This is a genomic window from Staphylococcus gallinarum (assembly GCF_000875895.1).
GTDB classification, from domain to species: Bacteria; Bacillota; Bacilli; order Staphylococcales; family Staphylococcaceae; genus Staphylococcus; species Staphylococcus gallinarum.
The window spans coordinates 1-57,671 of the sequence record NZ_JXCF01000008.1; the positions used below are offsets into that span (position 1 = coordinate 1).

Below are 57,671 nucleotides of genomic sequence, written 5' to 3' on the forward strand. Positions count from 1 at the left end.
GTTTGATTAGCTCATAAAATACTAATTTGTGTTATCATTAACACGTTTTTTTGAACCAACGATTATCGTTGTGTTCGGAATTAACGTTGACATATTGCAATTCAGTTTTCAATGTTCATTTAAATAGTTGCTTTATTATTATATCATGTCTGTTAATATCTTGTCAATAAGAAATTAATATTTCGTAACAATCAATTAACATTACTTTAATAATATTAAACTATTATTTTGAAGTTAACAAGTATATTTTTTACACTTTTTTCAAAAAGATATTAAATAATGTTTTTGCCGTTTTTGACGACTTTTATATAATATCAAGTCTCACAATCAAAGTCAACAATTATTTTAGTGATTTATAAATTGTTTTTTTGTTGCGTCTGTAGCGCCTGTTGTCAGGTCACAAGATATAATTCTAACATCATTACAAATAAATGCAAGTAAAAAATGGAGAGAAATTAAAATAATTTCTCTCCATCCTTAAATCAGCTTTATTTAGCTGTTTTTTCAATGATTTGTTGCGCTATTGATTGATATATTTGCCCTAATTTATCATCCTCTTGATAAATTGAAGGTGCAAAATCTTTCGGATTCCATGATGGTTGTTCCAATGGTAATTGCCCTAGGAGATCTGTTTGTAGTTCTTCAGCAAGTTTTTCTCCTCCACCTGAACCAAATACATATTCTTTATTTCCAGTCTCTTTACTTTCAAAATAAGACATATTTTCAATAACGCCTAAGATTGAATGTTCAGTATGTTTCGCCATTGCTCCAGCTCTAGCAGCTACGAACGCTGCTGTTGGATGAGGTGTTGTTACAATAATTTCTTTACTAGAAGGCAACATAGAATGGACGTCTAACGCAACATCACCAGTTCCAGGTGGTAAATCTAATAATAGATAATCTAATTCACCCCAACGCACTTCCATAAAGAAATTCGTAAGCATTTTACCTAGCATTGGACCTCGCCATATAACTGGTGCATTTTCTTCCACAAAGAATGCCATTGATATAACTTTGACCCCATGTCGTTCTACAGGAATGATTTCTTTACCTTGTACACCCGGTTTTTCATCGATGCCCATCATATCTGGAACACTAAAACCATATATATCTGCATCTACTAATCCGACTTTCTTACCTTCTCTGGCAAGTGATACTGCTAAATTAACAGCGACTGTTGATTTACCGACGCCACCTTTACCTGATGCAATCGCAATAAATTCAACTGGATTATCTTTTGACAATAAACCTTCTATTGTTTGTGGCTGATCATCATTTACGCCTCTATATGATTCAACTTTATCTGAAGGTAGTTCTTCGAATCTTATTCCTACCGTGTTCGCTCCATTTTCTTTTAAAGCTTCAACAATTGCCATTTGCAATTCTAATTGAGGTTGTCCACCTAATTGAGCAATAGCAATTTTCACACTAACATGCTCAATCTCTTCCTTTATTGAGACATCTACAATACCTTCTGACTCTTTCAATGGTACACCAATGATAGGGTCTTTGATTTCACCTACTATTGATTTAACTTGCTCGATCGTTAACACAATGCGTCCCCCTTAAAGTTACATACTTAAAATCTTTACTATATGAATAAATTAATTCTAACAAACTATACCTACATTTGTTGTTAATCGTTGTCTCCAGTATAAATATATTTTAACTAATAAAAAAGGAGTTAGCTCAATTTATTTATAATTTATAAAAATAAATGACTAACTCCTCGGCAAGAAGTCTACACTTCTCTTGTATTCACTTTTGTTTCTGCTCTATTTTCTTTTATAAAGCAAGCAATAATCAGTCCGATAAACACCAATACACTCACAACAGCAAAAGAAAGATCAACACCTGCAGCTATTGCTTGTCTCTGTATCATTGCCTGTGATTCATTGGCACTTGGATCAGGCGCAAAGTTTTTTGATCCAATTGACATTATGGTTACCATTAATGCAGTACCTAACGACCCAGCTGTGACACGTCCAAAGTTACTAATTGCTGTTCCGTGAGAAATATTTTTATTACTTAGTGAATTAATTCCTGCTGTATTCAGTGGCATCATCAATAATGAAACTGAAAACATTCTTAACGCATACACAATAATGAGATACGTATATGATGTATCCGCCTTTAAGAAACACAACATAACTGTGAAAATAGTTAATAAAGTGAAACCTGTTAAGACAAGTGGTCTAGCACCATACTTATCATAGAATTTCCCGGTAAAGATAGACATCACACCATTGATAATTGCTCCTGGCATAATCACCAGTCCTGACAATAACGCTGACAACCCTAATGCATTTTGAACATATAATGGAATTAATAATGCTGGTCCAACCATTGATAACATTACTATCATCGATGAAATAGTTGTTAGACAGAATACTTTATTTTTAAATACAATAATATTTAATAGTGGATTACTAATGCGAATCTGTCTTCTAATAAATGCACCAATAATTACTAAACTAATTGCAAGTGATACTAACACTATTGGATTATGAAATCCTAAATTACCTGCACTACTAAATGCATAAAGCATCAAGCCGAAGCCTAAAGTAGAATATATAACTGAACGTTTATCTAATTTTGTATCTTTAGTCTCGTTATAACTTTTTAAGAAAATAGCTCCGAAAATAAATCCTAAAGACGCTACTATTACAACTACTACGAATGGCATACGCCAACTCATGGTATCAACAATCACCCCTGAAAGTGTAGGTCCAATAGCAGGAGCAAACTGTATAACTAAACCAGCTAATCCCATAGCAAATCCTCGCTCATCCTTTGGAAATAGCATAAATAATGTGAATTGCATTAATGGCATTATCACTCCTGCACCAATAGCTTGGATTACACGAGCTAACATTAATATAGGAAAAGTAGGTGCTAAAGCCGCTACAATAGAACCAATTAAAAAAATCCCCATCGCCATTAAGAATAATGGACGTGTTTTAATTTTATCCATTAAAAATGCAGTTAATGGAATCATAACACCATTGACTAGCATAAACCCTGTTACCAGCCATTGTGATGTGTTTTCAGTGATGTGAAGACCTTTCATAATATGAGGCAGAGCCGTATTTAATAAAGTCTGGTTCAATATTGCTACAAAAGCACTCACAATCATAACTGCAACAATCATATTTCTTTGTGACTTAGGTAGTGTTTGATTTTGCATATTGTCACTCCTTAATATTCAACAGAATGACGATAGCATTATCTTAACTTTGACATACTATCGTCATTTGCTTACTTTTTTTGATTTAAATTTTCACTATCGGGATAAAAGATTTCTTTGCATATAAATAATATTCCAATAATAACGACAATAACCCAAAAATCAATATTGATATAAGTATAGTGTATGTGAACAATGAAGTAGAATAACAAAGTGGTTACAGTAAATGTAATTAAGTGATAAGTTAATCCTTGAAAGTAAGGATTGTCTGGTAATTTCTTTCTAAAATAATCCATTAAATTTTCAATGATAAATAATGTGAAATAACCTAATACGATATAGCTACCATAATAAAATAAGTTATCGTAAAAGTTTTTATTATAACCGAAGTATGCTAAATGGAAATAAATCAAAATTCTACTGAGTCCATATAAACCGAAGCCTAAAAACGCTAAAAATATAGCACCTGAAATAATAAACACAGAAAGTACAATAAGCGTGGTTATCAAGTATCTTATATATTTCATTGCTTACTGTCCTCCCCTTCAAATAATAGTTCAGCTTCTTAGAACTTATTCCAAACAATAATATTAATATACTACCATTATAACAAGTAGTTACCAAATACAAAAAACAAGAGCTAAAATTCCAATATTTCAACTCTTGTTTCAACTCATCGTCTGTCATATTGCTAACTACCATTGTTATCTATGTGCGGTTTATACATGAAAGACCATAAAATAATTAAAATGAATAGAATAATACAAACTAACAATAATACATTATGAATTTGTAGGCCTATAAACAATATTGACATTGCATACACATAACCCATTATGGTTGAACCAATCGAATTCCCTAAACTCTTCGTCAATGTATAAAGTGACATCATCCGCTTCATATGTTCAGGAGATGTTTCTTCTTGAGTAATCACACTGTCTTTAGTATAAACTGTTCCAAAACTTACACCCGCAAACAACAAACTAAATGCTATAAATAGTGGGTGTTCTGTACCGACAAACACTAAAATTGAACATAGTAGCAATGATGTAAAAGCAGCCAAATATAGCATCTTTCGTGATAAGCGCATTTCAATTTTTGCTAAGGAAAAGTTTAACATTAACCAAGCAAATGATATTGGGAAAATGACAAACCCACTTTGTAACGGCGATAATTTCAATTCTTCTTGTAAATAAACTGGCATATAAAGGTTATACCCCATTAACATAATTGCATATAGAAAGTCAGTCGTAAAAACGAGTACTATCATTTTGTTAAATTCTTTAACAGGTACGAATGGCATACTGATCGATTTTTCATTTTTATATAAAATCATTGCAACGATACAGGCTACTACAAATGCAATTACATTCAAATAAATATGAGACGTATTCATAACTGCAAATAATAAAAAGAATATAAATATGTAGAAAAGTGTTAAACCTCTAATATCTAGCTTACTCTTGCGACCATTCTCAGTCGATGAAGTTTCGTTATCGAAATGGAAGGTCATCAATGCAAGTACCATTGCTAATATTGCAATTGGAATATTTACAAAAAACAACCAATGCCATGATGCAAATTCAAGTATTCCACCACCTAGTACCGGCCCAATAATACTTGAAATGCCCCAAACGCTACCAACTATCCCCATAATTTTATAGCGCAGTGGAATTTCAAATGCAAGTTTAGGAACAATTTGACATAAGGCCATCATTATTCCTGCACCCAATCCTTGTATAAATCTTGAAATAATTAATATAGTAAATGTTTCACTTAGTCCTGAAAATAAACTACCGATCGTGAAACATAACAAACCAAACATTGTTATGTAAATCATTCTAGTACGTTCAAGTAATTCCCCAACTATTGGATTCGCAATTACAATGGCAATAAAATAAACAGCAAAAATCAATGAGATAGATGAAGTGACATTTAAATCATCCTTTATTGTCGGTAACGCTAATGACACAATAGAAGTTTCAATTGCAGACATGAACATAATTAATAATAATGCTATAACAATACCTATAGATTTTATATTCATAACATACCTCCTAACCTGATTTTATTGAATCAAGTACTTTTAAAATAAACCATTAATTTGAAAGATGTGCAATAACTAAAGGTCAAATTACACCATTTGACCGATACAGAAATTATCGTATATTAACGGTAATACAAATAACATGCTGGCGTTTTTGCTAAATTAACATTAAAAATGGTTAACCTCGTAAAGAACGAGATTAACCTGAAATTTAATTAAATATTTAGTTACTTAACTTTGAACACTTTCAAATTTATAAGCATTCATATACAGTCATTTTCTAAGGATGAGCTTTCAAACTTGATATATTAATTACAAAACTTTTATTCTGAATTAAATCAAGAAAATGATAGCGATAAAATGACATGCTGACGCGATGATTATAAATAAATGCCATATCATATGGAAATAAGGTCTTTCCTTTTGAGCATAGAACCAAGCGCCTCCAGTATATGCCAGTCCACCTAGGACGATAAAAGTAATAAACAACGCTGACGTTTTTATTACAATTAAAGGGGAAAATAAAATACCCATCCATCCCATAACTAAATACATCGTTAAACTTAATTTATGATTTACATATTTAGCTAAGGATTTATAAAGAATACCCCAAATTGTTATTCCCCATAATATGGCCATTGCAAGCCAACCTAACCATCCACCTACTATGATAAGAAACACAGGCGTATAAGTACCAGCAATTGCTAAAAATATCATACTATGATCAATAATTCTCATTACATATTTATGTGGTGAATCATTTTGCATTGCATGATAAATTGTTGATGCTAAAAACATCATAAAAATACTTATTAAATAGACTGACACACTTAATGTGCCTAAGAATCCATTATCAATATAACTTTGAACTGCCGCATACGGAAGTGCCAACAATACCAACATTGCACCTACACCATGTGAAATCGAATTTCCCAATTCTTCTCCAAAGGTTAAAGGTATGATGTCATTAAAAGACTTTCTCATCTTTTTATTTACTTTTATTGTATCTGCCATTTGGCATACCACCTTCTATTAAATCAAGTTCATGCTTTTCAAATCAGCAGTTGCTGTTTCGACACTATCTTTACCTTCTTTATTCTTTAAAGGTGAAAATTCTTGATTTCTATCTACTTGTAATGTAATAAAACTATTTGCGTATTTGAATATATCAAAATAAAATAATTCAAATTTTAACGTCGGTTGTTCAATGACCCCAAAATCTTCATCTAATTGCTTTAAATTCTTTATTGCAAGATGATATGGTAAATCATAGTCTACAACATCATTGATGAATAATAGTTTAAATGCATGTATGCCAATATTTGCGTTATTAAATTGATTAGCAGCAGCTTCGTCTAGTTCGGAATATTCATAGACCGTATCCTTTTGATTTACATGTACTAATCTACCCACACTTTCATTAGGTTTAGGTTGGATAGATTTCGTTGTAATTTCCTTACTGTTCTTATAAGTATAGCCAACAAATACCGGATCCAATACTTTAACTAAAACATTATCAATATTATTTAAAAAGATGTACTCAACGCCATTTTCTAACATTTCAGCTAAATAGCCAGCTTTTTTAAGGGATTTGAACACACCACCATTACCATTTGGTGTCTCTAAAATATTCCCATCAGCATCCAAGACCAGTTTACCTTCTTCAGATAATGCAACAATGTTATCCTGTTCAAAGAAATGTATATGCTCAGCATCATAGCCAAAATAACCTTGATCTTCAAAATATAATTGAGTTTCTCTATTATTTACTTTGCTCGTCATTATATACCAATCGATATAGACACCCGTTTGTTCGTGTAACGCAATAAGTTGTTTCGCCTGTAACTCAAACAAACTTACACCCTCGATTTCAAATGAACCTTTAGGTCCCTTATACCCTAAACGCGTACCTTGACCACCGGCCATTAATAAAACTGCAAACTTGCCATTTTTAATTGCATCTATTCCAATACTTTCATATTCATTTAACAATGATTCTGATAATGTATTTTTGACTTCGTATTTGACTTCATCAACTTCAGTTACATCATCTATAACTTGCTTATTCACATATAAATCTTCGTACAAATCTCGAATGTTAGATAAGTTTAATGAGTCAACCTTATTAGCTAATTGTTCCTTTTCATTTGAACTCATCATTTTTTCAAATTCAATTAAATGTGCTTGATTATACTTTTCTAACTCTTTCTTGTCTAGCATATTTTCGCTCCTTATTGACTAAAGATTATATAAAAAATATATTTTATTTACACAGTGATTTTATAAATTCTGTATTCTCACTTTATATTATAATTACAGCATATACAACTGTAATCATAATAATTTCATGATTAAATCATCAACAAATGATTTGAAAAACAAATAAAATGCACCAATTGATAAAGCACTTGCAAGAGATAAATCTATCATACCGCCCGTCTTAAATACAATCGGGAACTTCACACTTATCGGTACCGGATAAAATAATTTAACTCCTCTAGGCGTTAACATATCTAGTATAACATGTGAACACAAGCCACATACAATTGCTATTAAATAATGACTAGGTGTTTGAATAAAATATAATATCCCCGTAATAATAGATATAAACAATATAGAATGGGTAAAGGTTCGATGACCGAACATAAGTCTAATAATTAAACTCAATAATTTAAATCTTCTACCAATCTTACTTTGTGTATGACAAATATCAGGTAATAAGCTTGAAATAATAGCAAGCGTTATAATAGTAATAGATGTAAACAAATCAGTATGGTAATATTCTGTAGTTAATGCGCCTACTAATAAACCGCATGAGGCATGGGTCTTACCTGTCACATTCATCACTCCTTAATATGCTATATTTTACCATAAAAGCGCACAAAATGCGAACATACTTTCGGTTCATGTAATTAGTATAACCTAATTTAAATAAGTATCACCTAATCTCTTGAAAACGATTTCATTATATTGTATGATATAGCTACAAATTATTTAAAGGATGTGTTCATTTATGGCAATGACAGTTAAAAAAGACAATAATGAGGTACGAATTCAGTGGAGAGTAGCAGATATTAAAATTCCAACAAGTGAAATTACAAATATTTCACAAGATCAAAATATTCATGCAGTGCCTAAATTAGACAGAGATAAAGTATCTCGTATTGGTTCAACTTTCGGTAAAACTAACCGAGTAATTATTGATACAAAAGACCATGAATACATTATTTATACGCAAAATGATCAAAAGATTTACAATGAAATAACTAAATAATCGTTTTAAACTGCCTTTAAAATAATAATTAAATTCAGCTGATGTTAATATCAGTCATTAATAAATAGACGAGATTTCGTTTTTCGGAATCTCGTCTTTTTTGAGTTCAATATATTTCAAATATAAATATAAAGAATGGAGCAGTAATTTTTATGACAAAAATTACTCCACCATTCTTCAATACATTTCAAAAACTGTTGCATAATATATATCATTAATCTCTTGTCAGTTAAATCTATATTGCTAAACTTGGTGGTAATTTTGAAAAACATTTAGTCAATACAAGTAAATAGATAAATCCTATACACGTCCATGCAGAACCGAGTATTAAGGCATGTATGTCTAAACTCACAAATAGACTGATATCTAGTATACAACCTATTGCTGGTATAAATAAGTAACTCAATTTTTTGAATCCTTCTCTTTGCTTTAATTTTATATAATAATAAGCAATTACAGAAATATTAACAAAAGCAAAAGAAATAAATGCACCAAAATTAATAAAAGAAGTAGACGTACTAATAGTCATAAACACACCTATAGTACCAATAATCCCAATAAATATAAGATTAAATATAGGGGTTTGATGTTTTTTATCCACAAAACCAAAAATTCGCTTATTTAGTACTCCATCTCTTCCCATCGCATATAATATACGAGCGCCACTCGTTTGCGCTGATAAACCTGAAGCAAATTGAGCTAAGATTAATCCACTTAAAAATAAAGCTGATAAGAAATTACCTCCAACAATTTTTGCAATTTCAAATGCTGCTGATTCTGTATTATGAATTACATTGAAATTAGGAACTGTAATCGATAATACATACGCGACCGCTACAAAAATAAAGCCACCTATAATGGTTATAAGCATTATAGCTCTTGGTATCGTCTTGCTTGGATTTTTAGTTTCTTCAGCAAGTGTAGTAACCGCATCAAATCCTAAGAAAGAGTAACACGCAATTGAGGCACCAGCCAGTACAGGCGACATATGGTGACCTGCTATAGCAAATATATGACGACTTAATAGACTACCTTCACCCATACCATGTACTACATTCCATATACATAAACCTAAAAAAATTATAATCACTAATATTTGAAATAACATGATTAATAAATTCATTGAAGTCGTAGTATTAATACCAATAATATTAATTGCAGTAGTGATGATTATAAAAATAATAATCCACGACCAATTTGGCATGAATGGAAAAGCTGTCGTTAAATATTCTGCGCCTATTAACCAGATAACTAATGGTAAGAATAGATAATCCAACATTATCGTCCAACCCACCATAAATCCCAATGATGGATGTAAACTTTTAGAAACAAAAGTATATGCTGACCCAGCTGAAGGAAACGCCTTTGCCATTTTCCCATAACTATAAGCAGTAAATAACATCGCGATTGTTGCAAATAAATAGGCATATGGCACATAACCACTTGTTGTTGCATACAAAGTTCCATAAGTTCCAAACACTATCATTGGAGCCATATACGCTAGACCAAACATAATAACTTGATAGAGTGATAAAGATTGCTTTAATTTACCTTGTTCCATTAAAATCACACTCCCCTTTAGCATGACTTAATTGTTGATAAATATTAGGATGCAATTGATTGATATAATCTAACTGTGGATCACGTTCCGTTGTTAATTGTAAATCCAAACGTTCGACTGTTGCTTTATCATCGACTTGTAATAAACAATTGGCATTATGATCATACACTGCACTATGACCAAAAAATACGAAAGAACCATTTACACCAAATTGATTAGCAATAGCGATAGGTACTTCATTTTCTAGCGCTCGACTAGCAAGATATATATCCTGATGTTTTTGATAAGGTGCCATATTCGCCGTAGATATAAGTATTAATTCTGCACCTTTCAATTTTAAAATTCGTGCAACTTCTGGAAATTCTAAGTCATAACAAATCATTAAGCCAAAGTTCCCGAATCTAGATGGAACAACGACAAACTCATCGCCTCGCTCAAATAACATTTGCTCGTTTGCAAATAAATGCGTCTTTCTATATTTTCCAATTATTTCCCCGTTGCAGTCTATATACACTGATGTAATATAGTAGCATTGTCTATCGACTTCAGGAAATGAAACTATCGTATCAACATGGTATTGAATACATGTTTCCATGATTTTTTGTAAAATACGTGAAGTATCTTCAATCGCTACTCGATCTAATAACTCAGTTTCTTCTATATAACCTGAAATTGATAATTCAGGAAATAGTACTAAATCTGACTGAAATTGACTTTCTTTTTTTAAAATATCGCATATGTCATTAATATTCTGCTTTAAGTCTCCTAAATTCGGCTCAAATTGAGCTAATGAAATTTTCATCAACAGATCCCCTTTGTATTAAATTAATGAACCTCATATAACTAGCAACTTCTATAAATTCCACCCTTCGTTTCGAAAAAAATAAATTATTAAATTTAATTATCTGAATTTTACTACAATTCTGGTTAGTTATAAAAGAACCAGATAGAACGTTTTTAAGGTACCAGTTTATAAAAATATTTTTCAGCGAAAAGTGTTATAATAAACAGTACAAAATTAGAAAGTAGGTGCATGATATGTATGTAGTTACAAATAGAATTGATTTAAAAAAAGGCTATGCCGAAAAAATGGCACCACATTTTACCAAAGGTGGTAAAATCGAGGATTTACAAGGCTTTATCAAAATAGAGGTTTGGCAAATAGAAAATGAAGCGGATTACGATCAAATGTATGTAAATACATGGTGGGAATCTGAAGATGATTTCAAAGGTTGGTTATCAAGTGATGCCTTTAAAGAAGCACACAGCGGCAAATCAAAAAATTCAGAGGAATCACCTGTACTAGGTAATGAGGTTGTTAAGGCAACCGTACTATCGAAATTAAATTAAAGTTATGATTTAGCTTTAATTAATATATTATATGAAACAAACTAAGTGTCCTTTGGCATTTAGTTTGTTTTTTTGTACGTATAGCTGTCGTGCATATCGTTTTTTAAGTAGCGTTTAAGTGTTGAGAAAATGTCTAATCTATATTTGTAATATCGGATACGAATTAGAATTCAATTTAATATTAATATAGAACATTTAATTAATCAGTGATGAGGGTGACAATGTCTTGATTATTTTAAATCAATTGATTGCTACATCAATCTATCTTATTTCATTATTATTTGAATTTAGCTTTAAGCGATAATACATTAAGTAGTCAGTTCCATAAGTATTATTACTTTTTTATTTGAAAATGGTGCCGACTCCTGTGGGATAAGCACATGCCGAAGACTACAGGCTGAGGCTGGGCCCACGGAAAGCGTGCACCATATTTTCAATTAACAATAAAATGATGACAATAGAACCTATCTTATCCACTATTATTTGAATTTAGCTTTAAGCGATAATACATTAAGTAGTCAGTTCCATAAGTATTATTACTTTTTTATTTGAAAATGGTGCCGACTCCTGTGGGATAAGCACATGCCGAAGACTACAGGCTGAGGCTGGACCCACGGAAAGCGTGTACCATATTTTCAATTAACAATAAAAAAACTGTCGATAAGATCAAATCTTAATCGACAGTCATACTAACTTATATCAAACTTAATTAAAATAAAGATGCGCCATTAAAGCAATAATCGGTAATGAAATAATTGTTCTTATTAAAAAGATAATAAACAATTTAAAGATACTTACTGGTATCTTCGAACCTAAAATAACACCACCAACTTCAGATAAATAAATTAATTGCGTTATACTTAAAGCACCTATTACAAATAATGTAATATTATTGCCAACCCCTTCTATCAATATAGAAGGCAAGAACATATCAGCAAAACCTATTAATACAGTTTCTGAAGCTTGAGCTGCTTCCGGAATTTGCAATAATTCCAAATACGGTACAAACGGTTTACCTATAATGGCAAACACAGAAGTATAATTCGCTATAATCGTAGCTATTGTCCCAATCGCCATAACTACTGGTAAGATAACAAACCACATATCAATTACAGTCTTAAAACCTGATTTAAAGAAAGCAATAAATCCTGGTGCCTTAATTCCTACTTCTGTAGCCATGTCAAAGCCATGTCCAAGCGCGGTTTTATTTTCAGGTAAACGCTCTGTTCTAGTCTCTTCTGATACTTCCTTTGCATATTCATCTTTAATTTTATTTAATGGCCAAATACGTGGCAAAATAAACGCACAGACTAGACAAGAAACTATAACAGTTAAATAAAAATAAAAGAAATGCTTTTCCATGTGTACCGTACTAGCAACAACAATAGCAAAAGTTAGTGACACCACACTAAATGTTGTTGAAATTACAGTTGCTTCACGTCTAGAATAGAAACCCTCTTCATACTGTCTACTCGTAATCAAGACGCCTACTGTACCATCCCCAATAAATGAAGCTAAATTATCAACTGTAGAGCGACCTGGTAATGTAAATAATGGACGCATAATCGGTCTAAATAAAGGTCCCAGTAATTCTAACAATCCATATTCCATCAGTAATGGTAAGAATAAAGCTGCAAATAGAAAGACAGTTACTAAGGTAGGCAATAAACTATCGAATACTAAGCCACCCGTATCACTTGAGTAAATAACTTTACTTCCCACTTTTAAATAAGTCATCCATACAAAAATAACTGCGATAACTCTCAGTACGAGCCAAACCCAACGCACATTAAACGCATTGTTCATTAAACTATCTGGTTTTAATTTATTTTTAAATACTGTAGAACATAACACTGTCAAAATTCCTGATAATGTAATGATTACTACAATTAGTGTTGGCATTGCTCCACCTATTAAGTCCTTTAACACGCCAGCTAAAAATGCTACTGGTAACGTTTTTTGCTTTTCACCGTCAACTGTTGCTGTCACGGGAACTAAAAAAAGAATAATACCAATTAAAGACATAATTATAAATTTAAGTCGACCACGGACAATTTGCGATTTATTATATTGATTCATCAAACGACCTCCTTTTCACGTCATTTAAGTTTCGTACAAAAAACAACAGCAATAATTATAACCTATAATGTATAATTATGTAAATGTAAATTCTATGACACTTCATTTATTATTCCTATCATAAAAAAAGTTGGCCTATAAATCTACTTTTTGAGTAAATTTATAACCAACTTTATATATATTTGCTTTAAAATTCCTATTACAGTTGAAAACTTATATTTTTCTCAATAAGAATAAAAAGTATGGTACACCCACTATTGCTACTACAACACCTACCGGAATATCGATTGGTGGATGAATGCCTCTTGCTAAACCATCACTAATTACTAATATTAGTGCGCCAATCAACCCCGACATAGTTGTAATATGAATATGTTTATGTCCTACCATTCGTCTAGCGATATGTGGCGCTATTAGACCTAGGAAGCTTAATCCACCAACGACTGAAATAGAAGCCCCTGCTAAAGTTACAGCTAGAAATAGTAAAATCATTTTAATCATTTTTACTTTCGTACCTAGTGCAATAGCTATATCATCACCAAGCGTTAAAATATCTAACTGATGACAGAAGTAAAATATAACAGGTAATGATAAGATAAACCACGGTAATAATACATATACATTAGACATATTATGTCCATACAAGCTACCTGTTAACCACACTAATGCTGTGTTTGCATCTTGCGGGTTGCGAATTAATAGAAATTGCACAATTGCCGTACAAATCGCTCCAATTGCTAATCCAATCAATGCTAGTTTAGAACCTTGTACATTAAACTTAGAAATTAACGTAGTCAAAATTAAACTAATTACTAATGCACCTGCAAATGAGCCGAAAGGTAAAACAAATAATGGTGCTGACGGAAATAGCATTATAATTGTTACTGCAGAGAGACTTGCTCCCTTAGTTATACCAATAACATCTGGTGAAGCAAGTGGATTTCTAACAACACCCTGTATTAACGACCCCGATATCGCCAAACTACATCCGACGATTAGCGCAAGTAACATTCTCGGCGTACGATATTCATTTAATATAAAATTATCGTGTAATAGTAAGCTTTTTATAACGTTAATCGGATTAATAAATACAGCTCCAACAGAAAGCGATACAATTGACGATACAAGCAACAATATGACAACGATTGTATATTTAAAAGATAAACGTTGAATCATATACGATCCACCCCTCTAACCGTTATTGCTAAGAAATAAAGTGCGCCAATAAATGACGTCACGATACCAACTGGTGATTCAAACGGGTATGTGATTAATCTAGAAAGCACATCAGATAGTAGCAATAAATCAGCACCTATTATCATTGTTAATGGCACCATAAGCTTGTAATCTGTACGAATATAATGCTTTACAATGTGAGGGACAATTAACCCAACAAAACCAATTGGACCTGCAATTGAAACGGATGTTCCTGCAAGAACAATAACCAGCAATCCTGTAACGATTCTAATTACTTTAACATTCTGACCTAGAGCAGTAGCTAAATCTTCACCAAGTTCCATAATCGTCAATTGCCTTGAAATAATTATCGTAGCTATAAATGCCATAACTAACCAAGGTATGATACCGATTATTTGTGCCCATTTTATACTTGATAAAGATCCGACTAACCAAAACATTACCGTTGTTGTAGAATCTTCGTTAAGTAGAATTATGCCTTGCGTTAAACTTGAGAAAAACAAATGAATTGCCATACCAGCTAATGCAAGTTTAACAGGTGTCATTCCTCTAGCTGAACCTGACAATAGATAAACTGTTAATCCACCGATAAATGCCCCAATAAATGCCAACAATGTTGAGTATGCAGTTAGCGCAGGAATAATCATAGTTATTGTAACAATAACAAACGATGCACCTGCGTTAACACCAAAAATTTGTGGTGAAGCAAGTGGGTTTCTCGTCATTGCTTGCATAAGTAAACCGGCTAGACCTAACGCTGCACCTATAAAAAGACCGGCAAGCATTCTAGGCATTCTTACATTATGTATTAAAAAAGTTTGCTTTGTATCTACATGATCCCAAAAATAGTTCTTAAAATCTCCCAAACCTATGTGAGACGAGCCAACACTAAGATTAAAATAAATAATGACAAAAAGCGCACATACACTCACTAAAAAAGTGAGTGTTGTGCGTTTTGACATGTTATGATCTTTTGTGTCGGTCTGACTAACATTTGTTAATTTAGTCATTTACCATTCACCTTACTTTTGTTGTTTATCTTCTTTTTGCTTTTTAGAAATTTCTACTAATTCTTTAGCGATTTGTTCAGAAGAAATTATACCACGCGCTCTCGCCCATGTATTACGATCTACAACTGATACTCTATTATTCTTAACAGCATCTAAGTCTTGCCAAACAGGATCTTTTTCTTGAGATTTCAAGTTAGGATCATTTTCACCTTTATCCGCCATAATAAACATGCGACCAGGGTTAATGTCTGAAAGGACTTCTGAATTTAGTTGTAGGTAAGGTCCTTTAAGATATTTTGAAAGGTGATCAGTTTTTGTTTTATTTAAAGCATTATTGAAACCTAATTCTTTTAATAACTGACCTACATACGTATTATCAGGATGTGCTAACAAACCAGATTTAGCTACTACTGCAGGAAGTACCGGCTGTGATTTGTCCATCGTGATATCTTTACTGTATTTATCCATTAATTCATTATGCTCTTTTAGTCTTTCTTTACCTTTATCTTCTTTACCTACTGCTTTAGCTATTGTTTTAAATGCTTCAAGATTATCTTTATAGTCACTATCAAAACTTGGAAGCATAATTGTCGGAGCTATTTTTTCAAGATCCTTTTTAATACCTTTATGTCGATTGCTATCAGCGATGATTAAATCAGGTTTTTGGTTACTAATTTCTTCTAAGTTTGGTTGCTTACGTGCACCTACTGAAGTATAATCACCAATTTTATTTCTGATAGGTTTTAAAATTCTATTTTTATCTCCATCATCAGCAACACCGACAGGTTTAATATCTAAAGCTGCTAGTGCATCAACAAATGAAAATTCTAATGCTACAACACGTTTTGGATTCTTACCGACTTTAGTTGTCCCACCATCATTTTTAATTGATACTGTTTCCTTGTCGGATTTGTTGCTTTTAGATTTGTCAGAACCGTTATCACTCACACTACCACACGCCGCTAATAAAGCCACAGTTAATGTTAATAACAAGATTCCCATAATCTTATAGCTATGTTTCATTGTCTTCACTCCTTAAATATGTATCATTACATATTTATTTTATTGATAATAATTATCACTGTCAATAAGAAATTGAATGAATATTTAGTTATTTAATATTCATTCGTTTTTAGCGTGTGAAGCTGATGATTCACGCTTTGGACAACTTCATCATATATACATGTTTTAGCTAAATTAGGCATATACATACTATGAGCCAGTGCTTTATAACCGAGACTAAATTGAATTTTATCTCCCACTTGATAATGATCGTGGTTCTCTAAATCTAACATCACATGATCACTTGTTGCACCTAACACCTTAATTTGATGGTGTAATGGTTTGATTTCAGCAACATACGTATCTAAACTTCCAATATCTACAATTGCTTGTAAATAATGTTTACCTGTTGATATATTCACACGTGGTTTAATTTCTACAATCTCTGTTTCTAATATGATTGCGTCTTGATAGAGTGAGGCAATAGGTTGATTCGTCGTTGTCTCGACGCCTCTAAATAATGTTTCTCCGACTCTTAGTTCATTTATTTTTCCTAAATCTGTATAGAGCATTTGAGGTATCAAGCTAGAATTTCCACCTGATACAATTCGAAAGCGCATTTGTGTTTCCATCTCTACTGAATCTACAAATTGATTAATCATCTCGATGTCAAGATCTGTTGGAACTATAGACTGAAAGCACATAAAGTTAAATGCAAGACCAGCAATTGAAACATGATGCATCTTCATAATTTCATTAATGTAATCGACGATGTCATATGTCAAAATACCTTCACGTGCATCTTTCCAATCAACCATCAATAAAATTTTATGCTTCACTTGTTGCTTTGCAGCGATATCGTTGATACGTCGAATTGTTTCAAGTTCAGTTTGAACACTAATTTCAGTGAAACGAACGATATCTTCTAATTCTTGCTGGTTACCTGTGCGAATCATTGTATAACTTATATCCTCATCGACAGTCTTCGTTATATTATCAATTCTCGCATCCGCAAAATGAGTGATGCCTACATCCTTTAATGTTTCAACTATTCGTCTATCGCCACCCACACATTTAATTACTGGTGTAAACTGAATGTTATGACTTGTGAATATTGACTGCAATACACTCGCATTATATTGAATTTTTGATAGATTGATTTTTACTTGTGCCATTTTTTACACCTCTTTATAGATCGGGTTCGTTAAGTCTATAGTGACATATTGTTTAACCTTGCTCTCCATTCTCATACGTAGTAATGATTTTACCGTTATTGTTTTTCCAAATAATACCTCTTTCAACACTTGAGCATGTGCTTTATTAGGATCAATTGCTGCATAAACGATATCACTGACGATACTGTATAAGTTCTCTTCTTCGACTTGCTCATAATTTGAAAAGTGATGTATAAATTCTGCGATTTGATTTTGAATTACAGCATGTTGGAATTTAGCAATTACCGCTTCAATGTTTTCAGCAATTAAACTGGTATTTGTAATATCAATACCCGGTTTAATACGCTGTAATGTAGCAAGGTCAATTCGTGAACCACCTAGGTCTCTAACTATAAATTTCATTTGATAATCAGGTCCAAGATTAACAATTGTATTTTGCATATGGGCTTCTAACGCAATACCATAATCTTGAATATAAGCGATAAGTGGTTCTATTAATGATTTAGCATAGTATTTCATGAATTTTTCAATTGAAGTTACTGTCAATCCTTCACCTAACCAATCCAAATAACTGTCGACTATTACACTATTATCGACCGGGTTCTTGTTCACTAAACTTGCTGTTACTAATGTTGTGCCATTATCCGCTAATACAGGTTGATAACGTACAATACACCCTAAATGTCTTGCGATATCAGGATCCGTCTTTGCATGAATACCATAAGGTTCCATTGAAACTTGGAGTTGTGGATATATATCTAACATATCTTGTAATTCATAACTTAACTTGGGACCATCTACTGTAGTCACAGGTGACACAGTTCTCACAGCGCTTGTAGCTTGGACATTGATTGGCAGTTTAATATGAAATGGTTTGTGAACAAGTTCCATTGTTCTAAATGATAACGTCGCTTTAGATTCAATTTCAAATGGTGTTGGTAATAATTGTCTAGCTTTTATCCATTCAGAAAATTGTTTGACGATAACATTTTCATATTGCCACGGATGAACAAGCAATACATTATAATCATTTAATTCTAATTGGTATGGCTCTAAAAATGCTTTCAATTTATAACGATATTCAGGAATAATAAAATCCAATATAAATTGTTCATCATTTTCCATTGATGTTGTAACACTATCATCTTTATGGATTAACATGACTTTCAATGGAATGATTTTCTCAAATTCTGGCGCATATCGTTTAACTTCATCCTCAGTTAAGGGTAACTTTGTCTTTGATAATGGATGTGTTGGATGACCTTCAACCACTAAACTTTCAGAATAACTTAAATCATTCATCTGACCTGAATCTGTCATATGTTGGATCCATGAGAAAAAATTAATCGTTTCTGGCATCCTTGAGAATTTTAACGTTGCATCAATCAATGATTGCCTATTACAAAAATGTTCATATGTCAGAACAAAGCCATCACGGCAAGATATTAATTCCTGAGTTAACCTTTCACTTATAGGAATATCGAACTTACTGTCTAAAATTTCGATTAATTGTTCTACCGAATCAACTTCATAAGCTTCTTCACCTTTTAAATAACTCAAAGGTCCTTTAAAATCATAGCGCGCCATCGCACTTTTACGAATTTTATTAACTTTTAATAATTGTCCTTTATATTGTAATTCAATTAAACCCTGATATTCATTGACTCGCATTCCATCAGGAAAAATTTGTTCTTTAAGAATCGCATTGATAATACGATATTGCACATTTTTATCTGCACATTTCCATGTTTGATGCTTCATACGACTTTGCCTCCGTCTTTCCTTTGTCTGTTAACAATACCGAATAATAATGAAATAACTAAAGTGCATATACCCATAGCAACAAATGTTTCAACAACCCCTATTAATTCAGCTGCAAAACTCATTAACATTGCTCCTAAAGGAATCATGCCTCTATCCATCATAATTACACTTAATATCTTACCTCTATGTTGCGCTTCCACCTTGTGTTGGAAATAGATTCTATTCGTAGTTCGTGCCCATTGACTAAACAAACCAATAAAGAATATTGCAGTAAATAGTAACAACGTATTACTTGTTATCGTACCTAAAAGCGATACGCCAAATAATGCCGAACTTAAATAATACATTTTTACCATAGAAATTTTCTCTAAAATATTCGGTAAAATCATAGTTGCTATAATGCCACCGATTGCACAACAAGTCATTGCACTACCAAATATTGCGACTTGATTTGGAAATGTTTTATCGGTTAACACTGGTAATAGTGTCGTATATGAAAAGCCTGTTGCCATAATTAATAGTGATGTAATAAAGATACGTGCTCCTACATTATTTTCTTTAAAATAATCAACTACATACTTGAAACTTACTTCTGTATCTACCTTATCAATCTTATGTGTATTAAACGATAATGGTAAACAGAGTAGTAATGAAATAAAGTAACATAGTGCCTGTAATGCAAAACTTATTTCTGAATTATATGTAGCAACAACAAATCCAGCAATTGCCGGACCAATTGATCGACAAATGTTTATTATAAATGAGTGATATGACACAGCTTGTGTCGTTGTTAACCTGTCTGTTAAATCAGGTAATACTGCTTGTCTAACTGGTGTTTCAATTGCACTCATAATGCCTCTTCCTAATGCATAAATTAAGAACACAATTATTGGTAACTTCTTACTTTGAAACGTTAAAATACAAAGTATAGTAGTTAATATAAAGGAAGCTGATATTGAAATTCGTAACAGGTTGCCCCTGTTACATCTATCAGCTAGTGCTCCAGCCCATACACTTATTAATAAGATAGGTACTAACCGGAAAAAATTAATTAAACCTAAGTAAATCGCATTGTGATAAATACTGAATACATACCAATTTAATGTAATTTGTCCAATCCAGTTTCCTAAAAATAATAAGAAAGAACTTGGAAAAAAATACTTCGCCATGAAATTTCACCCGTCTTTTTAATTGATAATAATTATCATTATCGTTATTATAGATTATACAAATATCTTATGCTTTTGTAAAATAATTTTTTAGAGGTGCTTTTATGTATTTAAAAAGAAACAAACACAACTTAATTGAAAATCTTACTATTGATGAACAAAATGCTTTTTATTATTTAAGCACAATAGAAGAAAATTGGGCCAATCAATTTAAGTCAGTGTTATTAGCTAGTAGAGACAAAATATCACAACGACTTATTAGTTCATTACATAGAGAAAATTTAGTAAATAGTCGAGACTATAGTCAAATTATTTCTACCAAATCATTAAACCTTGAAACGGATATACAAACTGATGAAGTATTGCGTATTGATTTTCCCAAGTCTAGTCGTACTTTAATAGCACCAATTACTGGTCAACACGCTTTCGATAGAATCGATGTATCAGGACCTTTCTACTTTGAACAAGACCAAGTAATGACACGTGTGCTACATCCTAAAGAGATATTAGATTGCATATTAATCGAAGCACCAGAATTAAATAATGATGCGAGCGCACAATTTTTAGAGGATATCAATAATAGTGTGGCCAATATGGCTATTGCTATAAGTTTTCAGCATCATACTTTATCTGAAACGACAGCACCTCTATGGGAACTTATAGATCAACATCCCGACAGTTATCTACGTTCTGAGCAATCTGTCGTTGAAGGCCATCCGCTCCATCCAGGTGCAAAGTTAAGAAAAGGTATGACGCCTGAAACTGCAATTAATTATTCATCTGAATTTGCTCAACCAATTCCTATGAAATTTATACTCATCAATAAGCAAATTACACGTACAAGTGCGCTAAATAATCACTTCAATGACGTTGTTTACCAATTATTTAATGGTTTATATGATTTCGCGGTTGAAACTGTAGGACAAGAAGCTATTGATAATTACAATGTCATGGTCGTTCATCCTTGGCAATTTAACGAAATTATTGTTAAAGATTATGCACAAGAACTCAAAACTCAAAGTATTATTCCTTTAAATTACCAGTTGAATTATTTTGCTGGTCTATCCTTCAGAACATTGATGCCTGAACTACCAGTAACTTCGCCACATATTAAATTATCAACCAATGTGCATATAACTGGTGAAATCAGAACATTATCTGAACAGACTACGACAAATGGTCCAAAGGTCACTCAAATACTAAATAACATTAAAGAAAACGACCCACTATTTCATAATATTAATGCAGAAACAATCGATGAATTAGCAGGTATACACTTTTATAATGAAGCGGATGCTACAGCAATTAAAACTTTAAGAAGTGAACAACTTGGTACATTATTCAGAAGAAATATTTACGAAATTATTGATGCGGATGTTACGCCGATCATACCATCAAGTTTAGTAGCAAATTATCCGAACAATTCTGAGGCACCTATTATCTCTTTAATAAAAAAATATACATTAGCACGTTCCTTTGATAATTTTGAAATCGCAAGTATAAATTGGTTTAAACGTTATGGCCAAGCTTTAATTGATATTGCAATTCCATTATTAGTAAAATATGGTATTGCTTTAGAAGCGCATTTACAAAATTCAATCGTGGCATTTAATAAAGATGGTTCACTTAACACCTTATATGTCAGAGATTTTGAAGGATTACGTATTGATGAACCTTTTTTAAATAGTGTTGGATATAGTACAAAGGATTTTCATGAAAAATCACTTATATTAACAGACAAAGCACAAACTGTATTTAATAAAGTTTTTTATTCAAGCATACAAAATCATCTTGGTGAATTAATCACAGCCGTAGCAAAATATAGTGACTCAAATGATTTAGAAGCCCAAATCTGGCATACAATAAGTGATTTAATTGAAGCTAAACTAGATCAAATTGAACAAACTCTAACAGATTCAGAACGTGTAGCAAACTTTAGAGATATCATATTTGCGGAGAAGATAGATTATAAATGTGTAACAACCATGCGTCTAGAAGATGAAGCTGATTATTACACTTATGTTCAAGTAGATAATCCACTTTACAAAAGTAAGTAATTATATAGAAGATAAAAATGAGGGTTATCATATTTTGAAATCACATCATTTACTGCCAATAAAGTATATTGCTTTATTGGCAGTTTTTTTCTATAAATTAAAATACAGGTTAGGATGTTTATTAGGTCCTAACCTGTATTTTTTCGAAATAATTATTTATTCCTATTTAATTAATGTGATAAATTTTTTTAGGTTTTGGTCTTAATCAGTAATAGACTTATTGTAAACCTTTTTGTTCTTTACTTGAGCTTTCATTTTTTTCATTTTTTTGAGCCCATTCTTTTTTAGTCATTACATCTTCAACTCTCATGTTAACTTCAACCACATCTAAACCAGTGATATATTTAACTTGTTCTTTGACTAAGTCTGTTACTTTGCGGAAAATTTTAGGTGCAGACTCACCATATTCTAATACAACTTTTAAGTCTACTGCTGCTTGTTTTTCGCCTACTTCTACACTCACACCTTGAGTAACATTATTGCTACTACCAAATGAATTAGAAATGTTGTCGACGAAACCGCCTTTCATTTCTAAGATACCGTGAACTTCACGTGCAGCAATACCTGCAATTTTTTCTACAACTTCATCTGAGAACGATAATTTATTTGAAAATTGAGGTTCTTGATTTTGTTGTTGTTGTTCTTTTTGTAATTCTTTTTCTTTTTCGTTCACACCAGTTTGGTTGTCATATGCTTGTTTCGCTTTATTGTTATCTACTGCCATAATAAATTCTCCTTTATTATTTAAGTTTTTTATTTTGATTCATTAATTACTTTAAATTTTTAACTCCACCGATTTAAGAAATTTAAAAAATCCTGCTTACGGTCTTTCGTATACCCTATACCTACTCCAATCAAACATAATATGATAATAAGTATTGTACTCCAGAAACCTAAAGTTAAAAATAAAATAGCAATGATTAAGAATGCTAAGAATCCTATAATTCTCCATTTAAAAGTTTTAAAGAAATCAATAACTTGTTGCGTTGAATCTTGACCATTTTGGTTATTATTTTGAGTCATAATTACCCTCCCTTACAACACGCGTTTGCCTGAGGTTTTTTGATCTCTAACATTAACCTCTAATTTTGATACTGGTAATTCAGTAAAATGCTCAACATTTTGTTTTACATCATTTCTTATTTGTTCTGTAAGTGTTTTAACTTGAACATCTCCAGGAACAAAGAAATCCGCTTTTAATGTAATATGTGACTTTTTCTTTTTGTTATATAGCTTAGCTATTACATTAGGTTGACGAATTTCATCATATTTAACAATTGTATCGTAGGCAGTTTTTTCAACTGCTTTACGTGATACGTAAATATGACCATCCTCATAATCTTTATAAAGTCCAGGCTTTCTATACGTAGGTTTAAACAAACTAAATACTAATATTAGACCTATTAATAATAAGAGTGCTGCTAAACCAATTAATGTTGGTACAAACCAATTAAATTGCATGAAATAATCTTGGTATTTAGTAATACGTGAATCTTTAATAAACATAAAGAGTAAAAATCCAACAATTACCACTATTAACAGACCTAAAATAAAATTCTTTATGCGTTTCACCTCGTATGACACCTCCTATGCTTGTATATTTATGTACTTGTCATACCAAAAACATACCCCTAAATTTTCCATCAAAAACATTTTATTGCGTTATATTTTAATTGGTTTCAATAAAACTTGCTTAAACTAATTAAAATTTTCAAATCATTGCTGGTTATTTTCATTTATCTTTTGTTGTGAACCTTTACTTTGTTTCAGCGTATTACTATGATTTGTTCTTGGTTTCTCTTCAGAAATTGCTTTAAATAAGGCGCATATCATAAAGATAATGACCACTGAAAACGGCAATGCAGCAATAATTAACAAGTTTTGTATCGACTGTGTACCTCCAGTATAGATCATGATTACTGCAAATAATGCTAAGATAACACCCCAGCTTATTTTGACAATACCTGAAGGATGAATACTACCTTTTGCACTTAACATACCTAACACATAAGTAGCAGAATCTGCCGAAGTCACAAAGAAAATCATAATAACAACTAATGTGACAATACTCAAAATAAATCCAAGTGGGTAATGCTCCAATGTACTAAATGTAGCTGTTTCTGTTGCTGCCTTAGCAATATTAGCAATATTGTGTTGTTGCAAATAAATAGCTGATGTACCGAATACTGCAAAGAATAAAAAACACACAAACTCCGGTACAAATAAAACACCTAATATAAATTCTTTGATCGTCCTACCACGCGATACTCTTGCAATAAATATACCAACAAATGGTGCCCAAGAAATCCACCATGCCCAATAGAATATTGTCCATTGTTGTAACCATTGATACTTTTCACCACCGCTCTGAGGAATGCGTAAACTCATTTTAAAGAAATTAGCAATATAATCACCTAAAGTATTGGTAAACATATTTAATATATTTAAAGTAGGTCCAACACAAAATAGGACTAATAATACAACAAATGCAAGCAACATATTAATATTACTTAAACTTTTAATACCTTTATCAATACCTGACCAAGCAGACCAAGTAAATAAAATTGTAGCTACAATAATGATAATGACTTGCGTCCCAAAGTTATAAGGAATATCAAATAAAAAGTTCAGTCCCTCATTAATTTGTAAAGCGCCAAAACCAAGTGTAGCTGCTACGCCTGTTACCGTTGCAATGATAGCCAACACATCAATCGCACCACCAATTGGTCCACGCATCGCCTTACTGCCTAATATTGGGGTCAAAGTCGCACTAACTAATCCTGGATATCCCTTATGAAAATTAAAATAAGCAAAGACAAGGCCAACTATGCCATACACTGCCCATGCATGTATGCCCCAATGGAAAAAAGAAAATTGCATGGCTTCGTTAATTGCAGTTTGTGTACCTGCTTTATGTAATGGTGTTAATGTATAGGCATGACTGATTGGTTCAGCTGTTGTCCAAAATACTAATCCAATCCCCATTCCTGCACTAAATAGCATGGCAAACCAAGATTTCAGTGAAAATTCTGGTTCTTCATTATCATCTCCTAAGGTAATTGACGCAAACCTTGAGAATAATAAATAAATGCAAACAATTAAAATAAATAACACTAATAATAAATAATACCAGCCAAAGTGCACAGCTATAAAATTAGTAATGCTCTGTGTCACTTGCTCTAACTGTTTTGGTAAAATTGCTCCATAAATAACGAATAACGTACATATAGATAACGCACACCAAAATACCATCGTGAGTTTCTTACCACTCATTCGTTAATTCCCCTCCCTTAAATCTATATTTGTATTACCCTATCTTATTTTCAATATGCGTATCTTCTATATTTGATAAATTGCAAAAAAATGCCATTCACTTAACTATGATCATAGTCAAATGAATGGCATTTTACATTTATTCTATTGGGTCTTATTCAGCAACTTGGATTACTAACTTGCCAACCATAGAATGGCTTTCTAGTTGTTTATGTGCTTCATATAAATTGTCAACAGTCAACCCTTGTAATACCTTATTAACTGTTGGTTTATATTTACCGGATTCAATTTTATCAGTAATGTCTGATAGTAGCTCATGATGTCGTTGCATATCTTCTGTCTCATGTAATGGTCGTGTGTACATATATTCATGTGTAAATGTGACACTTTTATTTTTAAGTAAATTCAGATCTTGCTTGTCCTTGAACGCTACTATTGTAGCAATCTTACCTCGTGGTTTCACTAATTCTATCATTTTCTCAAAATATCGGTCCGTATCGAAGGTACAGAATATATAATCTACCTCAGAAATTTCATATTTCTCAAATTCTGCACTTAAATCATTTTTATGATTTAGGACAATTTCTGCCCCCATTTCTTTCGACCACTGATGTGTTTCTTCACGAGATGCTGTTGTTATAACATGCAAACCGTGCTGTTTAGCAATTTGGGTAGCAATACTTCCAACACCACCTGCTCCATTAATAATTAAGATTGATTTACCTTTATTATCTTCTGGATTGTGTGAAATATTGAATACATCAAATAATGTTTCTGCAGCTGTTAAACCAGTGAGTGGGATACTGGCTGCTTCAATTGCCGATATATTTTGAGGCTTTCTTGCTACCAAGCGGCTATCTACAATTTGATGTGTTTGATTTGAACCTTGATAAGACGGTGAACCAGAATAATAGACCTCATCACCCACCTGAAAATGTTTGACATTATCGCCTATTGCCTCAACAACACCTACAGCATCAAAGCCTAAAACGCGTGGTGCATTATCAACAGGTGATTGCCTAATCTTAGTATCAACAGGATTAATGCTAATTGCATCTATCTTCACCAATAATTCATATTGCTTTGGTTCTAACGAATTTATTTCAAATTCATAAAATTGATTCCCTTCAGATAAATTAAAAGCGCTATCTGCACCAATTGCTTTCATCACATGCATCTCCTTCATTATTAATTCGTTAATCTGCGACTTTAACTACTTGTTTGCCGAAATTATCACCTGTAAATAAATTACGGAATGCTTGTGGTAAATTTTCAAAACCTTCTTCTACTGTCGTTTTTGTTTTGATTTTATCTTCAGTAACCCATTGTGCTAAATCTTGACTAGCTCGTTTAAAGTCATCTGCATAATTTCCAACAATAAAACCTTTCATTAATGCTTGAGATTTGATTAATGTTGGTTGTATACGAGGACCATATTCAATTTCTGTATCATTGTAACCAGAAATTGCACCACAGACTGGTATTCTGGCAAATTGATTTAAATGTTTAAACACTTCATCCGCAATATCACCGCCAACATTTTCAAAGTAGACATCAATGCCATTAGGGACTGCTTCGCTTAATGCAGTTGCAAAATCTTCGTCTTTATAATCCAATCCTACATCAAAACCTAACGTTTCTGTTAAATATGCCGTTTTTTCAGGTCCACCTGCGATACCAACAACATGTGCACCTTTCAATTTAGCAATTTGTCCAACAACAGAACCAACAGCACCTGAAGCTGCAGATACTACGACAGTTTCACCTTCTTGAGGCTCTCCTATTTTAAGTAAACCATGATAAGCAGTTTGTCCTGGCATGCCTAACACGCTAAGGTAAAGATAAAGAGGTACTTCTGTATTTGAAACTTTTATCACTTTATCTCCTGATATATTTACAACCTTTTGCCAAGGTAGTCCACCAGTGACAATATCACCGGTTTCAAATTGATCATGATTCGATTCTGTTACTCTACCTACCACATGACCATTAAGTGCTTCATCTAATTTGAATGGTTGAACATAAGATTCGCTATCACTCATTCTACCTCTCATATAAGGATCCACTGAAATGTATAGTGCTTCAATTTGAATCTCATTGTCACCTGGCTGCCCTATTTCAACAGTTTCATATCGAAAAATTTCATCTGTAGGTAAACCTACAGGTCTTTTAGCTAATACAATTCTTTCTGTTTTCATTTTTTAGCCTCCATTCACGTCTGTTATCTTTCATTTTATAGTGATTGACGATCTCAATCAATCAAATCGCTTATCTTCAATTTTAACTTCATGTTATGATTTATTAAATTAAACACTTGTTATACGAAGTTATTAAAGGAGGATAATCCGTGAAATTAAGCATCTTGGACTATGTCCCCATCTTTCAAGATTGCAATGCAACAGAAGCATTTAATCACGCCATAGAACTTGTACAGTTGGCTGAGCAATTAAACTATGAAAGATATTGGGTTGCAGAGCATCATCAAGTATATTCAGTTGCTTCTAGTGCACCTGAAATGGTTATGATGGCACTTTTAGAACAAACACAATCAATACAAATAGGTAGTGGTGGCGTCATGTTGGCACATTATAGCCCTTATAAAGTGGCAGAACAATTTAATATTATGGAAGCACGTCACCCTAAAAGAATCAATATTGGGACAGGTCATTCACCCAGCTTTAAAAATGTAAATAAAGCGTTGAACGAACATAAATCACAACCAGTCGATTATGAAACTCAAATTGAAGATTTAATTCAATATTTTAATGGTGACACACAACTTCACCGCTTTAAAAATATCGCTGTTACCCCTAAAGTTGATACTAAGCCTTTAATGTTTATTCTAGGTATGAGTAAAAATAGTGCATCTCTTGCAGCGAAAGAAGGATTACCATTCGTCATTGCTTTAATGGGACAACCAGCTTCTCAGGTTGCGAATGTAATCACACATTATCGACAACAATTCGCAGCATTGCACCCTCAACGTCAAAGTTACGTAATCATTTCTACATTTGTAGTAACTGCCGATAATCAAGAAACCATAAATGATTTAGAAACAGCGCTACACTATTGGTTATTACGTATAAATTACATCGACCAACCACAATTTTATGCTTCACCTCAATATGTAAAAAATAGACCACTTACAAGCAGAGAACAGGAAAAAATGCTACAAAATAAAAAGCGCGTTATTTCTGGTACTCCTAGTGCTGTTTATGCACAATTACAGAATATACAGGATCAATATGGTGCTGATGAAATTATGATTCAACCTCATGTCTATGGGGAAGAAAATCGAAAACAATTACTTCAACTTATTGCAAATGAAAATAAAAAATCAACGTAACTCACCAATAGTTACGTTGATTTTAATTTCTACACTATTTATTCCAAATAAATGCATTAATTTCATCTGCTACTACTTTATAATCATGTAATGCACTATGTTCACCATGTTCCCCTTCAACTTTAAAGGTACGGTAAGAATTCACATAACCATTAAGTAAAGATTTAAGTGATAATGAAGATTGATTTGTCACCTTTCCATCTGAATGTGATCCATCTTGAAGATCTCCATACACATTTAATACATCCACTGACTTTTTAGGATAATTATATTTCATTTGTTGTAAATCTTTATATTCCTTTTTCATTTGATCAGGCTTACCATTTTCATCCAATTTCACCTCATTCGGTTCGTCATTTCTGCCTAATATACCATTATATGGTGCACCCGTATTAACTTGTTTATTTAATTTAGGTAAAGATTCATCTCCAGCATAATTCAACATATAATAGCCTAATGTAAGGTTCCCCATCGAATGTGCTACCATGTTAAATTTACTATATTTAATATGCTGTTCTGTTTCAGTAATGACATTTTTAAACCATTCGGCATTTTTGTTGTAATCCCAATTTTTATTATCTTCAAGAATGATTTGAACAATAGGATGAGGATCATTTTTATCAAATTTACCGTCAAATGTGACTTCACCATCAGCTGATACATGTGCTTTGATTACTTGATTCGTGACACCTTTTTCAATTGCTGAATTTACTAAATAACGCTCTGATTTCTCCGAACCAGAATAACCATGTAAGTAAAATGTCGGCTCAGGTGTTTGTTTTGCTTCTTGGGTAGTTGCTTGTTGTGCCGCGTTAACTTGATTATGTACTGTCATTAAATATAACAGTGACATTATAGTAAATATGACTATAATACTACTGATAATCATTCTTCTAAAAACACTATTTTTTTGTAATATCAATCTCGAAACACCTCTTATAAAAATATTAGTATATAAATATGCTATACACTATATATTTCATACCCTAGAATATTGTGGTTATCCTTTTCCTATAAAAGATTTAAACGAACTACATATTAGGTTAAAAAAGTTTACAAAAAAAGCCCCCAACAAAGTTGGGAGCTTCTTGAAACATCGTAGTTCGTATGAACCAACAATTAACGTTTTGAGAATTGTGGTGAACGACGTGCTTTTTTAAGACCTGGTTTTTTACGTTCTTTCATACGTGGGTCACGAGTAAGTAATCCAGCGCGTTTTAAAGAACCTCTGTATTCAGGATCTGCTTCTAATAATGCACGAGCAATACCGTGGCGGATTGCTTGAGCTTGTCCAGTGAAACCACCGCCAGAAACGTTAACTAATACATCATAGTTACCTTTAGTTTCTGTTACATCAAATGGTTGGTTTATGTCTAAGATTAATGATTCGAATGGTAAGTAGCTACGTACGTCACGGTTATTAACTGTGATGTTACCTTCACCTGGTACTAAACGTACACGTGCTACTGAGTTTTTACGACGGCCTGTGCCTTTATATTCAACTTGTGCCAATGTAATTTCCTCCTTCTAATTAACCACGTAACTCGTAGTTTTCTGGTTGTTGTGCAGCGTGTGGATGTTCAGCGCCACCATATACAAATAATTTTTTACCTTGTTTTTCGCCTAAACGAGTGCTTGGTAACATACCTTTAATTGAGTTTTCAATTAAACGTTCTGGGTTAGTTGCTTTTAACTCACCAGCAGTGATTGATTTAATACCGCCTGGGTGGTTTGAGTGACGGTAATAAACTTTATCTTGTTCTTTATTACCTGTGAATTGAATTTTTGAAGCGTTGATGATGATTACATAGTCACCAGTATCAACGTGTGGTGTATAAGTTACTTTATTTTTACCGCGTAAAATAGATGCTACTTCTGATGATAAACGACCAAGTGTTTGACCTTCAGCATCAATCACATACCATTTGCGCTCAATGTTTGATTCATTTGCCATAAATGTTTGACGCATAATATTGTCCTCCTAGAGTAAATAAATAAGATTTCATATTTAATAGTAGTATACTTTTAAATCGTAAATTTCATTTATTTTATTAATTTTGTTCTACGTGCTTCTATATCTTGTAACACAATAAGATTCCGGGGCTTATCGTGGGTGATATAAAACAATACCGTTAGTAATCGTATAATTTTTATGTCATTTTGTCAATGTAATTTAGTGATTTTCTAAAGAAATTTTTTACTAAAATTTCATACTAAACTTCATATGTCGCAATGAGTTCATCCAATGTGAGGTATATGCGTTCCAAGTACAACCCTTCCGGGGGTGCAGTAAAAGGAATTTGCTTTCTATCTTTCGCTTCTAACAGCTTTGGAATTTCCTCAGGTTCTCTCTTTCCTTTACCGACCTCGATTAGAAATGCTACTAATACTCTCACCATATTATATAGAAATCCCGAACCAGTTACAACGTAATCGAAGCCGTCAGCAGTTTTTATTATTTTACTTCCATACAAAGTACGGACTCTACTTTCTGTTTCCGTTTTTTGCGAACAGAAACCTGTAAAGTCATGAGTACCTATAAAAAATTGAGCCGCTCTATTCATTTTTTCTAAATCTAGTTGTTCAGGTAAATGTGTTTTCAATCCACTTTGAAAAGGGTCCTTAGTTTCAGACTGATATACTTTATAGCGATAAGACTTCCCTACGCAATCATATCTGCAATGAAAGTGTTCATCTACTATGGTTACATCTTTAACATAAACATCACCTGGCAACGCTCTATTCATAGCGTATTTCCATTGTTGCGCCGGTATGTTGAGTTCTGTATCAAAGTGAAAATATTGTTCAAGTGCATGTACACCTCGATCTGTTCGACTTGTTGGGTGTATTCTCACATGACGTTTATGAATACGTTTAAGAATTTTTTCGAATAACTGTTGTACAGTTCTTCCATTTTGTTGTATTTGAAAACCTAAAAATTGGCTTCCTTGATATGATATATTTACCAAAACACGCATGCTTTACACTCCTATAACTTTCAATGCAATTAATATTAAAGCAATTGGTATTAGGATTACAAGTGTCAATGTGTCTTGCAATTGCCATTGCAACCTTCGATAACTTGTGCGTTGTTTATTCGTGTCATAACCCCTAACTTCCATCGCAATTGCTAAATCCTCTGCACGTTGAAAAGCTGAAACAAACAAAGGAATTAATAATGGTACAAAGGCTTTAATACGATTTGCAATGCTACCAGAACTAATCTCTGATCCTCGTGATTTTTGTGCAAGTATAATTTTATCTAATTCGTTCATTAGAGTTGGTATAAATCTAAGTGCAATTGACATCATCATACTGAGTTGATGTACTGGAATTTTAATCCATTTTAATGGATTTAATAATCTTTCAAATGCATCTGTTAAATCAATCGGACTTGTTGTCAAAGTCATAACCGTAGAAATCATGATTATAAACATTAATCTTAAGACTATATAAATCCCTTCTAATATGCCTGCTGTATCAATTGAAATAAAGGCTATCTCTATTAAACGCGTGCCACCTTTTGTTAAAAATAAATGCATGGCAAAGGTAAAGATTAAAAATATCCATATAGGTGTTAAACCTTTTACCAAAAACCATAATTTGATTTTTGATAAACGTACAATTATGCCTATCAATAGTAATAACCATAAGTATGTAGCAAAACTATGTGCAATAAAAATCAATATAATAAATACCATGACAAATATCAGTTTTGCTCGTGGATCAAGTCTGTGTATTAATGTATCAAGTGGCAAATAACGTCCAATAATAAACTTATCTTTCATTTTTCGTCCACTCCTTATACATCGCTACAAATTCATCCTCTGTTAAAGCTACATGATTAAACTTCATTTGATACTTGCTTTCAATATCACGTTGCAATTTCACGATATCAGGAACGTCGAGGTTTAGCTGTTCCACGTAGTTTGAATTACTAAATAGTGCTCGTGGTGAACAGGACTCTATTATCTTACCGTCTCGCATTATTTTAACTTCGTCAGCATAACGAGCCACATCATTCATCTCATGTGTAACTAAAACGATAGTCTTTTTATGTCTAATCTGTAAATTTTTAATCAATTGCATAATTTGCTTTTGGCTTTTTGGATCCAAACCAGCAGTTGGTTCATCAAGTATTACAATATCAGGATTCATTGCTAAAATGGATGTTAAGGCTATTTTACGCATTTGACCACCTGACATTTGAAATGGAGATTGCTCTAATACATCTCTACTAAAACCAAAGTCTAATAATAAACGAAAGGCTCTTTCTTTAACTTCTGACAATGGCATATTAAAATTATTAGGGCCAAATAATATTTCTCTCTCTACTGTGTCTTCAAATAATTGAGATTCGGGGAATTGGAACACAACTCCTACACGCTTTCGTACGGGCATCAAATACTTATCCTTAGTCTTAGGTGTAATCTGTATATCATTAACCGTCAACGAGCCCTGAGTGGGCTTTAAAAGGCCATTGAAATGTTGTATTAATGTCGATTTACCAGAACCAGTCCGTCCGATGACTGCATAATACTTGCCTTGCTCAAATTCTGTTATGATATCTTTTAGTACTAAATGTTCAAAAGGTGTTCCCTTTTGATACACATAACTTACTTTATTAAAATTTACTGTCATAGTTCACTTAACAACCTTTCATAAGTGATATACTCTGACTCTCCTCTAATCAATTGGTTGATCCTCATTGCAAACGGCAAATCTAATCCAATTTTCGTGAGCGCTTCTCCATGGCTAAATACTTCTTGGGGGGTCCCAATTTGAAAGACACTACCTTCATTCAATACCACCATTTGATCTGATTCAGCAGCTTCTGATAAATCATGCGTAATTGAAATTATAGTCACATCTTTCTCAGAATTTAACCGTCTGATTAATTTAAGTAATTCAGTTCTTCCTACTGGATCTAACATAGAAGTTGCTTCATCTAAAATAATAACTTCAGTATTAAGCGCTAATACACCAGCAATTGCTACACGTTGTTTCTGACCACCAGACAAAGATTGAGGTTCATAATTTAAACGATCTAACATATCAACATCACTAAGCACTTTAGGTACAATTTCATGCATAGATTCGTGAGATACAGCATTATTTTCTAATCCAAATGCAACATCATATTCCACTGTTGCACCAACAAATTGATTTTCAGGATTTTGAAACACTATCCCAATATGATTTCTCAACTCACTTAAATGCTCAGGGTTTATACACTGATGATTATAATAAATATCTCCTGTCAGAGGTTTTTGTATTCCAATCATCAATTTTGCCACTGTAGATTTTCCAGATCCATTGTGACCGACAATCGATGTCCACTTACCTTTAGGTATATCAAAGGATACATCATTTAATGCAAATGGTTCGTCACTATTATATTTAAATGATACATGATTAAATTTAATTATACTATCCATTGATTCCATATCGATTGCCTCCCTTTACATTTAAAATTAGTATACTTTATCCATTTTACATGAAAATGAATCATATTGCATTCTCTGATTCCTATGTACTGCTTATGCATGCATCTATGCATGTATTCCTCTTTCACTCTAAAGAGTTAAGCTTTTATGGTTCGCTATTGCTTCGCAATTGCATAAGTCCCCCTAAACTCTAAAGAGTTAAGCTTTTATGGTTCGCTATTGCTTCGCAATTGCATAAGTCCCCCTAAACTCTAAAGAGTTAAGGGGGACTAAACAAAAAAAGCGCGCACCCCATCATTTATTTTTGAGTTCACGCTTTAAAATTTATTAAGTTTGATGGGGTACTCTGAGCTAGACAATATTTGTATGTGGCAAACATTATCGTTGCACTCATTTGCTTTATATATAGTAGTACGTATATTTAAATTAAACTAATTCGATAATTACTGATTCAGCTCCGTCTCCGCGACGAGGACCTACTTTAAGAATACGAGTGTAACCACCTTGACGTTCGTTATAACGTTCAGCGATTTCACCAAATAATTTTTGAAGTGCAGTTTGTGTAGTTTCATCTTCATTTAGGATTTCAACGTTACGTAAAGTTTTAGCTGCTTGACGGCGTGAAGCTAAATCTCCGCGTTTACCTAAAGTGATTAATTTTTCAACAACACTACGTAATTCTTTCGCACGAGCTTCTGTAGTTTCAACACGCTCACTAACGATAAGTGATGTAGCTAAGTCGCGTAACATAGCTTTACGTTGATCAGAAGTACGACCTAATTTTCTGTAACCCATGAGTTAACCTCCTTTATATTAATCTTCTTTTCTTAAGCCTAAACCTAAGTCTTCAAGTTTATATTTAACTTCTTCTAATGATTTACGTCCTAAATTACGAACTTTCATCATATCTGCTTCTGATTTATCAGCTAATTCTTGAACAGAGTTAATGCCAGCACGTTTTAAACAATTGTAAGAACGAACAGATAAGTCTAATTCTTCAATTGACATTTCAAGCACTTTTTCTTTTTGATCTTCTTCTTTTTCAATCATGATTTCAGCATTTTGAGCTTCATCAGTCAATCCAACAAAGATGTTTAAGTGTTCTGTTAAGATTTTTGCTGCTAGTGAAACAGACTCTTGTGGTGTGATTGAACCATTAGTCCAAACATCCAAAGTTAATTTATCAAAATCACTACTTTGACCTACACGTGTATTTTCAACTGTATAGTTTACACGTTCAACAGGTGAATAAAGTGAATCCACTGGAATTACACCAATTGGTAAATCACTAGTGTTATTTTGTTCTGCTAATGCGTAACCTCTACCCTTGTTAGCAACAAGACGGATTTTCAAGTGTCCACCTTTAGAAACAGTTGCAATTTTAAGTTCAGGATTTAGAATTTCAACATCACTGTCATGAGTAATGTCACTTGCAGTAACTTCGCCTTCATCTTTAACATCAATTTCTAAAGTTTTGTCTTCTTCAGAATAGATTTTCAACGCTAAGTTTTTGATGTTCATAATGATTGTAGAAACATCTTCAACTACATTGTCTATTGCTGAGAATTCGTGTAATACTCCTTCGATTTCAATGTACTTGACGGCTGCACCTGGTAATGAAGATAGTAGGATACGACGTAAGGAGTTTCCTAGTGTAGTACCGTAGCCACGTTCTAGTGGTTCAACAACGAACTTACCGAATTTAGCATCATCACTAATTTCAATTGTTTCAATTCTAGGTTTTTCGATTTCAATCATTTACAAATATCCTCCTTGATTACGTCGACTTGATTTGTACTGTATTTCTCAGTGACCTGCGACAATAACAATAAAATTAAACGCGACGACGTTTTGGTGGACGACAACCATTATGTGGTACTGGAGTAACGTCACGGATCGCAGTTACTTCTAATCCAGCTGATTGTAATGCACGGATAGCTGATTCACGACCAGGACCTGGTCCTTTAACAGTAACTTCAACAGTTTTTAAACCGTGTTCCATTGCTGATTTTGAAGCAGTTTCTGATGCCATTTGAGCTGCAAATGGTGTAGATTTTTTTGATCCTTTGAATCCAAGTGCACCTGCTGATGACCATGATAAAGCATTACCAAATTCATCAGTGATTGTTACGATTGTATTATTGAATGTTGAACGGATGTGTGCTACACCGTTTTCAATATTCTTTTTCACTTTACGTTTACGAGATACTTGTTTACGTGCCATTTAAATTTTGCCTCCTTTACCTATTATTTTTTCTTGTTAGCTACAGTTTTAACTGGGCCTTTACGAGTACGAGCATTGTTTTTAGTTTTTTGTCCGCGTACTGGTAAACCACGACGGTGACGGATACCACGGTATGATGAGATTTCCATTAAACGTTTGATGTTTAAGTTTTGCTCACGACGTAAGTCACCTTCTACTTTATAGCTGTCTACTACTTCACGGATACGACCTAATTCGTCGTCAGTTAAATCTTTAGTACGAGTATCTGCTGATACGTTAGCTTGCTCAACAATTTTGTTAGCAGTTGTTGTACCGATACCATATACATATGTTAATGAGATAACAATACGTTTTTCACGTGGAATATCTACTCCTGCAATACGTGCCATAATTATTTACACCTCTCTTTATTAGCCTTGTCTTTGTTTGTGCTTAGGATTACTACAGATTACCATTACTTTACCTTTACGTTTAATGACTTTACATTTTTCGCAAATAGGTTTTACTGATGGTCTTACTTTCATTTTAATACCTCCCTATATTATGGAGTGACGATTATTTATAACGATAAGTAATTCTTCCGCGTGTTAAATCATACGGAGACATTTCTACAGTTACTTTGTCGCCAGGTAGAATACGAATATAATTCATTCTGATTTTACCACTTACGTGTGCTAAGATCTCATGACCATTTTCTAATTCTACTTTAAACATTGCATTTGGTAAAGTATCTAATACAGTACCTTCTAATTCAATTACATCTTGTTTAGCCATTTATTAACTTCCCCCTTTTTGCGGTAGTTGGTTATCGTCAATAATCAACTCTAACCATACGAGTCTATTAGTGTTGTTAATAAGTTTAACAAAATTAAAATGAATTACTCAATCGCATTGTCACTCTTATTTAATTATACTTTTGGCATTACATAGACCGTACAAAGTTGAAATTGATTATAGTTGCTCTAAAATATTAATAACGTCTTCTGTTACTACATTAATATCTCTAGAGCCATCAATGTTTTTCAATACACCTTTATTATCATAGAATTCTAAGATAGGTTTTGATTGCTTAACATTGACGTTTAAACGATTAGCAACTGTTTCTGGGTTGTCATCTTCACGTTGATATAATTTACCACCGTCAAGATCACAAATCCCCTCAACTTTTGGAGGATTGAATACAAGATGATAAGTCGTTCCGCATTTTTCACAGATTCTACGACCAGTAAGGCGGTTCATTAGTTCTTCTTCAGGTACCTCTATATTGATAACAGCATCAATTTTTCTATCTAATTCTTGCATGATTTCACTTAATGCTTCAGCTTGTTCAATAGTACGAGGAAAGCCGTCTAGTAAGAACCCTTTTTTCGCATCGTCTTCAGAAATTCTTTCTTTAACGATACCCACAGTAACTTCATCAGGGACTAATTCTCCACGATCCATGTATGATTTAGCTTCTTTTCCTAAATCAGTTTCATCTTTAATCGCTTTTCTGAACATGTCGCCAGTAGATATGTGTGGAATTGGGAATTTCTTTACAATTTCACTCGCTTGAGTTCCTTTACCTGCTCCAGGTAAACCCATTAAAATGATATTCATAAGTGCCCTCCTACAATTTATCTACCACCAAAGCCTTTATAGTCTTTCTGACTTACTTGTGCTTCTAAACTCTTCATTGTTTCAATTGCAACACCAATTACAATTAGTAAGCTTGTACCACCCACTTGAATCGTTTGTGGTAAGCTCATTACTTTAGTAGCAATGATTGGAAGAATTGCTATAACAGCTAAGAATATAGAACCTACAAATGTCAGACGATATAACACTTTAGTAATATATTTTTTAGTTTGCTCTCCAGGTCTAATGCCTGGGACATAACTTCCTTGTTTCTTCAGGTTATCTGCCATCTTCTCAGGATTAACTTGTATAAATGCATAGAAATAAGTGAATGCTATGATTAATATGACATATACAACCATACCATAGTTATTAGATGGGTTTGCGACATCCGCAACTTTTTGTGCCCAACTCGCATCTGGGAAGAACAACGTTAATGTTCTCGGTAACAAGAAAAATGCCATTGAAAAGATAACTGGTATTACCCCTGCAGAGTTAACTTTTAAAGGTAAATACGTTGCTTGTGAACCTAATCGCTGTGTTGATTGTTTTTTAGCATATTGAATCGGAATTTTACGAACAGCTTGTAAGACGTAAATCGCTCCAACTGTTAATAATATCATTCCAACTATTAATCCAATTACCTTTAACCAAGCCATTGTAACATCATCTTGTCCAACGAATGCTTGTTGATAGAATTGAATCAATGCTGAAGGTATTGATGATAATATACCTGCAAAAATAATTATTGAAATACCATTACCAACACCGAATTGAGTAATTTGTTCACCTAACCACATTAAGAACGCTGTTCCAGCTGTTAATACCACAGCAATTAATAAATAACTCAAAATCGACTGATCCATGATCAATTGACCCTTCAAGTAATTATTAAACTGGAATGCCATTCCAATAGATTGGATAAAAGCAAGTATAATAGCAAAATAACGTGTAACGTTATTTAATTTCTTTCTACCTGCATCACCTTGTTTCGCCCACTCTGAAAACTTCGGAACAATATCCATTTGTAATAACTGCATAACGATTGATGCAGTAATGTAAGGCATTATACCCATAGCAAAGATAGAAAAGTTCTTCAAGGCTCCGCCACCAAATGTATTTAACAAATCAGTGACACCTTGAGAACCTTGTTGACTGTCAAAGGCAGCTGGGTTTACCCCAGGCGCTGGAATATAAGTACCTATTTTAAAAATAACTAACATTGCGAGTGTAAAAAAGATCTTGTTACGAACTTCTTTTGTTTTAAAGAAGTTCACAAGCGTTTCTAACATTAGATCACCTCGTGTGCTCCACCTTTAGCTTCGATAGCTTCTGCTGCAGTTGCAGAGAATTTGTGAGCTTTCACTGATAGCTTTTTGTCAAGTGAACCATTACCAAGAATCTTGATACCTGATTTTTCACTCTTAACTACACCAGATTCTACTAATAAAGCAGGAGTTACTTCAGTACCATCCTCAAATTTATTAAGTTGGTCTAAGTTAACAATAGCATATTCTTTACGGTTAATGTTAGTAAAACCTCGTTTTGGTAAACGACGGAATAATGGTAATTGACCACCTTCGAAACCTGGTCTTACACTTCCACCTGAACGAGCTTTTTGACCTTTTTGTCCACGACCACTTGTTTTACCATTACCTGTAGCTGCACCACGACCTACGCGGTTACGAACTTTACGAGAACCTTCTGCTGGTTTTAACTCATGTAATTTCATTTCGGCACCTCCTTAATTATTTTTCTTCTACTGTCACTAAGTGACTTACTTTGTTGATTTGCCCACGAATAGCTGGGTTATCTTCAACAACTACTGAAGAGTTTGTTTTTTTCAAACCTAAAGCTTCAACAGTTTTACGTTGTGTTTCTGGACGACCTATAACACTACGAGTGAGGGTAATTTGTAATTTAGCCATAACTTATTTTCCCTCCTTAATTATATAATTCTTCTACTGATTTGCCACGTAACTTCGCAACGTCTTCAGCATTTTTAAGGTTTTTTAATCCGTTGATTGTAGCACGAACCATGTTAATTGGCGTATTTGAACCTAAAGATTTACTTAAGATATCAGTAATACCAGCTAATTCTAATACGGCACGAACAGGGCCACCTGCAATAACACCAGTACCAGGTGCAGCTGGTTTCATAAATACGCTTCCTGAACTGAAACGTCCAGTAATAGTGTGAGGTGTAGTACCTTCAACACGTGGAACTTCAACTAAATCTTTTTTAGCTGCTTCTACAGCTTTTTTGATTGCTTCAGGTACCTCTTGTGCTTTACCAGTACCGAATCCGACGCGACCATTCTTATCTCCAACTACTACTAAAGCAGTGAAACGGAAACGACGACCACCTTTTACAACTTTCGCAACACGATTAATCGTTACAACGCGTTCTTCAAATTCTTTCGCTTCTTCTTCTCTACGAGCCATGTAAATGTCCCTCCTTTAAATTAAAATTCTAAACCATTTTCACGAGCTGCATCTGCTAAGGCTTTAACACGTCCGTGGTATAAGTAACCTCCACGGTCAAACACGATAGTTTTAACGCCTTTTTCGATAGCTCTTTTAGCTACAGTTTCGCCGACTTTAGCTGACAATTCAACTTTAGATCCACTTTCATTAGCGAAATCTTTTTCTTGTGTAGAAGCTTGCGCTAATGTTTGGCCGTTTACATCATCAATTACTTGTGCATAGATATGCTTGTTTGAACGATAGATGTTTAAACGAGGTTTTTCAGCTGTGCCAGATAATTTATTACGAACACGTGCATGTCTTTTCAAACGCACTTTGTTTTTATCAATTTTGCTGATCATTTTATTACTCCTTTCTTCTGAAAGTTATTTATTATTTACCAGTTTTACCTTCTTTACGGCGAACGTATTCACCTTGGTAACGAATTCCTTTACCTTTATAAGGCTCTGGAGGTCTTACTGAACGGATGTTTGAAGCGATAGCTCCAACTTGTTCTTTAGAAATACCAGCTACTGTAACTGTTGTGTTTTTCTCTACAGAGAAAGTAATACCTTCGTCAGCTTTAATTTCAACTGGGTGAGAGTAACCAACGTTAAGCACTAAGTCATTACCTTGCATTTGAGCACGGTAACCAACACCAACTAGTTCAAGTGTTTTTTGGTATCCTTGAGATACACCTTGTATCATATTATTGATTAAAGCACGAGTTGTACCATGAACTGTTCTATCTTCTTTAGAATCAGTAGGTCTTACAACTTCTAATGTACTTTCGTCTTGTTTATATGTCATTCTTTCATTAAATGTTCTTGATAATTCGCCTTTAGCACCTTTAACAGTTACTGAATTACCTTCAATTGTTACTGTTACGTCGCTAGGGATGTCAATAATTTTTTTACCAACACGACTCATGTTATCGCACCTCCTTATTTATTATTACCAAACGTATGCTAAGATTTCTCCGCCAACATTACGTTTTCTTGCTTCTTTATCAGTGATAACACCTTCTGAAGTTGATACTAACGCAATACCTAAACCGTTAAGTACTTTTGGTACTTCGTTTGCTTTCGCATAAACACGTAGACCTGGTTTAGAAATACGTTTTAATCCAGTGATAACTCTTTCATTATTTTGACCATATTTAAGGAATAAACGGATAACCCCTTGTTTATCGTCTTCAACGTATTCTACGTTTTTAATGAAACCTTCACTCTTTAAAATTTCAGCAATTTCTTTTTTAATGTTTGATGCAGGTAATTCTAATTTGTCGTGACGCACCATGTTTGCGTTTCTTACACGAGTTAGCATATCTGCAATTGGATCGTTGATTGTCATTGATTGTTGCCTCCTTTCAGACTTTTATATATTACCAGCTAGCTTTACGAACGCCAGGGATTTGGCCTTTATAAGCTAATTCACGGAAACAAATACGGCATAATTTGAATTTACGGTAAACAGAATGTGGACGACCACAGCGTTCACAACGAGTATATTCACGTACTTGGAACTTTTGTTTTTTTTGTTGCTTAGCAACCATTGAAGTTTTAGCCACTTAATTAGCCTCCTTTAGAGATTATTTTTGAAATGGCATACCGAATTGTGTTAACAATTCACGAGCTTCCTCGTCAGTGTTAGCAGTCGTTACGATAACGATATCCATTCCTCTAACTTTATTTACTCGGTCATAGTCGATTTCAGGGAAAATCAATTGTTCTTTAACACCTAGTGTATAGTTACCTCTACCGTCAAATGCTGTTTTTGAAACTCCACGGAAGTCACGTACACGTGGTAATGAAACAGCGATTAATTTATCTAAGAAATCATACATTCTTTCTCCGCGAAGTGTAACTTTCGCACCGATAGGCATACCTTCACGTAAACGGAATGTAGCGACTGATTTTTTAGCTTTTGTAACAAGTGCTTTTTGACCAGTGATAGCTTCTAATTCTTCTACAGCATCATCTAATACTTTAGAGTTTTGAACAGCATCACCAACACCCATATTTACTACGATTTTTTCAATTTTTGGAACTTCCATTACTGAACTGTAGTTAAATTGTTTAACTAAGTTTTGTGTAACTTCAGAGCTATATTTTTCTTTTAAACGGTTCACAGTGGATCCTCCTTTCGATTAATTATTAATTATTAGATTTGATTTCTTCGCCAGATTTTTTAGCGATACGAACTTTTTTACCATCTACGAATTTGTAACCTACGCGAGTTGGTTCATTCGTTTTAGGGTCTAATAATTGTACGTTAGAAACATGGATTGCTGCCTCTGTTTCTAAGATTCCACCTTCAGGATTAAATTGAGTTGGTTTTTGGTGTTTTTTAATAACGTTAACACCTTCCACAACGACACGGTCTTTTTTAGGTTGAGTTGAAACAACTTTACCTTCTTTACCTTTGTCTTTACCTGCGATAACTTTTACGTTGTCACCTTTTTTGATATGCATGCGTGGCACCTCCTTAAATTTATATATTTATAAACGATTAATTAAAGTACTTCTGGAGCTAATGATACAATTTTCATGAAGTTGCCTTCACGTAATTCACGAGCAACAGGTCCAAAAATACGAGTACCACGTGGGCCTTTGTCGTCACGAATGATGACACATGCATTTTCATCAAATTTGATATATGAACCGTCGTTACGGCGTACACCTGATTTAGTACGTACTACAACAGCTTTAACAACTTCACCTTTTTTGACAACGCCACCTGGTGTAGCATTTTTAACACTAACTACGATTACGTCACCAATATTCGCTGTTTTACGACCAGATCCACCTAATACTTTGATTGTAAGAACTTCACGTGCACCAGAGTTGTCTGCTACTTTCAAACGTGTTTCTTGTTGGATCATGAGTTAAACCTCCTTTATCTTCACTATTTCTTAAATAATTACTGATTCTTCAACAATTTCTACCAAACGGAAACGTTTAGTTGCTGATAAAGGACGTGTTTCTTGAATCTTAACGATGTCCCCTAATTTAGCTGAGTTGTTTTCATCATGAGTTTTGTATTTTTTAGAGTATTTTACTCGTTTACCATATAATTTGTGCGTTTTGTATGTTTCAACAAGTACAGTTACAGTTTTGTCCATTTTATCGGAAACGACTCTACCTACATAAACTTTACGATCATTTCTTTCGCTCACTTTTGTAACCTCCTCTTTCAATTAATTATTGATTAGCTTTTCCTTGTTCAATTTCTCTTTCACGAGCAACAGTTTTTAGACGTGCAATCGTTTTTCTCACTGTGCGAATACGTGCAGTCTCTTCTAATTGACCTGTAGCTAACTGAAAGCGTAGGTTAAAAAGCTCTTCTTTTGAAGATTTGATTTGTTCTTCGATTTCTGAAGTGGTTAAGTCTCTAATTTCCTTAGCTTTCATTTGTTTCACCACCCAATTCTTCACGTTTTACAAACTTAGTTTTAACTGGAAGTTTGTGACTTGCTAAACGTAATGCTTCACGCGCTACTTCTTCGTTAACGCCTGCTACTTCAAATAAAATTCTACCTGGTTTTGCTACTGCAATCCAACCTTCAACTGCACCTTTACCAGCACCCATACGTACTTCTAAAGGTTTTTTAGTGTAAGGCGTATGTGGGAAGATTTTGATCCAAACTTTCCCGCCACGTTTCATGTAACGTGTCATTGCAATACGAGCTGATTCGATTTGACGAGATGTGATCCAAGAAGTTGTAGTTGCTTGTAAACCATACTCACCAAATGTTACATAGTTACCGCCTTTAGAACGACCAGTTGTTTTAGGACGATGTTGACGACGATATTTTACACGTTTTGGTAGTAACATTATTATTTTCCTCCTTCACTAGTGTTCTTAGTAGGAAGAACTTCTCCACGATAAATCCATACTTTGACACCTAATTTACCGTAAGTAGTGTCAGCTTCTGCATGTGCATAACCAATGTCAGCACGTAATGTATGAAGTGGAACAGTTCCTTCTGAATATTGTTCAGCACGAGCGATGTCAGCTCCGCCTAAACGACCTGATACTTGAGTCTTAATACCTTTAGCTCCAAGTTTCATTGCTCTTGTAATAGCTTGTTTTTGTACACGACGGAATGATGCACGGTTTTCTAATTGACGTGCAATGTTTTCAGCAACTAATTTAGCATCTAAATCAACTTTTTTGATTTCGATTACGTTGATGTGTACTTTTTTGTTTGTTAATGAGTTTAATTTGTTACGTAATTTCTCAATTTCTGAACCGCCTTTACCGATTACCATACCTGGTTTACCAGTATGAATAGCGATGTTGATACGATTAGCAGCACGTTCGATATCTACGTGAGAAACTGATGCTTCTTTTAATGCGTTATCAATAAACTTACGGATTTTTAAATCTTCGTGTAATAATGATGCGAAGTCTTTTTCTGCATACCATTTAGCTTCCCAATCACGGATTACACCAACACGAAGTCCGATTGGATTAATTTTTTGACCCACAGTGTTCCCTCCTTAAAAATTGATTAAGCTTCTTTAGCTTCTTCTTTACCGTCACTTACGACGATTGTAATGTGGCTTGTACGTTTGTTAATCGCACTTGCACGGCCTTGTGCACGTGGACGGAAACGTTTTAATGTTGGTCCTTCATTTGCATAAGCTTCTTTAACTATTAATTCATCAGTGTTCATGTCATAGTTATGTTCAGCATTTGCTAGAGCGGACATTAATAATTTTTCTACTACAGGTGATGAAGCTTTGTTTTTTAATTTTAAAATCGCAATAGCTTCACCAGCGCTTTTGCCTCTGATTAGATCTAATACCAATCTAACTTTACGAGGTGCGATTCTTATTGTTTTAGCAACCGCTTTTGCTTCCATTCGGATTTCCTCCTCTACTTGTTAGAAATTATCTTCTAGTTTTTTTGTCGTCAGCTACGTGACCTTTAAATGTACGAGTTGGTGCAAATTCTCCTAATTTGTGACCAACCATATCTTCAGTTACGAATACAGGTACGTGTTTACGTCCATCGTATACTGCGAATGTATGACCAATGAAATCTGGGAAAATCGTTGAACGACGTGACCAAGTCTTGATTACTTGTTTTTTCTCGCTTCCGCTTTGAGCTTCAACTTTTTTCATAAGATGATCATCAACGAAAGGTCCTTTTTTAATACTACGAGCCATAGTGGCGCCTCCCTTCTTATTGTGTGCGTGCAGCGATTACGCCGCACACCCAAATAAGTTATTTTTATTTTTTCTTACGTCCACGAACGATAAGCTTGTCAGATGATTTTTTACCACGACGAGTTTTCTTACCAAGCGTAGGTTTACCCCATGGTGACATTGGAGATGGTCTACCGATAGGTGCGCGACCTTCACCACCACCGTGTGGGTGATCGTTAGGGTTCATTACAGAACCACGAACTGTTGGGCGAATGCCTTTCCATCTAGAACGACCTGCTTTACCAACGTTAACTAATTCGTGTTGGATGTTACCAACTTGACCAATAGTAGCACGGCAAGTTGAAAGAATCATACGAACCTCACCAGAACGTAATCTGATTAATACGTATTTACCTTCTTTACCAAGTACTTGTGCACTTGCACCAGCTGAACGAGCGATTTGTCCACCTTTACCAGGTTTCAATTCGATGTTGTGTACAACTGTACCTACTGGGATGAATTGTAATGGTAATGCATTACCTACTTTGATGTCAGCATTTTCACCACTTTCAAGAACTTGACCTACTTGTAAGTTCTTAGGAGCGATGATGTAGCGTTTTTCTCCGTCAGCGTAAACAAGTAAAGCGATGTTTGCTGAACGGTTTGGATCATATTGGATTGAATCAACTTTAGCGTTGATACCATCTTTGTTACGTTTGAAGTCAATAACACGGTATTGACGTTTGTGTCCTCCACCATGATGGCGAACTGTCAATTTACCTTGGTTATTTCGTCCCGCTTTTTTCGGTAGCGGTTGTAATAATGACTTTTCAGGAGTCGTTTTAGTGATTTCTGCGAAATCTAAAGAAGTCATATTACGACGACCATTAGTAATTGGCTTATATTTTTTTAGAGCCATTGTCGTTTACCTCCTTATTGGTAATATTTTTTAGTTGAATAGATCGATTGATCCTTCTTTTAATTTAACAATTGCTACGCGGCGTTTGTTTGTATAGCCTTGGTAACGGCCCATACGTTTTTTCTTTGGTTTGTAGTTGATGATGTTAACTTTATCAACTTTTACGTCAAAGATTTCTTCAACTGCGATTTTAACTTGTGTTTTGTTTGCACGAGTATCTACATCAAATGTGTATTTATCTTCTGCCATAGCGACTGAAGATTTCTCAGTGATTACGGGGCGCTTAAGAACGTCTCTTGCTTCCATTATCCGAGCACCTCCTCAACTTTTTTAGCAGCTGTTTCTGTAATTAATACACTGTCAGCGCTTGTGATATCTAGAACATTTAAACCTTGAGCTGTAGTTACTTGTAAACCTGGGATGTTACGTGCTGATAATTCAACGTTTACATCTTCTGATTCTGTTACTACTAATACTTTTTTAGGTTGTTCTAAATTAGAAAGAATTGTTTTGAATTCTTTAGTTTTTGGAGCATCTAAGTTAAATGAATCAACAACAGTTAAGTTGCTTTCTTGAACTTTGAAAGATAATGCTGAGCGTAATGCTAAACGGCGCATTTTCTTAGGCATTTTGTAAGCATAACTTCTTGGTGTTGGTCCGAATACGATACCACCACCACGCCATTGTGGAGCACGGATTGTACCTTGACGCGCACGTCCTGTACCTTTTTGTCTCCATGGTTTACGTCCACCACCACGTACTGCTGAACGATTCTTAACAGCGTGTGTACCTTGGCGTAATGAAGCACGTTGTAAGTTAATTGCTTCAAAAAGAACGTCATTATTTGGTTCGATTGCAAATACTGAATCATTTAATTCAACTGAACCTGCTTTAGATCCGTCTACTTTTAATACATCATAATTAGCCATTATGCATTTTCCTCCTTTCGCTTTATATTATTTATTACCTTTAATTGATGAAGTGATTTCTAAAAGACCTTTTTTAGGTCCAGGTACATTACCTTTTACTAAAATAACATTGTTTTCAGTGTCAACTTGAACTACTTCTAAGTTTTGAACTGTTACAGTGTTACCGCCCATACGTCCAGGCATTTTTTGTCCTTTAAAGACTCTTGAAGCATCTGACGCCATACCTACTGAACCAGGTGCTCTGTGGAAATGAGAACCGTGAGACATTGGCCCACGTGCTTGATTGTGACGTTTAATGGCACCTTGGAAACCTTTACCTTTTGAAACGCCTGTTACATCAATTACGTCGCCAGCTTCAAATGTATTAACTGAGACTTCTTGACCTACTTCGTATTCATCAACATTAACGTTTTTGAATTCACGAATGAAGCGCTTAGGTGCTGTGCCAGCTTTTTTAGCATGACCTTCAGCTGGTTTGTTAGCATATTTGCTTGTTCTGCTATCTTTTTTGTAAGCTTTTTTATCTTCGTAGCCTACTTGAATTGCGTTGTAACCATCAACTTCTTCAGTTTTCTTTTGTAATACAACGTTTTGACTTGCTTCTACTACTGTTACAGGGATTAAATCACCGTTTTCTCCGAAAACTTGTGTCATCCCGATTTTTCTTCCTAAGATTCCTTTGGTCATCGAAAGTCCACCTCCTAAATTTTCTATTATAATTTGATTTCGATGTCTACACCAGATGGTAAGTTTAAGCCCATAAGTGCATCAACTGTTTTTGGTGTTGGGTTAACAATATCGATTAAACGTTTATGTGTACGTTGTTCGAATTGCTCACGTGAATCTTTGTACATATGCACGGCACGAATGATCGTGTAAACTGATTTTTCAGTTGGTAACGGAATTGGTCCAGAAACATCTGCACCAGAACGTTTTGCAGTTTCAACAATTTTCTCTGCTGATTGATCGATTACTCTGTGATCATAAGCTTTTAATCTGATTCTGATTTTTTGTTTTGCCATAATTTTCCCTCCTTATTCGTCTACATTTAAGTGATAGACTTCTCCACGAAAACTATCTCACACAGCGCCATGGCAAAGCGGCCGGGTGTGTCAGTAACCTTTCGCTTCATCGCGTGTTCTTAAAGTCCAACATTAGATATGTTACATGAAAAAACGTGTTTTATCAAGCTTTTTCATAAAAGTTTTTCAACTTTTCGTCTAACACATACTTTGTTATTGTACTTGAATTATGCTGACAGTTCAACCTATTTCGTAATTTTTTTCATATTACAATTGTTATTTCACTATTTCGCTTATCCTTTTTATTATATATATTGTTTATTATGTTTTATAATGTGATTGTTAGGTGGTGACGATTTATAATGAAAAGTGGTATTAGAACTTTATTATTGATATTAAGTTTAATTTTAATCATTGGGGAGTTCGTATATGGCATTCCATTTTTAGGTGGTAGCATTATATTAAGTTTCGGTTGGCAGCCATTACTTATTAACGTTCTTTTATATTTGATTATGATGATTATTTTAATAGTAGATAAACAGAATAGTATTAAACCGATGGCAATTATTCCACTGCTTGGTATTATAGGTTCATTTATAGCATTTATACCTGTCATCGGAATGATCATTCACTGGATTTTATTTTTCTTATTATTATTTTTTATATTTATTCTCTTATCTGCTCCGATATATGTGCCAAACAAAAATGCAAAAGTTGTGTATACACAATACAAAGATGATACTAAATAATAGGTGGTTGTAAATTTACAATGATAGTTTAACTGATTTCTTTGTTATTTTAAAGTAATTTATCAAATCATTGTTTACATCTATATAATGAAGAAACACGATTCAAAGTAGGTTTCTTTTTCTATTAAAAGCTATTTTTGAATAATAATTGAATAGTAGGATTAGGTTGATTGATCACAGTATAAGGTAATTTCTATTTATAAGTTCTAGAAATTGCCTTTTTCATATTATATACGTGTTTTTCTATGCAAATTTTGTGTATGAGTATTTTCAAATAACATTAGTTATAAAAAAGCTGCCTCACTCTTTTTTAATTGAAGAATGAGACAGCTTATTACTTTATAATGTTTGAATTTGCACTTCTTATGTAGTGCTCGTCACGTTATCTAAAATGTGTAGTTATAATTAACCATGTACAAAGATAAAGTATAGGATGAATAGTACCATTAGGCCGTACATAATTGGATGTACTTCTTTATGTCGCTTAGAAATTAACATGGTAATTGGATAAAAGATAAAGCCACATGCAATACCAGTAGCAATTGAATAAGATAATGGCATCATAATAATCGTTACAAATGCTGGAACTGCCACTTCAAATTTCTTCCAATCTATTTCCGCAAAGTTCGCTGCCATTAATACACCTACTACAACGAGTGCTGGTGTTGTTACAGCACTTGTTACCACTTCCATTAACGGACTAAAGAATATCGCTAATAAGAAACAGAATCCTGTTACAATACTAGCAAATCCAGTTCTAGCACCGACTGCGACACCTGATGTTGATTCAATATATGATGTCGTTGTCGTTGTTCCAAATATCGCACCGACGATTGTTGCTAATGAATCTGAGAACAATGCTCTACCAGCTCGAGGTAATTTATTATCCTTCATTATTCCTGCTTGAGAAGCAACCGCTACTAATGTACCAGCAGTATCAAAGAAATCAATGAATAAGAACGTTAAGATAACAATTAAGAATTGAACTGTTAAGAGTTGACTCGGATCTTTAAATGCCTCAAATGCAGCTCCAAATGTTGGCTCAATACTTGGTACATGACCAACTACACTACTTGGTGTATGTATCAATCCAGTAATCATTCCTAGTATAGATGTAATCACCATACCTACAAAGATTGCACCTGGTACTCTTAGCGCATATAAGATTACTGTTACAATAATTCCTATAACAGCCAATATAACAGGTCCATCTGTAATGTGACCCAAGGTAACAAGTGTTGATTTATCCTTTACTATAATACCTGCACTTTGTAAACCTACAAATGTAATAAATAAACCAATACCTGCTGATACTGCCATTTTCATCTGATAGGGTATGGCATTAATAATTGTTTCCCGTAGCCCTGTCATCGTTAATATCCCAAAGACAATTCCTGAAAATAACACGCCTGTTAAACCAATTTGCCAAGGTATTCCCATTGTTAATACTACAGTAAATGCAAAGAATGCATTTAATCCCATACCCGGTGCTAGAGCAATCGGATAGCGAGCAATAAGTCCCATAAATAATGAACCCACAAATGCTGCAAGTGCTGTGGCAACAAAAATAGCACCTTGATCCATTTTCATGTCATCTGAAACGCCATTTACACCTGCTAAACTTAGTACTTGAGGGTTAACAGCCAAAATATATGCCATTGACAAGAAAGTTGTCAGCCCACCAAGTATCTCTTTTTTATAGTTTGTGCCATGCTGATCAAACTTGAAATACTTTTTCACGGTTAGTTCTCCTTTTTTTGAAAATACCTTAATATTTTAATACCAATTGTAGTATTTTACAATAGCAAACACGAACTTTATTAATTAAACAACCATTTATACACTATAAAACTAGAACTTTAACCCTTTCAACGCATCTTGGAATGGGTTATTTTCGATTGTTTCGTTCTGATTCATATATTTTTTCATGTCTTTTTTATTTACTTTATCTGACTTTTTATTTTTAAAGCGTTTATCCATTTGTGCCTGTGTTTCTGTATGGCCACATACGCAACGATAAACAGCATCTTTCCCCCTACCAAATAGAGTCATCTTTTTATGACAGTTAGGACAGCGAGCATTTGTTTTTCTCTGTACATTTTTCTTAGTTTTACAACTTGGATCCTGACAAACTAACATTTGTCCATTTTTAGTTTGTACTTTAATCATGAATTTTCCACAAGTTGGACATTCCGTAGTTGTTAAATTATCGTGTTTATATTTTTTATCATTCTCTTTTATTTCATTAACGACGTCATTGGTAAATTGCTTCATTTCCTCTATAAATTTGTCCGCATTATATTTACCACGTTCAATTAACGCAAGCTTTTCTTCCCATTCCGCAGTTAACAATGGTGAAGTTAGTTTTTGTGGTGCTAGTTCTAGAATTTGCTTTCCTTTTGAAGTTACTTTAATTTTACTATCTCTCACTTCTATAGCATTCATATTAAATAGTTTTTCAATTATATCTGCGCGTGTTGCTACAGTTCCTATACCACCAGTTTCCTTCAATGTATGTTGATGTTTACGATTATTTAAATCAAAGAATTTCTGAGGACTCTCCATAGCTTTAAGTAATGATCCTTCATTAAAATATGGCGGTGGCGTCGTTTCGTGTTGTTCGATATTGGCTTGATTCACTTTTAATGTAGCACCTTGTTGCAATCCATCAAGTTGTTCTGTTGATTTTTCGTTGTGTTCAGAGATAGCTTTGAACCCTAATTTCGTAGTTACTTTGTCTTTAAAGTTAAACGTATAACCATTTACAGTAAATTCCATAATTATTGCTTCGTATTCATAAGCTGGCAAAAGATTTTCCAAAAATCTTTCAGCAATTAACATATAGACTTTGCTTTCTCGTGGACTCAAAGCATTCATACCTGGACGAACTTCTGTTGGAATTATCGCATGGTGATCTGATACTTTGTTATTATTAATAAACCTTTGTTTCGGAGAAAATTTTTGTTTAAGTTGTTGTTTAGCTACATCCTTTAATGATGTGCCCATGATTGCGTTAACACGGTCTTTAAGCGTATCTACCATATCATCGGTTAAATAATTTGAATCTGTTCTTGGATAAGTTACGAGCTTATGTCGTTCATATAATGTTTGTAACGTATTTAATGTTTCCTTTGGTCCAAAATGATATCGTTTATATGCTTCTTGTTGTAAATCAGTCAAACTGAATAATTGATGTGGATATGCCTTTTTATGATTACGTTTAATCGATTGTATAGTCCCCTCTTGACCAACAACTTTCTGTTTTATCGTGTCATATACCTTTTTATCTTTATGCGACTGTGGTTTTGCTAATTGTAACGTTAATCCATTTGCTTTGACAGACATTGTATAATACGTTTCAGGTTTAAACTGATTAATTTCATTTTGTCTCATTTGAACAAGCTGAATTGTTGGTGTCTGTACACGTCCTAATGATAATTGTGCATCATACTTTGTAGTCAACGCTCGTGTTGCGTTGATACCTACAATCCAATCCGCCTCACTTCTTGCCAATGCAGCGCGATATAAATTATTAAATTTACGCCCATCTTGTAACTTATTAAATCCGTCCCTAATTGCTTTCGTTGTAACGGAACTAATCCATAACCGTTTGATAGGCTTTTTATTATGTGCTTTATCTAATATTAGACGTGCAACGAGTTCACCTTCTCTACCAGCGTCGGTCGCAATGATAATCTCATTTATTTTGTTATTATTTATTAATGCTTGCACCGTAGAAAATTGTTTTCTTGTCTTAGATATGACTACAGTTTTCATTTTATTTGGTATAATAGGTAAAACATTTAATTTCCATTCTTTATATTTAGCATCGTATTGTTCAGGTGTTGCATTTGTTACTAAATGACCAAGTGCCCATGTTACGATATATTTATTATTTTCAAAGTAACCATTGCGCTTTTCATTTATATTTAAGCTGTTAGCTATATCTCTACCTACTGAAGGTTTTTCAGCAATTATTAGTGATTTCATAATAACGTCCTTTCAAAAAATCAATATCTTATCTATTGTAACACGTATATAATACATCATAACTTCCATTTAACATAAAAAATTCTTATAATTAAGGAAATAGTTCATCTGACGGAGGTAGCTATATGAAAACGATCAAACTAAATGATTATGACCAAATTACAAGTTTTATAAATGATGCAGACTATCACTCGGCTTCTTATTTGTATAAACTTCCTCAAGCAAGAGAGGCAATCAAAGCACAGATTGAAGAAGCAATTGAAGATCCAGGTGTCTATGCTCATTTAGACGATAACAACGAGATCATCATGCTCATACTTGCTTTTAAATATGAGGAGAATAAATATAAAGTATTAGGTCCATTTATAAAGCATAATACAACGCCAGATTTACAAATGTACCACGACTTATTTATTACATTAGCCAATAGCAAACCAGACACTGCAAACTTTAACTTTTCATTTGAAGAAAACGAGCAAAACTATAGTAAGTTTATGAAACACATTCAAGCATCTTATAGCTTTACAGATTATCATTTAATCACATCACAGGATGTTGGAGAAATTGAACATGCACAAAACATCACTGAGTATAAACCAGCATATTACCGTGCATTCGCAAAGTTACATCAGCGGACATTTAAACATGATGTAATGACTGCAGATGAAATTATAGACTCATTGGATGACAATAATCGTTTGTTTATCTTTATGTCTGAAGGCTTGTTAAAAGGTTATCTCTATTTACAAGTATTCGAAGGTAATCATAATGCTGAAATTAAATATTTTTCATCACACAGTGACTATCGACTGATGGGGATTGCCTTTGATTTATTATCACATGCGCTCCACTATGCATTTACGCATTACGATATAAACAAGATTTACTTTAAAATTCGTAGCAAAAATAATACCTTAGTTGAACGATTTAATGAACTTGGTTTTAATATAAATTATGAATATAGAAAATTTAAATATGTAGCAAGTCATATTGAATAGCACTTGAAGTTATAGACTAAATTTAAATCTAGCTACGCCTACCATTGTGTAAAGTGCTATAACTAGTAATATCGAAATGAAATAAATACTTGTATTCGTCAACGTACCAACATATATTCATTCCTTAGAGCGGGATAATGAAATCTATTTAGCAAAACAAGATTTCTATCTCGCTCTTTTTTTGTGTATTATTATCCTTCTGAAATGAAACTTTTAGAAATTTAAATGTAATTTTACTTTTATTTTTAAACACATGTTTTTACTATATTAAAGTTTTCATTTAGAATGTATTCTTGGAGACAATTTTAATGGTTGTTTTTATTGGGGAAGGAAAGTAAAAATAAATATAGAAAGAGTGAGTGTAGTATGGATTTATTAATTGCCTTATTACCTGCGCTATTTTGGGGTAGTGTAGTATTAATTAATGTATTTGTCGGTGGAGGACCTTATAACCAAATTAGAGGTACAACATTCGGTGCATTAATTATTGGTATTATCTTATTACTAACTGGTAATGCAAAATTTGATGACATTACTGTAATTATTGTCGGATTGATCTCTGGTGCTTTCTGGGCACTAGGTCAAGGTTACCAATTGAAATCAGTAAGTTTAATTGGTGTTTCAAAAACAATGCCAATTTCAACAGGTTTACAATTGGTTGGTACAACGTTATTTAGTGCTATTTTCCTAGGAGAATGGAGCACAAGTACTCAAGTCATTTTAGGTCTTGTAGCAATGGTTCTACTTGTGGTAGGTATTACATTAACATCTATCAAAGGTAAAAACGAAGCTTCTGAAAGTAATAGCAATTTCGGCAAAGCAATGCCAATCTTATTAATTTCAACGGTTGGTTATGTTGTTTACGTCGTTATAGCACAAATCTTTGGTGTCGATGGAACAAGCGCATTATTCTTCCAATCAATCGGTATGGCGATTGGTGGACTTATCTTATCAATGAAACATGAAACATCAATTAAAAGTACTGTATGGAACTTAATACCGGGTGTCGTTTGGGGTATAGGTAACCTATTTATGTTCTATTCACAACCTAAAGTTGGTGTAGCAACTAGTTTCTCATTTTCACAATTACTTGTAATCGTCTCAACACTTGGAGGTATCTTCTTGTTAGGCGAACGCAAAGATAAGCGTCAAATGATTGGTATCTGGGCTGGTATTGTACTTATTATTATTGCAGCCTTTGTATTAGGAAATTTAAAAGGTTAAGTTCAATTACTAGACTAATGTTTTAATGCAGGCGTATTATGTCTCATTGGGACGAATGCACTTGTCATTTGATGAGCGCATGATATTTTACTAGGAGGAGTCAAAATTATGTTCACAGATTTAAAAGATAAAGTTGTTGTAATCACTGGTGCTGGTAGCGGGATTGGTAAATCATTCGCAGAAGCATTTGGTAAAGCAGAAGCAAAAGTAGTTATGAACTACCGCTCAGAACACCACGTAGAAGATGTTGATCAATCAATTAAGTTAATTGAAGAAGCTGGTGGCCAAGCTATTAAAGTTCAAGCGGACGTTTCTGTTGAAGCTGACGTTAATCGTTTAGTACAAACTGCAGTAGACACATTTGGTACGCTTGATATTATGATCAATAACGCTGGTTTCGAAAAACCAATTCCAACACATGAAATGCCTTTAGAAGAATGGCAAAAAGTTATCGACATTAACTTAACTGGTGCTTTCATTGGATCAAAAGCTGCTGTTAATCAATTCTTCAAAGAAGATAAAAAAGGTGTTATTTTAAACACTTCAAGTGTTCATGATACAATTCCATGGCCAAACTATGCTAACTATGCAGCTAGTAAAGGCGGATTAAAATTAATGATGGAAACAATGTCTATGGAATACGCGCAATACGGCATTAGAATTAACAACATCTCACCAGGGGCAATTGTAACAGAGCACACTAGAGAAAAATTCTCTGACCCAACTACACGTGCAGAAACACTTGAAATGATTCCTGCTAAAGAAATTGGTGAAGCTGATCAAGTAGCAAACGTTGCTTTATTCTTAGCTTCAGATTTAGCAAGTTATATTCACGGAACAACAATTTATGTTGATGGTGGTATGACTAACTACCCTGCATTTATGGGTGGTAAAGGTTAATCATCATTAACTTCTATATACTATGATGTGGTTTAACAAATCCTTTGTTATTATTCAAACATTGGCAACTGTAAACCACTAAATTAAGCGAGTGAAACCTATTAATTTCACTCGCTTTTTTATATGCTCAAAATGAATATACTTTTTTAACATTCACATAAATAGACTAGTTAAATCTATAATATCTCCAATACAATAAAAATGAGCTAAATGATCTCATAGTTTCTAACTACAAATATCATTACAGCTCATTTGTCTCATGTACTCCTATTCGCATTACACCATCATTTTCATCTAGAATTTCCGTTACACAAAGATAGCTTGATAGATATACAGTATTACAATACTTATAACTATTGTTAAATTAGTAACCATTCCAACTAATGGTAAAGTCTTATACTTAAACTGTATAGAATATGGAATAATTGCAACACCTACAGGTAATAACCAAGCCACTTGTAGTGTTGTCTTCACCATATTATCACTCACTGGTAGGAAGAAATGTACTAACAATCCTGCAATAATACCTAGACCGTAAT

Annotated in this window: 69 protein-coding genes (1 of these 69 running past the window's edge); 8 read left to right on the plus strand and 61 right to left on the minus strand. The window is 33.5% G+C overall.

Translation table 11 applies throughout. From position 1 onward, the window contains the following. Window positions 1-488 precede the first annotated feature (488 nt). The 7 genes from SH09_RS07495 to SH09_RS07525 form a co-directional block, all read right to left on the minus strand. Window positions 489-1,553, minus strand: a complete 1,065-nt coding sequence (locus tag SH09_RS07495) for a P-loop NTPase (protein ID WP_042739037.1) — start codon at window positions 1,551-1,553, stop codon at window positions 489-491. Window positions 1,554-1,741: 188 nt separating this feature from the next. Further along, entirely contained in the window at window positions 1,742-3,187 is a 1,446-nt protein-coding gene (locus SH09_RS07500; protein WP_042739038.1) for an MDR family MFS transporter, read from the minus strand. 71 nt (window positions 3,188-3,258) lie between these two features. Beyond that, window positions 3,259-3,714 carry a SepA family multidrug efflux transporter gene (locus tag SH09_RS07505; protein ID WP_042739039.1) on the minus strand — a complete coding sequence of 152 codons (456 nt, stop codon included), beginning with the start codon at window positions 3,712-3,714 and terminating at the stop codon, window positions 3,259-3,261. Between the two features lie 164 nt (window positions 3,715-3,878). Then, a complete protein-coding gene (sdrM, locus tag SH09_RS07510) occupies window positions 3,879-5,234 on the minus strand; it encodes a multidrug efflux MFS transporter SdrM (protein ID WP_042739040.1) in 1,356 nt (451 codons plus the stop codon). A 333-nt stretch (window positions 5,235-5,567) separates the two neighbouring features. After that, window positions 5,568-6,248, minus strand: coding sequence for a PAQR family membrane homeostasis protein TrhA (trhA, locus tag SH09_RS07515; protein WP_042739041.1), 681 nt, complete (start codon window positions 6,246-6,248; stop codon window positions 5,568-5,570). Window positions 6,249-6,266: 18 nt separating this feature from the next. Continuing rightward, a complete protein-coding gene (locus tag SH09_RS07520) occupies window positions 6,267-7,454 on the minus strand; it encodes a UTP--glucose-1-phosphate uridylyltransferase (RefSeq protein ID WP_042739042.1) in 1,188 nt (395 codons plus the stop codon). 114 nt (window positions 7,455-7,568) lie between these two features. Then, window positions 7,569-8,072 carry a metal-dependent hydrolase gene (locus SH09_RS07525; protein ID WP_042739043.1) on the minus strand — a complete coding sequence of 168 codons (504 nt, stop codon included), beginning with the start codon at window positions 8,070-8,072 and terminating at the stop codon, window positions 7,569-7,571. 175 nt (window positions 8,073-8,247) lie between these two features. Here SH09_RS07525 and SH09_RS07530 point away from each other — a divergent pair, with 175 nt between their 5' ends. Then, window positions 8,248-8,508, plus strand: coding sequence for a SunI/YnzG family protein (locus SH09_RS07530; RefSeq protein WP_042739044.1), 261 nt, complete (start codon window positions 8,248-8,250; stop codon window positions 8,506-8,508). 235 nt (window positions 8,509-8,743) lie between these two features. On the opposite strand, the gene SH09_RS07535 is transcribed toward SH09_RS07530, so the two are convergent. Beyond that, a complete protein-coding gene (locus tag SH09_RS07535; protein WP_042739045.1) occupies window positions 8,744-10,069 on the minus strand; it encodes an APC family permease in 1,326 nt (441 codons plus the stop codon). Further along, window positions 10,056-10,871, minus strand: a complete 816-nt coding sequence (locus tag SH09_RS07540; protein ID WP_042739046.1) for a carbon-nitrogen hydrolase family protein — start codon at window positions 10,869-10,871, stop codon at window positions 10,056-10,058. Before SH09_RS07540 ends, SH09_RS07535 begins: the two co-directional genes overlap by 14 nt. A 236-nt stretch (window positions 10,872-11,107) precedes the next feature. Between SH09_RS07540 and SH09_RS07545 the strand changes: the two genes are divergently transcribed. Continuing rightward, complete coding sequence (locus SH09_RS07545) at window positions 11,108-11,419, plus strand: heme oxygenase (protein WP_042739047.1); 312 nt, start codon at window positions 11,108-11,110, stop codon at window positions 11,417-11,419. A 705-nt stretch (window positions 11,420-12,124) separates the two neighbouring features. On the opposite strand, the gene SH09_RS07550 is transcribed toward SH09_RS07545, so the two are convergent. The 7 genes from SH09_RS07550 to SH09_RS07580 form a co-directional block, all read right to left on the minus strand. Further along, window positions 12,125-13,498 (minus strand): YjiH family protein, encoded by a 1,374-nt coding sequence (locus SH09_RS07550; RefSeq protein WP_042739048.1) that lies wholly within the window; start codon window positions 13,496-13,498, stop codon window positions 12,125-12,127. Between the two features lie 213 nt (window positions 13,499-13,711). After that, window positions 13,712-14,674, minus strand: a complete 963-nt coding sequence (locus SH09_RS07555) for an iron chelate uptake ABC transporter family permease subunit (protein ID WP_042739049.1) — start codon at window positions 14,672-14,674, stop codon at window positions 13,712-13,714. After that, entirely contained in the window at window positions 14,671-15,705 is a 1,035-nt protein-coding gene (locus tag SH09_RS07560; RefSeq protein ID WP_042739050.1) for a FecCD family ABC transporter permease, read from the minus strand. The genes SH09_RS07555 and SH09_RS07560 overlap by 4 nt, the downstream gene beginning before the upstream one ends. Window positions 15,706-15,717: 12 nt before the next feature. Then, the gene (locus tag SH09_RS07565; protein ID WP_042739051.1) at window positions 15,718-16,728 is read right to left on the minus strand and encodes an ABC transporter substrate-binding protein; all 1,011 of its coding nucleotides are present in this window, start codon (window positions 16,726-16,728) and stop codon (window positions 15,718-15,720) included. Between the two features lie 92 nt (window positions 16,729-16,820). Then, window positions 16,821-17,882, minus strand: coding sequence for an alanine/ornithine racemase family PLP-dependent enzyme (locus tag SH09_RS07570; protein ID WP_042739052.1), 1,062 nt, complete (start codon window positions 17,880-17,882; stop codon window positions 16,821-16,823). A gap of 3 nt (window positions 17,883-17,885) precedes the next feature. Then, on the minus strand, window positions 17,886-19,643 hold the full coding sequence (locus SH09_RS07575) for an IucA/IucC family protein (RefSeq protein ID WP_042739053.1): 1,758 nt from the start codon (window positions 19,641-19,643) through the stop codon (window positions 17,886-17,888). Next, window positions 19,640-20,815, minus strand: a complete 1,176-nt coding sequence (locus tag SH09_RS07580; RefSeq protein WP_042739054.1) for an MFS transporter — start codon at window positions 20,813-20,815, stop codon at window positions 19,640-19,642. Before SH09_RS07580 ends, SH09_RS07575 begins: the two co-directional genes overlap by 4 nt. A 104-nt stretch (window positions 20,816-20,919) precedes the next feature. Here SH09_RS07580 and SH09_RS07585 point away from each other — a divergent pair, with 104 nt between their 5' ends. Beyond that, window positions 20,920-22,872 (plus strand): IucA/IucC family protein, encoded by a 1,953-nt coding sequence (locus tag SH09_RS07585; RefSeq protein WP_042739055.1) that lies wholly within the window; start codon window positions 20,920-20,922, stop codon window positions 22,870-22,872. Window positions 22,873-23,089: 217 nt separating this feature from the next. Here SH09_RS07585 and SH09_RS07590 read toward each other — a convergent pair whose 3' ends face one another. From SH09_RS07590 to SH09_RS07615, 6 genes are all read right to left on the minus strand, one after another. Next, complete coding sequence (locus SH09_RS07590; protein WP_042739056.1) at window positions 23,090-23,596, minus strand: Asp23/Gls24 family envelope stress response protein; 507 nt, start codon at window positions 23,594-23,596, stop codon at window positions 23,090-23,092. Between the two features lie 59 nt (window positions 23,597-23,655). Continuing rightward, window positions 23,656-23,895, minus strand: a complete 240-nt coding sequence (locus tag SH09_RS07595; RefSeq protein ID WP_042739057.1) for a DUF2273 domain-containing protein — start codon at window positions 23,893-23,895, stop codon at window positions 23,656-23,658. 12 nt (window positions 23,896-23,907) lie between these two features. Further along, window positions 23,908-24,444, minus strand: a complete 537-nt coding sequence (amaP, locus tag SH09_RS07600) for an alkaline shock response membrane anchor protein AmaP (protein ID WP_042739058.1) — start codon at window positions 24,442-24,444, stop codon at window positions 23,908-23,910. 144 nt (window positions 24,445-24,588) lie between these two features. Continuing rightward, on the minus strand, window positions 24,589-26,145 hold the full coding sequence (locus tag SH09_RS07605) for a BCCT family transporter (RefSeq protein ID WP_042739059.1): 1,557 nt from the start codon (window positions 26,143-26,145) through the stop codon (window positions 24,589-24,591). A 154-nt stretch (window positions 26,146-26,299) separates the two neighbouring features. Next, entirely contained in the window at window positions 26,300-27,313 is a 1,014-nt protein-coding gene (locus tag SH09_RS07610; protein ID WP_042739060.1) for a zinc-binding alcohol dehydrogenase family protein, read from the minus strand. A gap of 28 nt (window positions 27,314-27,341) precedes the next feature. Beyond that, window positions 27,342-28,343: an NADP-dependent oxidoreductase gene (locus tag SH09_RS07615; RefSeq protein WP_042739061.1), complete on the minus strand. Its 1,002-nt coding sequence runs from the start codon at window positions 28,341-28,343 to the stop codon at window positions 27,342-27,344. A 149-nt stretch (window positions 28,344-28,492) separates the two neighbouring features. On the opposite strand from SH09_RS07615, the gene SH09_RS07620 reads away from it, so the two are divergent. Further along, window positions 28,493-29,491, plus strand: a complete 999-nt coding sequence (locus SH09_RS07620) for an LLM class flavin-dependent oxidoreductase (RefSeq protein WP_042739062.1) — start codon at window positions 28,493-28,495, stop codon at window positions 29,489-29,491. A gap of 34 nt (window positions 29,492-29,525) precedes the next feature. Here the strand turns inward: SH09_RS07620 and SH09_RS07625 are convergent, their stop codons facing one another. The 36 genes from SH09_RS07625 to rpsJ all read right to left on the minus strand — a co-directional run bounded on the left by SH09_RS07625 (window position 29,526) and on the right by rpsJ (window position 49,271). Then, window positions 29,526-30,413 carry an alpha/beta hydrolase gene (locus tag SH09_RS07625; RefSeq protein ID WP_052495423.1) on the minus strand — a complete coding sequence of 296 codons (888 nt, stop codon included), beginning with the start codon at window positions 30,411-30,413 and terminating at the stop codon, window positions 29,526-29,528. Between the two features lie 197 nt (window positions 30,414-30,610). Beyond that, complete coding sequence (gene rpsI / locus SH09_RS07630) at window positions 30,611-31,003, minus strand: 30S ribosomal protein S9 (RefSeq protein WP_042739063.1); 393 nt, start codon at window positions 31,001-31,003, stop codon at window positions 30,611-30,613. Between the two features lie 19 nt (window positions 31,004-31,022). Next, a complete protein-coding gene (rplM, locus tag SH09_RS07635; protein WP_042739064.1) occupies window positions 31,023-31,460 on the minus strand; it encodes a 50S ribosomal protein L13 in 438 nt (145 codons plus the stop codon). A gap of 244 nt (window positions 31,461-31,704) precedes the next feature. After that, the gene (gene truA / locus SH09_RS07640; RefSeq protein WP_042739065.1) at window positions 31,705-32,469 is read right to left on the minus strand and encodes a tRNA pseudouridine(38-40) synthase TruA; all 765 of its coding nucleotides are present in this window, start codon (window positions 32,467-32,469) and stop codon (window positions 31,705-31,707) included. A 3-nt stretch (window positions 32,470-32,472) separates the two neighbouring features. Beyond that, window positions 32,473-33,279, minus strand: a complete 807-nt coding sequence (locus SH09_RS07645) for an energy-coupling factor transporter transmembrane component T family protein (protein ID WP_042739066.1) — start codon at window positions 33,277-33,279, stop codon at window positions 32,473-32,475. Next, window positions 33,269-34,132, minus strand: coding sequence for an energy-coupling factor transporter ATPase (locus SH09_RS07650; RefSeq protein ID WP_042739067.1), 864 nt, complete (start codon window positions 34,130-34,132; stop codon window positions 33,269-33,271). The genes SH09_RS07645 and SH09_RS07650 overlap by 11 nt, the downstream gene beginning before the upstream one ends. Then, window positions 34,129-34,938 (minus strand): energy-coupling factor transporter ATPase, encoded by an 810-nt coding sequence (locus SH09_RS07655; protein WP_042739068.1) that lies wholly within the window; start codon window positions 34,936-34,938, stop codon window positions 34,129-34,131. Before SH09_RS07655 ends, SH09_RS07650 begins: the two co-directional genes overlap by 4 nt. A gap of 426 nt (window positions 34,939-35,364) precedes the next feature. Continuing rightward, complete coding sequence (rplQ, locus tag SH09_RS07660; RefSeq protein WP_042739069.1) at window positions 35,365-35,733, minus strand: 50S ribosomal protein L17; 369 nt, start codon at window positions 35,731-35,733, stop codon at window positions 35,365-35,367. Between the two features lie 18 nt (window positions 35,734-35,751). After that, a complete protein-coding gene (locus SH09_RS07665) occupies window positions 35,752-36,696 on the minus strand; it encodes a DNA-directed RNA polymerase subunit alpha (protein ID WP_042739070.1) in 945 nt (314 codons plus the stop codon). Window positions 36,697-36,772: 76 nt separating this feature from the next. Then, window positions 36,773-37,162 carry a 30S ribosomal protein S11 gene (gene rpsK, locus SH09_RS07670; RefSeq protein ID WP_002471279.1) on the minus strand — a complete coding sequence of 130 codons (390 nt, stop codon included), beginning with the start codon at window positions 37,160-37,162 and terminating at the stop codon, window positions 36,773-36,775. A 23-nt stretch (window positions 37,163-37,185) separates the two neighbouring features. Further along, window positions 37,186-37,551, minus strand: a complete 366-nt coding sequence (rpsM, locus tag SH09_RS07675) for a 30S ribosomal protein S13 (RefSeq protein WP_042739071.1) — start codon at window positions 37,549-37,551, stop codon at window positions 37,186-37,188. Between the two features lie 21 nt (window positions 37,552-37,572). After that, the gene (gene rpmJ / locus SH09_RS07680; protein ID WP_002482634.1) at window positions 37,573-37,686 is read right to left on the minus strand and encodes a 50S ribosomal protein L36; all 114 of its coding nucleotides are present in this window, start codon (window positions 37,684-37,686) and stop codon (window positions 37,573-37,575) included. Between the two features lie 31 nt (window positions 37,687-37,717). After that, on the minus strand, window positions 37,718-37,936 hold the full coding sequence (gene infA, locus SH09_RS07685; RefSeq protein ID WP_001118443.1) for a translation initiation factor IF-1: 219 nt from the start codon (window positions 37,934-37,936) through the stop codon (window positions 37,718-37,720). A 177-nt stretch (window positions 37,937-38,113) separates the two neighbouring features. After that, window positions 38,114-38,761, minus strand: coding sequence for an adenylate kinase (locus SH09_RS07690; RefSeq protein WP_042739072.1), 648 nt, complete (start codon window positions 38,759-38,761; stop codon window positions 38,114-38,116). 17 nt (window positions 38,762-38,778) lie between these two features. Then, window positions 38,779-40,071, minus strand: coding sequence for a preprotein translocase subunit SecY (gene secY / locus SH09_RS07695; RefSeq protein WP_042739073.1), 1,293 nt, complete (start codon window positions 40,069-40,071; stop codon window positions 38,779-38,781). Continuing rightward, window positions 40,071-40,511 carry a 50S ribosomal protein L15 gene (rplO, locus tag SH09_RS07700; protein ID WP_042739074.1) on the minus strand — a complete coding sequence of 147 codons (441 nt, stop codon included), beginning with the start codon at window positions 40,509-40,511 and terminating at the stop codon, window positions 40,071-40,073. Before rplO ends, secY begins: the two co-directional genes overlap by 1 nt. A 16-nt stretch (window positions 40,512-40,527) precedes the next feature. After that, the gene (gene rpmD, locus SH09_RS07705) at window positions 40,528-40,707 is read right to left on the minus strand and encodes a 50S ribosomal protein L30 (protein WP_002482630.1); all 180 of its coding nucleotides are present in this window, start codon (window positions 40,705-40,707) and stop codon (window positions 40,528-40,530) included. Between the two features lie 16 nt (window positions 40,708-40,723). Further along, window positions 40,724-41,224 carry a 30S ribosomal protein S5 gene (rpsE, locus tag SH09_RS07710; protein WP_042739075.1) on the minus strand — a complete coding sequence of 167 codons (501 nt, stop codon included), beginning with the start codon at window positions 41,222-41,224 and terminating at the stop codon, window positions 40,724-40,726. 20 nt (window positions 41,225-41,244) lie between these two features. After that, the gene (rplR, locus tag SH09_RS07715; protein ID WP_042739076.1) at window positions 41,245-41,607 is read right to left on the minus strand and encodes a 50S ribosomal protein L18; all 363 of its coding nucleotides are present in this window, start codon (window positions 41,605-41,607) and stop codon (window positions 41,245-41,247) included. A 31-nt stretch (window positions 41,608-41,638) separates the two neighbouring features. Then, window positions 41,639-42,175: a 50S ribosomal protein L6 gene (gene rplF / locus SH09_RS07720; protein WP_042739077.1), complete on the minus strand. Its 537-nt coding sequence runs from the start codon at window positions 42,173-42,175 to the stop codon at window positions 41,639-41,641. A 24-nt stretch (window positions 42,176-42,199) separates the two neighbouring features. Next, entirely contained in the window at window positions 42,200-42,598 is a 399-nt protein-coding gene (gene rpsH, locus SH09_RS07725) for a 30S ribosomal protein S8 (protein WP_042739078.1), read from the minus strand. Between the two features lie 31 nt (window positions 42,599-42,629). Continuing rightward, a complete protein-coding gene (locus tag SH09_RS07730; protein ID WP_002482625.1) occupies window positions 42,630-42,815 on the minus strand; it encodes a type Z 30S ribosomal protein S14 in 186 nt (61 codons plus the stop codon). Window positions 42,816-42,836: 21 nt separating this feature from the next. Continuing rightward, the gene (gene rplE / locus SH09_RS07735) at window positions 42,837-43,376 is read right to left on the minus strand and encodes a 50S ribosomal protein L5 (RefSeq protein ID WP_042739079.1); all 540 of its coding nucleotides are present in this window, start codon (window positions 43,374-43,376) and stop codon (window positions 42,837-42,839) included. Between the two features lie 25 nt (window positions 43,377-43,401). Beyond that, complete coding sequence (rplX, locus tag SH09_RS07740) at window positions 43,402-43,719, minus strand: 50S ribosomal protein L24 (protein WP_042739080.1); 318 nt, start codon at window positions 43,717-43,719, stop codon at window positions 43,402-43,404. Between the two features lie 41 nt (window positions 43,720-43,760). Then, entirely contained in the window at window positions 43,761-44,129 is a 369-nt protein-coding gene (rplN, locus tag SH09_RS07745; RefSeq protein WP_002482622.1) for a 50S ribosomal protein L14, read from the minus strand. A gap of 30 nt (window positions 44,130-44,159) precedes the next feature. After that, the gene (gene rpsQ / locus SH09_RS07750) at window positions 44,160-44,423 is read right to left on the minus strand and encodes a 30S ribosomal protein S17 (RefSeq protein WP_001829723.1); all 264 of its coding nucleotides are present in this window, start codon (window positions 44,421-44,423) and stop codon (window positions 44,160-44,162) included. Window positions 44,424-44,448: 25 nt separating this feature from the next. Beyond that, window positions 44,449-44,658 carry a 50S ribosomal protein L29 gene (gene rpmC / locus SH09_RS07755; RefSeq protein ID WP_002482620.1) on the minus strand — a complete coding sequence of 70 codons (210 nt, stop codon included), beginning with the start codon at window positions 44,656-44,658 and terminating at the stop codon, window positions 44,449-44,451. Then, window positions 44,648-45,082, minus strand: a complete 435-nt coding sequence (gene rplP / locus SH09_RS07760) for a 50S ribosomal protein L16 (RefSeq protein WP_019468647.1) — start codon at window positions 45,080-45,082, stop codon at window positions 44,648-44,650. The genes rpmC and rplP overlap by 11 nt, the downstream gene beginning before the upstream one ends. Before the next feature lie 2 nt (window positions 45,083-45,084). Then, a complete protein-coding gene (gene rpsC, locus SH09_RS07765; RefSeq protein ID WP_042739081.1) occupies window positions 45,085-45,738 on the minus strand; it encodes a 30S ribosomal protein S3 in 654 nt (217 codons plus the stop codon). A 23-nt stretch (window positions 45,739-45,761) separates the two neighbouring features. Then, on the minus strand, window positions 45,762-46,115 hold the full coding sequence (gene rplV, locus SH09_RS07770; protein WP_002482617.1) for a 50S ribosomal protein L22: 354 nt from the start codon (window positions 46,113-46,115) through the stop codon (window positions 45,762-45,764). 28 nt (window positions 46,116-46,143) lie between these two features. Further along, window positions 46,144-46,422, minus strand: a complete 279-nt coding sequence (gene rpsS / locus SH09_RS07775) for a 30S ribosomal protein S19 (protein WP_019468644.1) — start codon at window positions 46,420-46,422, stop codon at window positions 46,144-46,146. Between the two features lie 64 nt (window positions 46,423-46,486). Beyond that, window positions 46,487-47,320 carry a 50S ribosomal protein L2 gene (rplB, locus tag SH09_RS07780; RefSeq protein WP_042739082.1) on the minus strand — a complete coding sequence of 278 codons (834 nt, stop codon included), beginning with the start codon at window positions 47,318-47,320 and terminating at the stop codon, window positions 46,487-46,489. A 30-nt stretch (window positions 47,321-47,350) separates the two neighbouring features. Continuing rightward, window positions 47,351-47,626, minus strand: coding sequence for a 50S ribosomal protein L23 (rplW, locus tag SH09_RS07785; protein WP_042739083.1), 276 nt, complete (start codon window positions 47,624-47,626; stop codon window positions 47,351-47,353). After that, entirely contained in the window at window positions 47,626-48,249 is a 624-nt protein-coding gene (gene rplD / locus SH09_RS07790; RefSeq protein ID WP_042739084.1) for a 50S ribosomal protein L4, read from the minus strand. Before rplD ends, rplW begins: the two co-directional genes overlap by 1 nt. Before the next feature lie 27 nt (window positions 48,250-48,276). Continuing rightward, entirely contained in the window at window positions 48,277-48,936 is a 660-nt protein-coding gene (gene rplC / locus SH09_RS07795; RefSeq protein WP_042739085.1) for a 50S ribosomal protein L3, read from the minus strand. A 26-nt stretch (window positions 48,937-48,962) separates the two neighbouring features. Continuing rightward, a complete protein-coding gene (gene rpsJ, locus SH09_RS07800) occupies window positions 48,963-49,271 on the minus strand; it encodes a 30S ribosomal protein S10 (RefSeq protein ID WP_001118669.1) in 309 nt (102 codons plus the stop codon). Between the two features lie 362 nt (window positions 49,272-49,633). Here rpsJ and SH09_RS07805 point away from each other — a divergent pair, with 362 nt between their 5' ends. Further along, window positions 49,634-50,020, plus strand: a complete 387-nt coding sequence (locus tag SH09_RS07805) for a hypothetical protein (RefSeq protein ID WP_042739086.1) — start codon at window positions 49,634-49,636, stop codon at window positions 50,018-50,020. Between the two features lie 405 nt (window positions 50,021-50,425). On the opposite strand, the gene SH09_RS07810 is transcribed toward SH09_RS07805, so the two are convergent. Together SH09_RS07810 and SH09_RS07815 are read right to left on the minus strand one after the other, a co-directional pair. After that, a complete protein-coding gene (locus SH09_RS07810) occupies window positions 50,426-51,760 on the minus strand; it encodes an NCS2 family permease (RefSeq protein WP_042739087.1) in 1,335 nt (444 codons plus the stop codon). Window positions 51,761-51,871: 111 nt separating this feature from the next. Next, window positions 51,872-54,010: a DNA topoisomerase III gene (locus SH09_RS07815; protein WP_042739088.1), complete on the minus strand. Its 2,139-nt coding sequence runs from the start codon at window positions 54,008-54,010 to the stop codon at window positions 51,872-51,874. A 125-nt stretch (window positions 54,011-54,135) separates the two neighbouring features. Between SH09_RS07815 and SH09_RS07820 the strand changes: the two genes are divergently transcribed. The 3 genes from SH09_RS07820 (at window position 54,136) to SH09_RS07830 (ending at window position 57,132) form a co-directional block, all read left to right on the plus strand. Beyond that, window positions 54,136-55,008 carry a GNAT family N-acetyltransferase gene (locus tag SH09_RS07820; protein WP_042739089.1) on the plus strand — a complete coding sequence of 291 codons (873 nt, stop codon included), beginning with the start codon at window positions 54,136-54,138 and terminating at the stop codon, window positions 55,006-55,008. Between the two features lie 366 nt (window positions 55,009-55,374). Further along, window positions 55,375-56,232 carry a RhaT/GlcU family sugar-proton symporter gene (locus SH09_RS07825; protein ID WP_042739090.1) on the plus strand — a complete coding sequence of 286 codons (858 nt, stop codon included), beginning with the start codon at window positions 55,375-55,377 and terminating at the stop codon, window positions 56,230-56,232. 108 nt (window positions 56,233-56,340) lie between these two features. Then, window positions 56,341-57,132, plus strand: a complete 792-nt coding sequence (locus SH09_RS07830) for a glucose 1-dehydrogenase (protein WP_042739091.1) — start codon at window positions 56,341-56,343, stop codon at window positions 57,130-57,132. 306 nt (window positions 57,133-57,438) lie between these two features. Here SH09_RS07830 and SH09_RS07835 read toward each other — a convergent pair whose 3' ends face one another. Next, on the minus strand, window positions 57,439-57,671 hold the 3' portion of the coding sequence (locus tag SH09_RS07835) for an AEC family transporter (protein ID WP_042739092.1). The gene runs 676 nt beyond the window's last position; the window shows 233 of its 909 coding nt (coding positions 677-909); its start codon lies beyond the right edge, outside the window; its stop codon occupies window positions 57,439-57,441.

Excerpts from the sequence above, each read along its gene's own strand:
- rplV (WP_002482617.1), bottom strand. The coding sequence starts at position 46,115 with ATGGAAGCAAAAGCGGTTGCTAAAACAATAAGAATCGCACCTCGTAAA.
- SH09_RS07540 (WP_042739046.1), bottom strand. The coding sequence starts at position 10,871 with ATGAAAATTTCATTAGCTCAATTTGAGCCGAATTTAGGAGACTTAAAG.
- SH09_RS07805 (WP_042739086.1), top strand. The coding sequence starts at position 49,634 with ATGAAAAGTGGTATTAGAACTTTATTATTGATATTAAGTTTAATTTTA.
- truA (WP_042739065.1), bottom strand. The coding sequence starts at position 32,469 with ATGCGTGTTTTGGTAAATATATCATATCAAGGAAGCCAATTTTTAGGT.
- rpmJ (WP_002482634.1), bottom strand. The coding sequence starts at position 37,686 with ATGAAAGTAAGACCATCAGTAAAACCTATTTGCGAAAAATGTAAAGTC.
- SH09_RS07575 (WP_042739053.1), bottom strand. The coding sequence starts at position 19,643 with ATGAAGCATCAAACATGGAAATGTGCAGATAAAAATGTGCAATATCGT.
- SH09_RS07550 (WP_042739048.1), bottom strand. The coding sequence starts at position 13,498 with ATGAATCAATATAATAAATCGCAAATTGTCCGTGGTCGACTTAAATTT.
- SH09_RS07605 (WP_042739059.1), bottom strand. The coding sequence starts at position 26,145 with ATGAGTGGTAAGAAACTCACGATGGTATTTTGGTGTGCGTTATCTATA.
- rpsS (WP_019468644.1), bottom strand. The coding sequence starts at position 46,422 with ATGGCTCGTAGTATTAAAAAAGGACCTTTCGTTGATGATCATCTTATG.
- rplC (WP_042739085.1), bottom strand. The coding sequence starts at position 48,936 with ATGACCAAAGGAATCTTAGGAAGAAAAATCGGGATGACACAAGTTTTC.
- SH09_RS07645 (WP_042739066.1), bottom strand. The coding sequence starts at position 33,279 with ATGAAAGATAAGTTTATTATTGGACGTTATTTGCCACTTGATACATTA.
- rplR (WP_042739076.1), bottom strand. The coding sequence starts at position 41,607 with ATGATCAGCAAAATTGATAAAAACAAAGTGCGTTTGAAAAGACATGCA.
- SH09_RS07615 (WP_042739061.1), bottom strand. The coding sequence starts at position 28,343 with ATGAAAACAGAAAGAATTGTATTAGCTAAAAGACCTGTAGGTTTACCT.
- rplO (WP_042739074.1), bottom strand. The coding sequence starts at position 40,511 with ATGAAATTACATGAGTTAAAACCAGCAGAAGGTTCTCGTAAAGTTCGT.
- infA (WP_001118443.1), bottom strand. The coding sequence starts at position 37,936 with ATGGCTAAACAAGATGTAATTGAATTAGAAGGTACTGTATTAGATACT.
- SH09_RS07585 (WP_042739055.1), top strand. The coding sequence starts at position 20,920 with ATGTATTTAAAAAGAAACAAACACAACTTAATTGAAAATCTTACTATT.
- SH09_RS07690 (WP_042739072.1), bottom strand. The coding sequence starts at position 38,761 with ATGAATATCATTTTAATGGGTTTACCTGGAGCAGGTAAAGGAACTCAA.
- trhA (WP_042739041.1), bottom strand. The coding sequence starts at position 6,248 with ATGGCAGATACAATAAAAGTAAATAAAAAGATGAGAAAGTCTTTTAAT.
- secY (WP_042739073.1), bottom strand. The coding sequence starts at position 40,071 with ATGTTAGAAACGCTTGTGAACTTCTTTAAAACAAAAGAAGTTCGTAAC.
- SH09_RS07535 (WP_042739045.1), bottom strand. The coding sequence starts at position 10,069 with ATGGAACAAGGTAAATTAAAGCAATCTTTATCACTCTATCAAGTTATT.
- rpmC (WP_002482620.1), bottom strand. The coding sequence starts at position 44,658 with ATGAAAGCTAAGGAAATTAGAGACTTAACCACTTCAGAAATCGAAGAA.
- rpsJ (WP_001118669.1), bottom strand. The coding sequence starts at position 49,271 with ATGGCAAAACAAAAAATCAGAATCAGATTAAAAGCTTATGATCACAGA.
- SH09_RS07610 (WP_042739060.1), bottom strand. The coding sequence starts at position 27,313 with ATGAAAGCAATTGGTGCAGATAGCGCTTTTAATTTATCTGAAGGGAAT.
- SH09_RS07555 (WP_042739049.1), bottom strand. The coding sequence starts at position 14,674 with ATGATTCAACGTTTATCTTTTAAATATACAATCGTTGTCATATTGTTG.
- SH09_RS07565 (WP_042739051.1), bottom strand. The coding sequence starts at position 16,728 with ATGAAACATAGCTATAAGATTATGGGAATCTTGTTATTAACATTAACT.
- SH09_RS07590 (WP_042739056.1), bottom strand. The coding sequence starts at position 23,596 with ATGGCAGTAGATAACAATAAAGCGAAACAAGCATATGACAACCAAACT.
- SH09_RS07815 (WP_042739088.1), bottom strand. The coding sequence starts at position 54,010 with ATGAAATCACTAATAATTGCTGAAAAACCTTCAGTAGGTAGAGATATA.
- rpsH (WP_042739078.1), bottom strand. The coding sequence starts at position 42,598 with ATGACAATCAACGATCCAATTGCAGATATGCTAACTCGTGTAAGAAAC.
- rpmD (WP_002482630.1), bottom strand. The coding sequence starts at position 40,707 with ATGGCTAAATTACAAATTACCCTCACTCGTAGTGTTATAGGTCGTCCA.
- sdrM (WP_042739040.1), bottom strand. The coding sequence starts at position 5,234 with ATGAATATAAAATCTATAGGTATTGTTATAGCATTATTATTAATTATG.
- rplQ (WP_042739069.1), bottom strand. The coding sequence starts at position 35,733 with ATGGGTTACAGAAAATTAGGTCGTACTTCTGATCAACGTAAAGCTATG.
- rplW (WP_042739083.1), bottom strand. The coding sequence starts at position 47,626 with ATGGAAGCAAGAGACGTTCTTAAGCGCCCCGTAATCACTGAGAAATCT.
- rplB (WP_042739082.1), bottom strand. The coding sequence starts at position 47,320 with ATGGCTCTAAAAAAATATAAGCCAATTACTAATGGTCGTCGTAATATG.
- SH09_RS07595 (WP_042739057.1), bottom strand. The coding sequence starts at position 23,895 with ATGACTCAAAATAATAACCAAAATGGTCAAGATTCAACGCAACAAGTT.
- rplX (WP_042739080.1), bottom strand. The coding sequence starts at position 43,719 with ATGCATATCAAAAAAGGTGACAACGTAAAAGTTATCGCAGGTAAAGAC.
- SH09_RS07545 (WP_042739047.1), top strand. The coding sequence starts at position 11,108 with ATGTATGTAGTTACAAATAGAATTGATTTAAAAAAAGGCTATGCCGAA.
- rpsE (WP_042739075.1), bottom strand. The coding sequence starts at position 41,224 with ATGGCTCGTAGAGAAGAAGAAGCGAAAGAATTTGAAGAACGCGTTGTA.
- SH09_RS07820 (WP_042739089.1), top strand. The coding sequence starts at position 54,136 with ATGAAAACGATCAAACTAAATGATTATGACCAAATTACAAGTTTTATA.
- SH09_RS07505 (WP_042739039.1), bottom strand. The coding sequence starts at position 3,714 with ATGAAATATATAAGATACTTGATAACCACGCTTATTGTACTTTCTGTG.
- rplM (WP_042739064.1), bottom strand. The coding sequence starts at position 31,460 with ATGCGTCAAACATTTATGGCAAATGAATCAAACATTGAGCGCAAATGG.
- rplN (WP_002482622.1), bottom strand. The coding sequence starts at position 44,129 with ATGATCCAACAAGAAACACGTTTGAAAGTAGCAGACAACTCTGGTGCA.
- rplF (WP_042739077.1), bottom strand. The coding sequence starts at position 42,175 with ATGAGTCGTGTTGGTAAAAAAATTATTGACATCCCTAGCGACGTAACA.
- SH09_RS07520 (WP_042739042.1), bottom strand. The coding sequence starts at position 7,454 with ATGCTAGACAAGAAAGAGTTAGAAAAGTATAATCAAGCACATTTAATT.
- SH09_RS07570 (WP_042739052.1), bottom strand. The coding sequence starts at position 17,882 with ATGGCACAAGTAAAAATCAATCTATCAAAAATTCAATATAATGCGAGT.
- rplD (WP_042739084.1), bottom strand. The coding sequence starts at position 48,249 with ATGGCTAATTATGATGTATTAAAAGTAGACGGATCTAAAGCAGGTTCA.
- SH09_RS07500 (WP_042739038.1), bottom strand. The coding sequence starts at position 3,187 with ATGCAAAATCAAACACTACCTAAGTCACAAAGAAATATGATTGTTGCA.
- SH09_RS07825 (WP_042739090.1), top strand. The coding sequence starts at position 55,375 with ATGGATTTATTAATTGCCTTATTACCTGCGCTATTTTGGGGTAGTGTA.
- rpsK (WP_002471279.1), bottom strand. The coding sequence starts at position 37,162 with ATGGCACGTAAACAAGTATCTCGTAAACGTAAAGTGAAAAAGAATATT.
- rpsM (WP_042739071.1), bottom strand. The coding sequence starts at position 37,551 with ATGGCACGTATTGCAGGAGTAGATATTCCACGTGAAAAACGTATTGTT.
- SH09_RS07530 (WP_042739044.1), top strand. The coding sequence starts at position 8,248 with ATGGCAATGACAGTTAAAAAAGACAATAATGAGGTACGAATTCAGTGG.
- SH09_RS07655 (WP_042739068.1), bottom strand. The coding sequence starts at position 34,938 with ATGGAATCAATGGATAGTATAATTAAATTTAATCATGTATCATTTAAA.
- rplP (WP_019468647.1), bottom strand. The coding sequence starts at position 45,082 with ATGTTACTACCAAAACGTGTAAAATATCGTCGTCAACATCGTCCTAAA.
- SH09_RS07560 (WP_042739050.1), bottom strand. The coding sequence starts at position 15,705 with ATGACTAAATTAACAAATGTTAGTCAGACCGACACAAAAGATCATAAC.
- SH09_RS07665 (WP_042739070.1), bottom strand. The coding sequence starts at position 36,696 with ATGATTGAAATCGAAAAACCTAGAATTGAAACAATTGAAATTAGTGAT.
- SH09_RS07650 (WP_042739067.1), bottom strand. The coding sequence starts at position 34,132 with ATGACAGTAAATTTTAATAAAGTAAGTTATGTGTATCAAAAGGGAACA.
- SH09_RS07830 (WP_042739091.1), top strand. The coding sequence starts at position 56,341 with ATGTTCACAGATTTAAAAGATAAAGTTGTTGTAATCACTGGTGCTGGT.
- SH09_RS07580 (WP_042739054.1), bottom strand. The coding sequence starts at position 20,815 with ATGGCGAAGTATTTTTTTCCAAGTTCTTTCTTATTATTTTTAGGAAAC.